The sequence below is a fragment of the Streptomyces sp. NPDC055955 genome (assembly GCF_042270245.1).
Lineage (GTDB): Bacteria > Actinomycetota > Actinomycetes > Streptomycetales > Streptomycetaceae > Streptomyces.
This window is the reverse complement of the sequence record NZ_JBHJYS010000004.1, coordinates 168,681-225,785: the sequence shown is the minus strand read 5'-3', so window position 1 is coordinate 225,785 and position 57,105 is coordinate 168,681. Positions and strand designations below refer to the sequence as shown.

At 71.0% G+C, this 57,105-nt stretch carries 50 protein-coding genes and 2 pseudogenes (2 of these 52 running past the window's edge); 28 read left to right on the top strand and 24 right to left on the bottom strand.

Features of this window, described 5'->3' with window-relative positions; all coding sequences use genetic code 11:
- Positions 1-41: the 5' end (the start) of an IclR family transcriptional regulator gene (locus ACFC96_RS09695; RefSeq protein WP_376261526.1), read on the bottom strand. It extends 790 nt beyond the left edge of the window; 41 of the gene's 831 nt are visible here — the first part of the coding sequence; its start codon is at positions 39-41; the stop codon falls past the left edge of the window.
- 143 nt (positions 42-184) lie between these two features.
- On the opposite strand from ACFC96_RS09695, the gene ACFC96_RS09690 reads away from it, so the two are divergent.
- Together ACFC96_RS09690 and hutH are read left to right on the top strand one after the other, a co-directional pair.
- The gene (locus ACFC96_RS09690; RefSeq protein WP_376611232.1) at positions 185-1,660 is read left to right on the top strand and encodes an amino acid permease; all 1,476 of its coding nucleotides are present in this window, start codon (positions 185-187) and stop codon (positions 1,658-1,660) included.
- A gap of 191 nt (positions 1,661-1,851) precedes the next feature.
- The gene (gene hutH, locus ACFC96_RS09685; protein WP_376611230.1) at positions 1,852-3,390 is read left to right on the top strand and encodes a histidine ammonia-lyase; all 1,539 of its coding nucleotides are present in this window, start codon (positions 1,852-1,854) and stop codon (positions 3,388-3,390) included.
- A gap of 148 nt (positions 3,391-3,538) precedes the next feature.
- On the opposite strand, the gene ACFC96_RS09680 is transcribed toward hutH, so the two are convergent.
- The gene (locus ACFC96_RS09680; protein WP_376611228.1) at positions 3,539-4,327 is read right to left on the bottom strand and encodes an IclR family transcriptional regulator; all 789 of its coding nucleotides are present in this window, start codon (positions 4,325-4,327) and stop codon (positions 3,539-3,541) included.
- Between the two features lie 249 nt (positions 4,328-4,576).
- Between ACFC96_RS09680 and ACFC96_RS09675 the strand changes: the two genes are divergently transcribed.
- The 3 genes from ACFC96_RS09675 (at position 4,577) to ACFC96_RS09665 (ending at position 9,458) form a co-directional block, all read left to right on the top strand.
- Entirely contained in the window at positions 4,577-4,867 is a 291-nt protein-coding gene (locus ACFC96_RS09675) for a hypothetical protein (protein WP_376261532.1), read from the top strand.
- A gap of 90 nt (positions 4,868-4,957) precedes the next feature.
- On the top strand, positions 4,958-7,702 hold the full coding sequence (locus ACFC96_RS09670; protein ID WP_376611226.1) for an aminotransferase class I/II-fold pyridoxal phosphate-dependent enzyme: 2,745 nt from the start codon (positions 4,958-4,960) through the stop codon (positions 7,700-7,702).
- A gap of 202 nt (positions 7,703-7,904) precedes the next feature.
- Positions 7,905-9,458, top strand: coding sequence for an acetolactate synthase large subunit (locus tag ACFC96_RS09665; RefSeq protein ID WP_376611224.1), 1,554 nt, complete (start codon positions 7,905-7,907; stop codon positions 9,456-9,458).
- Between the two features lie 96 nt (positions 9,459-9,554).
- Here the strand turns inward: ACFC96_RS09665 and ACFC96_RS09660 are convergent.
- A pseudogene (locus ACFC96_RS09660) lies at positions 9,555-9,641 on the bottom strand (Lrp/AsnC family transcriptional regulator); the annotation flags it as partial.
- Positions 9,642-9,677: 36 nt separating this feature from the next.
- Here ACFC96_RS09660 and ACFC96_RS09655 point away from each other — a divergent pair.
- Positions 9,678-10,055 carry a PaaI family thioesterase gene (locus ACFC96_RS09655; protein ID WP_376611223.1) on the top strand — a complete coding sequence of 126 codons (378 nt, stop codon included), beginning with the start codon at positions 9,678-9,680 and terminating at the stop codon, positions 10,053-10,055.
- Positions 10,056-10,517: 462 nt separating this feature from the next.
- Here ACFC96_RS09655 and ACFC96_RS09650 read toward each other — a convergent pair whose 3' ends face one another.
- Positions 10,518-11,189, bottom strand: coding sequence for a GntR family transcriptional regulator (locus tag ACFC96_RS09650; RefSeq protein ID WP_376227981.1), 672 nt, complete (start codon positions 11,187-11,189; stop codon positions 10,518-10,520).
- 97 nt (positions 11,190-11,286) lie between these two features.
- Between ACFC96_RS09650 and glyA the strand changes: the two genes are divergently transcribed.
- From glyA to purU, 6 genes are all read left to right on the top strand, one after another.
- The gene (gene glyA / locus ACFC96_RS09645; RefSeq protein WP_376611221.1) at positions 11,287-12,651 is read left to right on the top strand and encodes a serine hydroxymethyltransferase; all 1,365 of its coding nucleotides are present in this window, start codon (positions 11,287-11,289) and stop codon (positions 12,649-12,651) included.
- On the top strand, positions 12,648-13,877 hold the full coding sequence (locus ACFC96_RS09640) for a sarcosine oxidase subunit beta family protein (RefSeq protein ID WP_376261542.1): 1,230 nt from the start codon (positions 12,648-12,650) through the stop codon (positions 13,875-13,877). The genes glyA and ACFC96_RS09640 overlap by 4 nt, the downstream gene beginning before the upstream one ends.
- 15 nt (positions 13,878-13,892) lie before the next feature.
- Complete coding sequence (locus ACFC96_RS09635) at positions 13,893-14,198, top strand: sarcosine oxidase subunit delta (protein ID WP_376261544.1); 306 nt, start codon at positions 13,893-13,895, stop codon at positions 14,196-14,198.
- Entirely contained in the window at positions 14,195-17,062 is a 2,868-nt protein-coding gene (locus ACFC96_RS09630) for a sarcosine oxidase subunit alpha family protein (RefSeq protein ID WP_376611219.1), read from the top strand. The genes ACFC96_RS09635 and ACFC96_RS09630 overlap by 4 nt, the downstream gene beginning before the upstream one ends.
- The gene (locus ACFC96_RS09625) at positions 17,055-17,684 is read left to right on the top strand and encodes a sarcosine oxidase subunit gamma (protein ID WP_376611217.1); all 630 of its coding nucleotides are present in this window, start codon (positions 17,055-17,057) and stop codon (positions 17,682-17,684) included. The genes ACFC96_RS09630 and ACFC96_RS09625 overlap by 8 nt, the downstream gene beginning before the upstream one ends.
- Positions 17,685-17,911: 227 nt before the next feature.
- On the top strand, positions 17,912-18,841 hold the full coding sequence (gene purU / locus ACFC96_RS09620; protein ID WP_376611215.1) for a formyltetrahydrofolate deformylase: 930 nt from the start codon (positions 17,912-17,914) through the stop codon (positions 18,839-18,841).
- Positions 18,842-18,894: 53 nt separating this feature from the next.
- Here the strand turns inward: purU and ACFC96_RS09615 are convergent, their stop codons facing one another.
- Both ACFC96_RS09615 and ACFC96_RS09610 read right to left on the bottom strand, forming a co-directional pair.
- A complete protein-coding gene (locus ACFC96_RS09615) occupies positions 18,895-19,845 on the bottom strand; it encodes a LysR family transcriptional regulator (protein ID WP_376261551.1) in 951 nt (316 codons plus the stop codon).
- A 13-nt stretch (positions 19,846-19,858) separates the two neighbouring features.
- A complete protein-coding gene (locus ACFC96_RS09610; RefSeq protein ID WP_376611213.1) occupies positions 19,859-20,779 on the bottom strand; it encodes a DMT family transporter in 921 nt (306 codons plus the stop codon).
- A gap of 68 nt (positions 20,780-20,847) precedes the next feature.
- On the opposite strand from ACFC96_RS09610, the gene ACFC96_RS09605 reads away from it, so the two are divergent.
- Complete coding sequence (locus ACFC96_RS09605; protein WP_376261555.1) at positions 20,848-21,732, top strand: LysR family transcriptional regulator; 885 nt, start codon at positions 20,848-20,850, stop codon at positions 21,730-21,732.
- 132 nt (positions 21,733-21,864) lie between these two features.
- Here the strand turns inward: ACFC96_RS09605 and ACFC96_RS09600 are convergent, their stop codons facing one another.
- The 4 genes from ACFC96_RS09600 to ACFC96_RS09585 form a co-directional block, all read right to left on the bottom strand.
- Entirely contained in the window at positions 21,865-22,287 is a 423-nt protein-coding gene (locus ACFC96_RS09600; protein WP_340459722.1) for a hypothetical protein, read from the bottom strand.
- A 102-nt stretch (positions 22,288-22,389) separates the two neighbouring features.
- Positions 22,390-22,899 (bottom strand): hypothetical protein, encoded by a 510-nt coding sequence (locus ACFC96_RS09595; RefSeq protein ID WP_376227835.1) that lies wholly within the window; start codon positions 22,897-22,899, stop codon positions 22,390-22,392.
- A 118-nt stretch (positions 22,900-23,017) separates the two neighbouring features.
- A complete protein-coding gene (locus ACFC96_RS09590) occupies positions 23,018-24,658 on the bottom strand; it encodes an acyl-CoA dehydrogenase family protein (RefSeq protein ID WP_376611211.1) in 1,641 nt (546 codons plus the stop codon).
- 29 nt (positions 24,659-24,687) lie between these two features.
- Positions 24,688-25,305 carry a TetR/AcrR family transcriptional regulator gene (locus ACFC96_RS09585; protein ID WP_376611209.1) on the bottom strand — a complete coding sequence of 206 codons (618 nt, stop codon included), beginning with the start codon at positions 25,303-25,305 and terminating at the stop codon, positions 24,688-24,690.
- 73 nt (positions 25,306-25,378) lie between these two features.
- Between ACFC96_RS09585 and ACFC96_RS09580 the strand changes: the two genes are divergently transcribed.
- The 5 genes from ACFC96_RS09580 (at position 25,379) to ACFC96_RS09560 (ending at position 31,821) form a co-directional block, all read left to right on the top strand.
- A complete protein-coding gene (locus tag ACFC96_RS09580) occupies positions 25,379-26,929 on the top strand; it encodes a class I adenylate-forming enzyme family protein (protein WP_376611207.1) in 1,551 nt (516 codons plus the stop codon).
- Positions 26,930-26,988: 59 nt separating this feature from the next.
- A complete protein-coding gene (locus ACFC96_RS09575; protein ID WP_376611206.1) occupies positions 26,989-27,597 on the top strand; it encodes a TetR/AcrR family transcriptional regulator in 609 nt (202 codons plus the stop codon).
- Positions 27,598-27,791: 194 nt separating this feature from the next.
- Positions 27,792-28,727, top strand: a complete 936-nt coding sequence (locus ACFC96_RS09570; protein ID WP_376261566.1) for a TauD/TfdA dioxygenase family protein — start codon at positions 27,792-27,794, stop codon at positions 28,725-28,727.
- Between the two features lie 31 nt (positions 28,728-28,758).
- Positions 28,759-30,063, top strand: a complete 1,305-nt coding sequence (locus ACFC96_RS09565; RefSeq protein ID WP_376611204.1) for an MFS transporter — start codon at positions 28,759-28,761, stop codon at positions 30,061-30,063.
- A gap of 48 nt (positions 30,064-30,111) precedes the next feature.
- Complete coding sequence (locus ACFC96_RS09560) at positions 30,112-31,821, top strand: aldehyde dehydrogenase family protein (protein ID WP_376611202.1); 1,710 nt, start codon at positions 30,112-30,114, stop codon at positions 31,819-31,821.
- Between the two features lie 11 nt (positions 31,822-31,832).
- On the opposite strand, the gene ACFC96_RS09555 is transcribed toward ACFC96_RS09560, so the two are convergent.
- The 6 genes from ACFC96_RS09555 to ACFC96_RS09530 form a co-directional block, all read right to left on the bottom strand.
- Positions 31,833-33,047: a cation:proton antiporter gene (locus tag ACFC96_RS09555; RefSeq protein WP_376261572.1), complete on the bottom strand. Its 1,215-nt coding sequence runs from the start codon at positions 33,045-33,047 to the stop codon at positions 31,833-31,835.
- Between the two features lie 260 nt (positions 33,048-33,307).
- Positions 33,308-34,471 (bottom strand): RNA polymerase sigma factor, encoded by a 1,164-nt coding sequence (locus tag ACFC96_RS09550; RefSeq protein WP_376611568.1) that lies wholly within the window; start codon positions 34,469-34,471, stop codon positions 33,308-33,310.
- Between the two features lie 20 nt (positions 34,472-34,491).
- Positions 34,492-34,899 (bottom strand): YciI family protein, encoded by a 408-nt coding sequence (locus ACFC96_RS09545; RefSeq protein WP_340460410.1) that lies wholly within the window; start codon positions 34,897-34,899, stop codon positions 34,492-34,494.
- Between the two features lie 169 nt (positions 34,900-35,068).
- Positions 35,069-35,644, bottom strand: coding sequence for a rhodanese-like domain-containing protein (locus ACFC96_RS09540; RefSeq protein ID WP_376611200.1), 576 nt, complete (start codon positions 35,642-35,644; stop codon positions 35,069-35,071).
- A gap of 38 nt (positions 35,645-35,682) precedes the next feature.
- The gene (locus ACFC96_RS09535) at positions 35,683-36,576 is read right to left on the bottom strand and encodes a TSUP family transporter (RefSeq protein ID WP_376611198.1); all 894 of its coding nucleotides are present in this window, start codon (positions 36,574-36,576) and stop codon (positions 35,683-35,685) included.
- 130 nt (positions 36,577-36,706) lie between these two features.
- Entirely contained in the window at positions 36,707-38,077 is a 1,371-nt protein-coding gene (locus ACFC96_RS09530; protein WP_376611196.1) for a rhodanese-like domain-containing protein, read from the bottom strand.
- A gap of 195 nt (positions 38,078-38,272) precedes the next feature.
- On the opposite strand from ACFC96_RS09530, the gene ACFC96_RS09525 reads away from it, so the two are divergent.
- From ACFC96_RS09525 to ACFC96_RS09515, 3 genes are all read left to right on the top strand, one after another.
- Positions 38,273-38,590, top strand: a complete 318-nt coding sequence (locus ACFC96_RS09525) for a metal-sensitive transcriptional regulator (RefSeq protein ID WP_340459351.1) — start codon at positions 38,273-38,275, stop codon at positions 38,588-38,590.
- 204 nt (positions 38,591-38,794) lie between these two features.
- Positions 38,795-40,006 carry an MFS transporter gene (locus tag ACFC96_RS09520; protein ID WP_376611194.1) on the top strand — a complete coding sequence of 404 codons (1,212 nt, stop codon included), beginning with the start codon at positions 38,795-38,797 and terminating at the stop codon, positions 40,004-40,006.
- Positions 40,007-40,074: 68 nt separating this feature from the next.
- A complete protein-coding gene (locus tag ACFC96_RS09515; protein ID WP_376611193.1) occupies positions 40,075-40,878 on the top strand; it encodes a hypothetical protein in 804 nt (267 codons plus the stop codon).
- 120 nt (positions 40,879-40,998) lie between these two features.
- Here the strand turns inward: ACFC96_RS09515 and ACFC96_RS09510 are convergent, their stop codons facing one another.
- A complete protein-coding gene (locus ACFC96_RS09510; RefSeq protein WP_376261583.1) occupies positions 40,999-41,208 on the bottom strand; it encodes a hypothetical protein in 210 nt (69 codons plus the stop codon).
- 58 nt (positions 41,209-41,266) lie between these two features.
- On the bottom strand, positions 41,267-41,641 hold the full coding sequence (locus tag ACFC96_RS09505) for a hypothetical protein (protein WP_376611191.1): 375 nt from the start codon (positions 41,639-41,641) through the stop codon (positions 41,267-41,269).
- 590 nt (positions 41,642-42,231) lie between these two features.
- Between ACFC96_RS09505 and ACFC96_RS09500 the strand changes: the two genes are divergently transcribed.
- Entirely contained in the window at positions 42,232-45,606 is a 3,375-nt protein-coding gene (locus ACFC96_RS09500) for a pyruvate carboxylase (protein ID WP_376611189.1), read from the top strand.
- 189 nt (positions 45,607-45,795) lie between these two features.
- On the top strand, positions 45,796-46,353 hold the full coding sequence (locus tag ACFC96_RS09495; protein WP_376261588.1) for a DinB family protein: 558 nt from the start codon (positions 45,796-45,798) through the stop codon (positions 46,351-46,353).
- A 76-nt stretch (positions 46,354-46,429) separates the two neighbouring features.
- Here the strand turns inward: ACFC96_RS09495 and ACFC96_RS09490 are convergent, their stop codons facing one another.
- Together ACFC96_RS09490 and ACFC96_RS09485 are read right to left on the bottom strand one after the other, a co-directional pair.
- Complete coding sequence (locus tag ACFC96_RS09490) at positions 46,430-47,422, bottom strand: phosphotriesterase (RefSeq protein ID WP_376611187.1); 993 nt, start codon at positions 47,420-47,422, stop codon at positions 46,430-46,432.
- Between the two features lie 267 nt (positions 47,423-47,689).
- Positions 47,690-48,919: a 4-hydroxybenzoate 3-monooxygenase gene (locus ACFC96_RS09485; protein WP_376611185.1), complete on the bottom strand. Its 1,230-nt coding sequence runs from the start codon at positions 48,917-48,919 to the stop codon at positions 47,690-47,692.
- A gap of 305 nt (positions 48,920-49,224) precedes the next feature.
- On the opposite strand from ACFC96_RS09485, the gene ACFC96_RS09480 reads away from it, so the two are divergent.
- Positions 49,225-50,043, top strand: a complete 819-nt coding sequence (locus ACFC96_RS09480; RefSeq protein ID WP_376611183.1) for an HAD-IIA family hydrolase — start codon at positions 49,225-49,227, stop codon at positions 50,041-50,043.
- A gap of 83 nt (positions 50,044-50,126) precedes the next feature.
- Here the strand turns inward: ACFC96_RS09480 and ACFC96_RS09475 are convergent.
- A pseudogene (locus ACFC96_RS09475) lies at positions 50,127-50,429 on the bottom strand (phosphotransferase); the annotation flags it as partial.
- Between the two features lie 100 nt (positions 50,430-50,529).
- Between ACFC96_RS09475 and ACFC96_RS09470 the strand changes: the two are divergent.
- Entirely contained in the window at positions 50,530-50,910 is a 381-nt protein-coding gene (locus ACFC96_RS09470; protein WP_376264325.1) for a DUF6083 domain-containing protein, read from the top strand.
- A gap of 101 nt (positions 50,911-51,011) precedes the next feature.
- On the opposite strand, the gene ACFC96_RS09465 is transcribed toward ACFC96_RS09470, so the two are convergent.
- Together ACFC96_RS09465 and ACFC96_RS09460 are read right to left on the bottom strand one after the other, a co-directional pair.
- On the bottom strand, positions 51,012-51,827 hold the full coding sequence (locus ACFC96_RS09465; RefSeq protein WP_376611181.1) for a DUF899 domain-containing protein: 816 nt from the start codon (positions 51,825-51,827) through the stop codon (positions 51,012-51,014).
- Between the two features lie 425 nt (positions 51,828-52,252).
- Positions 52,253-52,609 (bottom strand): hypothetical protein, encoded by a 357-nt coding sequence (locus ACFC96_RS09460; RefSeq protein ID WP_340459400.1) that lies wholly within the window; start codon positions 52,607-52,609, stop codon positions 52,253-52,255.
- 708 nt (positions 52,610-53,317) lie between these two features.
- On the opposite strand from ACFC96_RS09460, the gene ACFC96_RS09455 reads away from it, so the two are divergent.
- From ACFC96_RS09455 to ACFC96_RS09445, 3 genes are all read left to right on the top strand, one after another.
- Positions 53,318-54,352 (top strand): phosphotransferase family protein, encoded by a 1,035-nt coding sequence (locus tag ACFC96_RS09455; protein WP_376264331.1) that lies wholly within the window; start codon positions 53,318-53,320, stop codon positions 54,350-54,352.
- 6 nt (positions 54,353-54,358) lie between these two features.
- Entirely contained in the window at positions 54,359-55,573 is a 1,215-nt protein-coding gene (locus ACFC96_RS09450; RefSeq protein WP_376611179.1) for an acyl-CoA dehydrogenase family protein, read from the top strand.
- Positions 55,574-55,749: 176 nt separating this feature from the next.
- Positions 55,750-56,337, top strand: coding sequence for a TerD family protein (locus ACFC96_RS09445; RefSeq protein ID WP_340459048.1), 588 nt, complete (start codon positions 55,750-55,752; stop codon positions 56,335-56,337).
- A gap of 125 nt (positions 56,338-56,462) precedes the next feature.
- Here the strand turns inward: ACFC96_RS09445 and ACFC96_RS09440 are convergent, their stop codons facing one another.
- Positions 56,463-57,105: the 3' end of a phosphoribosyltransferase family protein gene (locus tag ACFC96_RS09440; protein ID WP_376611177.1), read on the bottom strand. Its footprint extends 725 nt past the window's final position; 643 of the gene's 1,368 nt are visible here — the last part of the coding sequence; the start codon falls outside the window, past its right edge — the gene reads right to left on this strand; its stop codon occupies positions 56,463-56,465.

Sequence of the window (57,105 nt, the reverse complement as noted above, 5' to 3'; positions counted from 1 at the left end):
ACGGCAGGCGAGGCACTGGACGCCGTTGTCCGTTCACCCATTGGTCCACCTCTTGACTCATCTGTATATACAGGAATATACAAGGGCCTTCGTCATGCGGGAGTGCTGACGAACGCCGTCGACCGGCACGTGATTCAGCCCCGCCACCTCACCCGGAACCCGGCGTTCCCAAGGAGGACCTGCTTTGTCCACCGACACGACGTCCCTGCAACGCGGGCTCAAGTCCCGGCACATACGCTTCATCGCCCTGGGTTCCGCGATCGGAACCGGTCTCTTCTACGGCTCCTCGGAGTCCATCAAGGCGGCGGGGCCCGCCGTCCTGCTGGCCTACCTGATCGGCGGCGCCGCGGTCTTCCTCGTTCTGCGCTCGCTGGGCGAGATGGCGGTGAGCAGCCCGTGCGCCGGATCCTTCGGCGAATACGCCACAAAGTACCTCGGACCGCTGCCGGGCTTCCTCACCGGCTGGACGTACGCCCTCGAAATGGTCTTCGTCTGTCTGGCGGACATCACCGCGCTCGGCGTCTACATGAGCTTCTGGTTCCCGGACGTGCCACGGTGGATCTGGCTCCTCGCGGCCGTCGGCATCATCGGCACGATGAACCTGTTCAACGTCAAGGTCTTCGGTGAGCTGGAGTTCTGGCTCTCCTTCGCCAAGGTCGTCGCCATCATCGCGATGATCCTCGCCGGCCTCGCGATCATCGTCTTCGGCTTCGGCGGCAACGGCGACTCAGGCGTCTCGAACCTGTGGAGCAACGGCGGGTTCATGCCCAACGGCATCCGGGGCCTGGTCCTGTCCTTCGCCGTGGTGATGTTCGCCTTCGGCGGCACGGAGATCATCGGCGTCACCGCCGGCGAGGCGCAGAACCCGGAGAAGACCATTCCGAGCGCCGTGAACTCCATCCCGATCCGCATCGTGCTCTTCTACGTGCTGACGCTCGCGGTCCTCATGTCGCTTAACCCGTGGGAGCACATCGGCGCGAAGGGCAGCCCGTTCGTCGAGATCTTCGCCGGTATCGGCGTCGCCTCCGCGGCCACCGTGCTGAACGTCGTGGTCATCATCGCGGCCCTGTCCGCGATCAACAGCAACATCTTCGCCGCCGGCCGCATCATGTACGGCATGGCCGAGCGCAACCAGGCGCCGTCCGTCATGCGCCGCCTCTCCCGGGGCGGCGTGCCGTGGATGACCGTCGTCATCATGATCGGAGCGCTCCTCTTCGGTGTGCTCCTGAACTACCTCATGCCCGAGCGGGTGTTCCTCGTCATCGCCTCGATCGCGACCTTCGCCACGGTGTGGGTCTGGCTGATGATCCTCCTGTCCCAGGTCAGCGCGCGCCGCAAGATGTCCGCGCGGGAGGTCGCCGCGCTCAAGTACCCGGCACCGCTGTGGCCCTACGGCCAGATCATCACCATCGCCTTCATGGTCTGCGTGGTGGTGCTCCTCGCGTTCTCGGACAGCACCCGGATCGCGCTGGTCGTCGGCGGTGTGTGGCTGGCCCTGATGACCTGCGTGTACTACCTCTGGCTGCGCCCCCGGGCCCGTCGGGCGGCAGCGGCCGACGCCGCTGTGCAGGTCTCGTACGAGAACGAGTCCACCGCAGGCCGGGCACCCGCGGACGAGGAAGACGCCAGGGCCGGGACGGAGCCCGTGCACCAGCGATAACGGCGCGACACGAAGGGCCGGCGGAACCGCGAGAGCGACGGTTCCGCCGGCCCTTTTCGCGTGGGCCGGGACCGCCGGCGCACCGGTGATCGACCCCGAGATCGCGGTGCGAGCGCAATTGTCTGGGATCCCAGACAGTAACCCTCCGCAGCCACTGACGAAGACGTTCCGTTTTCGGGCTTCATGGAGTCATGAACGAAACCTTCGTAGGGGTCGGCCCCCTCTCCGTCGCCGATGTCGTGTCCGTCGCCCGGCACGGGGCCCGCGTGACCCTCACCCACGAAGCCCTGGGCGAGATAGCCCAGAGCCGCAAGGTGGTCGAGAACCTCGCCAACGACGTCGTGCCCCACTACGGCGTCTCCACGGGCTTCGGTGCCCTGGCCACCCGTCACATCCCGCTCGAGCTGCGCGCGCAGCTCCAGCGCAGCCTCGTGCGCTCGCACGCCGCCGGCTCCGGCGCCGAGGTGGAGCGCGAGGTCGTCCGCGCCCTCATGCTGCTGCGTCTGTCGACGCTCGCCACCGGCCGCACCGGTGTGCGCCCCGACACCGCCCAGGCCTACGCCGACCTGCTCAACGCCGGCATCACGCCCGTCGTCCACGAGTACGGCTCGCTCGGCTGCTCCGGCGACCTCGCCCCGCTCGCCCACTGCGCCCTCGCCGTCATGGGCGAAGGCCAGGTGCGTGACGCGCAGGGCGACCTGATGCCCGCAGCGGACGCGCTCGCCGCCGCCGGCCTCTCCCCCGTCACGCTGCACGAGAAGGAGGGCCTGGCCCTCATCAACGGCACCGACGGCATGCTCGGCCAGCTCGTCATGGCCGCACACGACCTGCGGATGCTGCTGCGCACCGCCGACATCGCCGCCGCCATGAGCGTCGAGGGCCAGCTCGGCACGGACGCCGTGTTCGCCGCCGACCTCCAGGCCCTGCGCCCGCACCCCGGACAGGGTTCGAGTGCCGCCAACCTCACCGCCCTCCTGAAGGGTTCGGAGATCGTCGCGAGCCACCGCGGTCCGGAGTGCACCCGGGTCCAGGACGCGTACTCGCTGCGCTGCACCCCGCAGGTTCACGGCGCCGCCCGTGACACGCTGGCGCACGCCGAGACGGTCGCCGCGCGTGAGCTGGCCAGCGCCATCGACAACCCCGTCGTCACGCCGGACGGGCGCGTCGAGTCCAACGGCAACTTCCACGGCGCGCCCGTGGCCTGCGTCCTGGACTTCCTGGCCATCTCCGTCGCCGACGTGGCCTCCGTGAGTGAGCGGCGCACCGACCGCTTCCTCGACGTCGCGCGCAACCACGGCCTGAACTCCTTCCTCGCCGACGACCCGGGCGTGGACTCCGGCCACATGATCGCCCAGTACACCCAGGCGGGCATCGTCTCCGAGCTCAAGCGCCTCGCCGCGCCCGCCTCGGTCGACTCCATCCCCTCCAGCGCCATGCAGGAGGACCACGTCTCCATGGGCTGGGCGGCGGCCCGCAAGCTGCGCCGCGCCATCGACGGCCTGACCCGCGTGGTCGCCGTCGAGATCCTCACCGCGGCCCGCGCGCTCGACCTCCGTGGCCCTCTGGCCCCCGCGCCCGCCACGGCGGCCGTCCTGGCCGGGCTGCGCCGCGACGTCGAGGGCCCCGGCACCGACCGGTACCTCGCTCCCGAGATCGAGGCCGCCGTGCAGTTCGTGGCCACCGGCGGCGCCCTCGCGGCCGCCGAGTCGGTGACCGGCCCGCTGGCCTGAACCGATCAGGCCCGGTCCCCTGTGACCCTTCGGGCCTCGCCCCTGTGACCGTTCGCGCCTGGTCCAGGTGAGCCGAACTCCCGCCGCCGGCCTGTCCGGTGGCGGGAGTTCGGCTTCTGCGTGGGGCGCACTGCTTCTCCATGAGGCGTCACGCCGTCCGGGTACGGGCCTGAGCGTCGGCGACGCCGCCGATGCGCCGGCTGAGCTGGTTCGCCGTACGCGTCACCTGCGCGGCGATCCGCCGCTGTTGCTCGGCCCCGACCTCGTCGCCGCGGAACGTGACCGCGACACCGGCGATGGGGTGCGCGCCGTGGTCGAGGACGGCGGCCGCCACCGACGCGAAGCCCGGTGTCACCTCGCCGTCCTCCGTGGCGTACCCCCGCCGCCGCGCTTCCACGAGGAGTTGGCGGAGCGCGGTCAGCGAGCCTGGACCGGACTCGTTGCGCAGGACGAAGGCCGACGCGTCGGGGAACAGGGCCCGCACCTGCGCCTGCGGCAGGCGGGCCAGGACCGCCCGGCCACTGGCGGTGAGATGGGCCGGCAGCCGCACTCCGACCTCGGTCACCAGGGGCTCACGTCCCGGCGCCCGCTCCTCGATCACGTAGATGACCTCGCGGCCGTGCAGCACGGCGAGGTGCGCGTTGTGGCCCGTGCTGTCGACGAGTCTGGCCAGCGGCACCCGCGCCATGCGCTGGAAGGGCGCCTGCCTGCTGTATCCGGAGGCGAGTTCGAAGGCGCTGACGCCCAAGCCGTAGCGTCGCTCCTCCAGCAGGTGCACGACGAAACCCTCGCGCGCCAGGGTGTCGAGCAGGTGGTACGTCGTCGAGCGGGGAAGCCCGACGTCACGGCTGATCGCCGCGGCGGGTACGGGCCCTGCCTGGCCTGCGAGATAGCGGAGGATGGCCAGCACCTGGGCGGCGGCGGGAACGGGAGACATACCGGGAGGTTACGTCCGCCCGCCGGCCCCGCCACGGACCACCCGTACGAAGTCTGGGATACGAGACGCAATGCGGGCGGCGGCCCTGGCACCGCCCCCGGCGCCTGGTGCTTGATGGAAGCCCCCGGTGCGGACGCGCGACGGAACGCCGTTCGCACCGGGGCACTCACTCATCCGCTGCCCGGCCGCGTGCCCACGGATCACGCCGCACCGGCAGGACCCGGCCGCAGCATCCACGGAGAGATTCACATGCCAGTCCCCCAGACCCGTGCCGACGTCGGACGCGCCGGTGCCGATCTGCCCGGCGCCGCCACGCTCATCACGAACGTCGGCGCCCTGGTCATCGACGGCGCCACACGCGGGACCCATCCGCTCGGCCCGGTCACCGACTCCGCACCGGTCATCGACGGCACCGACGTCGCCCGGGTGGGCTCCCGGGCCGGGGCGTCCGCGACCGACCGCAGCCTCGACGCCGGGGGCGGGGCAGCCGTCCCCGGGAGCGTCGACTCGCACTCCCGGCGCACCGGCCGGACCGCCTGAGACATGCCGCGCGCCGCCCCCGTACACGCGACACCCCCGTTCGATCACCGCCCTCCCGAGACACGACGTCACAAACGAGGAAGCCACACGATGGGTGACACACCCGCCAATCCGCCTGCCGGCGTGTACAGCAGCGTTCGTCAGCTGCGTGCCGACGCCTGGAGCTCACTGAACGAACTCGCGCGCCAGTGGGCGTCCGACACCTCGAGCGCGGCCCGCCGGCAGGCGACGCAGGAGCGGCTGGACGAACTCTTCCGGCAGTTGCTGCCGATCGAGAACTGCTGGGCCTTCCCCGGCAGGTCGGCCTTCGCCGAACTGCGCCGCCTGCGCACGACCGAGGACCGGTACGGCCTGGCCCGGCGCACGGACGAACTGCACCGCGCCCTGGGCACGGAGTCGTACCGCAGCGCGACGCCGCGGAAGGCCGAGCCGAACGCTCCGGCCGGGGAGGAGCCGCTGCCCGGCGGGACGACGCCCAAGCCGTACTTCGAGGTCCTCGTCGTCGGCGAACTGACCGCGGCGGAGGAGGAGGCGCTGCGCGTCTCGCTGCGCGGCCGACGCCGCGCCGAGGACGAGTTCGTGTACGAGATCGTCGTCGCGCCCAGCTTCGAGGACGCGGTGACGGCGGTCCTGGTCAACCCCGGCCTGCAAGCCGTGGTCATCCACCGGAGGTTCGCGGACCGTTCCCCGTACGACCTGAGTGTCGTCGCGGGCCTCGTCGAACAGCCGCAGGCCGACCCGTTCGCTCAGGACGGGCCCTACGAGCAGCGGGCGCAGGCGCTCGGTGCGCGGCTGCTCGAACTGCGCCCCGAGATGGACCTGTATCTCATGACCGACGGCTCGGTGGAGCGGATCGCCGGTGTGCTCAGCAGCGGATTCGCCCGGGTCTTCCACGCACGCGAAGGGCTGCTCGAACTCCACCTGTCGATTCTGCACGGGGTCCGCGAACGCTTCCGCGCCCCCTTCTTCACCGCGCTCAGAGCGCACAGCAGACGCCCGACCGGTGTCTTCCACGCGCTGCCCATCTCCCGCGGAACGTCGCTGCTGACTTCGCACTGGATCCCCGAGATGGTCGAGTTCTACGGGCTGAACATCTTCCTCGCCGAGACGTCCGCCACATCGGGCGGGCTCGACTCCCTGCTGGAGCCGACGGGCCCGCTGCGGGAGGCCCAGGACCTCGCCGCCAAGACGTTCGGGGCGCGGCAGTCCTACTTCGTCACCAACGGCACGTCCACCGCCAACAAGGTGGTCGTACAGGCGCTGGTGCGGCCGGGCGACATCGTCCTGGTCGACCGCAACTGCCACAAGTCCCACCACTACGGGCTGATGCTCGCCGGCGCCCAGGTGGTCTACCTCGACGCCTACCCCCTGGACCGGTACGGGATGTACGGCGCCGTGCCGGTGAAGGAGATCAAGCGCAAGCTGCTGGAGCTGCGGCGGGCCGGACTCCTCGACCGCGTCAAGATGCTGATGCTGACCAACTGCACCTTCGACGGCATCGTCTACAACCCGACGCGGGTGATGGAGGAGTGCCTGGCGCTCAAGCCCGACCTGGCGTTCCTGTGGGACGAGGCGTGGTTCGCCTTCGCCCGCTTCCACCCGGTCTACCGCCGGCGCACCGCCATGGCCGCCGCTCGCACTCTCACGGAGAACCTGCGCGGACCGGGCCTCGCCGACCGGTACGAACGGCAGCAGCGCGAGTTGGGCGACGACCCCGACGACGAAGCGCTCCTCGACCGCCGGCTCGTCCCCGACCCCGCCAAGGCCCGGATCCGGGTGTACGCCACGCAGTCGACGCACAAGACGCTCACCTCGCTGCGCCAGGGTTCCATGATCCACGTCTTCGACCAGGACTTCAGCCACCGCACGGCGGAGACGTTCCGCGAGGCGTACATGACGCACACCTCCACCTCGCCCAACTACCAGATCCTCGCCTCCCTCGACCTGGGCCGAAGACAGGCCGCGCTGGAGGGGTTCGAGCTGGTGCAGAAGCAGCTCGAACAGGCCGGGGTACTGCGTGACGCGATCGACCAGCACCCCGTGCTCAGCCGGTACTTGCGCTTCCTGACGACACCTGACCTGATCCCGGGCGAGTTCCGGGCCTCCGGGGTGGAACAGCCGTTGCGGACAGGTCTGGCACGGATGTCGACCGCGTGGGAGGACGACGAGTTCGTACTCGACCCGACCCGGGCGACCCTGCACATCGGTCTCACGGGCATCGACGGGGACACGTTCAAGCACGAGCACCTGATGGACCGCTACGGGGTGCAGGTCAACAAGAGCACCCGCAACACGCTGCTGTTCATGACCAACATCGGCACCACCCGCAGCGCCGTCGCCTACCTCATCGAGGTGCTCCTCAAGATCGTCGAGGAACTGGAGGACCGCAAGGACGAGTTGGGCCCGCCCGGCCTGCATGGACAAGACGCCGACGCCGCCCGGGACGCCGTCGTCGCCCTGCCCGACTTCAGCTCCTTCCATCCCGCCTTCCGACCGGGAGGCCGTACGCCCGAAGGGGACATCCGCCGGGCCTTCTACCTGGCGTACGACGAGACACAGTGCGAGTACCTCTCGGCGGACGAGGTCACCGAGGCCATGACCGGCGGCCGGGACATCGTCTCGGCCACGTTCGTGACTCCGTACCCGCCCGGATTCCCCGTGCTGGTCCCCGGTCAGGTCGTCAACGACGCCGTACTGGACTACATGCGGGCCCTCGACACCCGGGAGATCCATGGATACCGGCCGGAGACCGGCTACCGGGTGTTCACCGAACAGGCTCTGAAGGAGCAGCAAACGCTCCTGGAGTCCGGCAACGGCCCCTGGGCGGCGGCCTGATCGGTCCGGTGCCGGAGCGCCCTCCCTGCCGGGCTGTGACCGGACCGACGCGCGCACGCTCCGAGGTCGACACCTCGACACAAGATGACCGACCGCTTAGTATCCGCGGCAGCGCACGCAACCCTCGTGTATCCCACGACAGACAGTCGCCGGCCGTCAGCCCTGGCAATCAGCGCGGACGGCTACGACGGAGAGGCCGCCCATGAACGGCGCGCAGTCGCTGATCCGTACTCTCGTCCGTACGGGCGTCGAAGTGTGCTTCGCCAACCCCGGCACATCGGAGATGCACTTCGTCGCCGCGCTCGACTCCGTACCCGAGATGCGCGGCGTGCTCGGCCTGTTCGAGGGTGCCGTCACCGGGGCCGCCGACGGATACGCGCGCATCGCCGGCAGACCGGCCGCCACGCTGCTGCACCTGGGCCCCGGCCTCGGCAACGGGCTGGCCAATCTCCACAACGCACGACGGGCCCACACCCCCGTCGTGAACGTGGTCGGCGACCACGCCACCCACCACAAGAAATACGACGCTCCCCTGGAGTCCGACATCGATCCGGTGGCCGGTTCGGTGAGCGGCTGGGTGCGCCGCAGCGACCGCGCCGCCGAGGTCGGGGCGGACGCTGCGGCCGCGGTGGCGGCCTCGATGGAGACGCCGGGACAGGTCGCGACGCTGATCCTGCCCGCCGACGCCTCTTGGGACGAGGGCGGCGAGGTCGCCGAACCACGGCCCTCGCGTCCTCCTGTCGCTCCCGATCCGCAGACGGTGTCGTCCATCGCAGACATCCTGCGCAGCGGCGAACCCGCCGCGCTGCTGATCGGCGGCCCTGCCTGCCGCGAACCCGGCCTGCTCGCGACGAGCCGGATCGCGAACGCCACCGGCGTGCGCGCGCTGGCGGAGACCTTCCCCGCGCGACTGGAGCGCGGCGCGGGCCTGCCCGCCATCGAGCGCCTCCGCTACCTCGCCGAGCAGGCCGTCCGTCAACTGGACGGCGTCAAGCACCTGATCGTGGCGGGCACCCGCTCCCCGGTGTCGTTCTTCGCCTACCCGGGCAAGCCGAGCGACCTGGTACCGGAGGGCGCCCAGGTGCACACCCTCGCCGATCACTCCCAGGACGTGGTCGCCGCTCTGGAAGCGCTGGCCGAGCAGGTGGCCGCGGACACGCTCCCGACCCTGGCCGAGCCCGCCCTCCCGTCGCTCCCGAGCGGCCCGCTCACCGCGAACAACTGGGCCGAGGTCGTCGGCGCCCTGCTTCCCGCCGGCGCGATCATCTCGGACGAGGCGAACACCTCCGGCGCGGCTTTGCCCGCGGCGACGGCCGGCTCGCCCCGGCACGATGTCCTCACGCTGACCGGCGGCGCGATCGGGCAGGGCATCCCGGTGGCCACCGGGGCGGCGATCGCGGCACCGGACCGGCCGGTCCTGAATCTGGAGGCCGACGGCAGCGCGATGTACACGATCTCGGCGCTGTGGACCCAGGCACGCGAGAACCTCGACGTCACCACCGTCATCCTGAACAACAGCGCCTACGCCGTACTGCGCCTGGAGATGCTGCGGGTCGGCGCCGATCTCTCGGGTCCTGCCGCGAAGACGCTGCTCGACCTCTCCTCACCCGACCTGAACTTCGCCAAGATCGCGGAAGGGATGGGTGTCCCGTCGTCACGAGCGACCACCTGCGAGGAACTCGCCGAGCAGCTCCGCCGCGCCTTCGCGGAACCGGGCCCTCATCTGATCGACGCCGTGGTGCCACCCCATCTGTAGGGCGCGACTCCGCGGAGGCACCTCCCAGGCGCTGCTCCCTAGCAACTCGGCGGAGCAGCCGGCCACGCCCCGCAAGGCACTCGTGCCGTGCCACGGCTACTCGGGCAGCGGCCGGTCCTGCACCACGTTCTTCATGACAAGGGTGGAGGTCAGGCGCTGCACGCCGGGCAGTTGGGCCAGTTGCCGCGGGTCCGGGCCAGCTTCGACCAGCAGGGACTGATGGCCCACCTCGGCGCACGGCTCACACGGATCGCACCGGGCGTCGTGCACATCGCGCTCCCGGCCCGGCCCGAAGTCACCCAGCAGCACGGCTACTTCCACGCCGGCGCCACCAGCTCCATCGCCGACAGCGCCGGTGGCTACGCGGCCTTCACCCTGTTCCCCGAGAACACCGAGGTGCTCACGGTCGAATACAAGATCAACCTGCTCGCGCCCGCCCTCGGGAACCACCTCGAGGCCGTCGGAACCGTCCTCAAGGCCGGGCGGACCCTGACCGTGTGCCGGCTGGAGGTCTTCGCCGTCCAGGTCGACGGCACACGCAAGCTCGTGGCCAACGGGCAGCAGACGCTGATCCGGGTGAACAGGGCCGAGGCGTGAGCAGGACCGCACAATGAGCAGGACCGAACGGTGAGCAGGCGCGACTCGACCACAATCCGAAGAGCTTTCCCTCAACCTCAACTCTAGGGTGAGACTTCGGCGCCCCTCGGTCTCGCCGACTCGCCCGAGAAGCCCGCGGATACCCGGGCGAGGTCGTCGAGGTGGATCCGGCGGATGCCGTCGTCGCCGAGTCGGCGAGGTCGGCCGAGTGCGAGGGATCGGCACCCCAGGCTGCGGCACCAACCCCCTTCAGGCCGCCCGCACCTTCGAACGCCTCACCGCGCGCCTGCACATGCTCCTTGACGTCGCGTCTGCGGACCACACGTGCGGGCCGCCCTCGGCCGCGCCCCCTAGGCGCCGCGCACCGACCCACGGGGACAGAGAGCCTCCGGCGCCTCAGGGCTTCGTCGACTCGCCTTCCCGATGAGCGAGTTGGGCCCGCAGCCAGACCGCGGGCCGTCGTCAGATGGCGTCGCGCACGGCCCGTTCGAAGCCCTCGACGTGCGCGCGGGCGATCTGGGCCGCCGCATCCGGTTCACCGGCGACGATCGCGTCGATCAGCGGTCCGTGCTCCTCGACATGACCGGCCATGTCGGCGAGCCGGTCGATGAACAGGCACCAGATCCGGGTGGCCAGATTGTCGTGGCGGATGAGGGTGTCTTCCAGGTACGGGTTGTGCGTGGCGGCGTACACGGCGCGGTGGACCTTGAGGTCGAGGTGCATCAGCTCGGCCGCATCGCCGTGCCGGGGATCCACGCCCGCCAGCTCACTCCGCACTGCCGTCAGGGCCGCACGGTCCTCGGCCGTGGCCCGGCGCGCCGCACGGGCGGCGGCCAAGGGCTCCAGCTCCAGGCGGACTTCGGAGATGTGGGCCAGGTCGGTGATGTTCACTTCGGTGGCGAAGGTGCCGCGCCGGGGGTAGGTCGTGACCAGGCGCTCGTACTGAAGCCGCTTGAGGGCCTCGCGCACCGGCGTGCGGCCGACGCCGAGGGCCTGGGCGAGCTGGTCCTCGTTGATGGGCGCGCCCGGGCGGATGTCGAGCATGACGAGCTGGTCGCGGATGGCGCGGTAGGCGCGCTCGGCGAGCGACAGTTCCTCGCCGCCGACCGTCGGCTCGGTCGCCACGTGCTGCATGAGGAGGCCCCCTTGACCCGTCCGTCGAGGTCCCATACCTTACCGCACAGACTGATATATCAGTTGCCCATTAGTCGGCCCTCAGATTGGTGTGCAGATGGCAACGGACGCCCAGCCGATCACCACGCCCACGCCCCGCGTTTCGCTTCACGCCCTTGCGCTCGGCGAGCTCGACCCGGACATCGCCGCCGCGGTCGACGCCGAGCTGCACCGCCAGCAGTCGACGCTGGAGATGATCGCGTCGGAGAACTTCGCCCCGGCCGCCGTCATGGAGGCCCAGGGCTCGGTCCTCACCAACAAGTACGCCGAGGGCTACCCCGGCCGCCGCTACTACGGCGGCTGTGAACACGTGGACGTCGTCGAGCAGTTGGCCATCGACCGGGTCAAGGGCCTGTTCGGCGCCGAGGCCGCGAACGTACAGCCGCATTCGGGCGCCCAGGCCAACGCGGCAGCGATGTTCGCCCTCCTCAGCCCGGGCGACACGATCCTCGGCCTCGACCTGGCGCACGGCGGTCACCTGACCCACGGCATGCGCATCAACTTCTCCGGCAAGCTCTACAACGTCGTGCCGTATCACGTGGGCGAGTCCGACCTGCGTATCGACATGGACGAGGTCGAGCGGCTCGCGCGCGAGCACCGGCCCAAGCTGATCGTCGCCGGCTGGTCGGCCTACCCCCGCCGCCTCGACTTCGCCGCGTTCCGGCGCATCGCCGACGAGGTGGGCGCCTATCTGATGGTGGACATGGCGCACTTCGCCGGGCTCGTCGCGGCCGGACTGCACCCGAGTCCCGTTCCGTACGCGGACGTGGTCACGACCACCACCCACAAGACTCTCGGCGGCCCGCGTGGCGGTGTGATCCTCAGCCGGGCCGCCCTCGCCAAGAAGATCAACTCAGCGGTCTTCCCCGGGCAGCAGGGCGGGCCCCTCCAGCACGTCATCGCCGCGAAGGCGGTGGCCTTCAAGGTGGCGGCGAGCGAGGAGTTCAAGGAGCGCCAGCAGCGCACCCTGGACGGCGCCCGCATCCTGGCCGGGCGACTGCTCAGCGACGATGTGGCCGAGGCCGGGATCACCGTGCTCACCGGCGGCACCGAGGTCCACCTGGTCCTCGTCGACCTGCGGAACTCCGCGCTCGACGGGCAGCAGGCCGAGGACCGCCTGCACCGCGTCGGCATCACCGTCAACCGCAACGCGGTGCCGTTCGACCCGCGCCCGCCGATGGTCTCCTCCGGCCTGCGGATCGGCACTCCGGCGCTGGCCACGCGCGGCTTCGGCGTCGAGGAGTTCCGTGAGGTCGCCGACATCATCGCCGGGACGCTCACGCCCGAACACCTCGGCGAGGCGCAGGCGAGCCTGCTGCGGGACCGGGTCGAGAAGCTCGCCAGCGCGTTCCCCCTGTATCCCCATCTGCCCCGCCTGCCCCAGCCGCCCCACCCGCCTCGCCTGAACGGAGACGCGGCATGACCGCCCAGCCGCAGCCGACGCTGCCGGAACACCCGGACTTCCTCTGGCGCAACCCCGAGCCGCGCTCCTCGTACGACGTCGTCATCGTCGGCGCGGGCGGGCACGGCCTCGCCACCGCCTACTACCTCGCGAAGGAACACGGCATCACCAAGGTCGCGGTCCTGGAGAAGGGCTGGCTGGCCGGCGGCAACATGGCCCGCAACACCACCATCATCCGCTCCAACTACCTGTGGGACGAGAGCGCGGCGATCTACGAGCACGCGCTCAAGCTGTGGGAAGGGCTCCCGCAGGAGCTGGACTACGACTTCCTGTTCAGCCAGCGCGGCGTCCTCAACCTCGCGCACACCCTCCAGGACGTCCGCGAGGGCATGCGCCGCGCCAACGCCAACCGGCTCAACGGCGTCGACGCCGAATGGCTCGACCCCGACCAGGTCGCCGAGGTCTGCCCCATCCTCAACGTCTCTCCCCACACCCGGTACCCGGTGCTCGGCGGCACCTTCCAGCCGCGCGCGGGCATCGCCAAGCACGATCACGTCGCCTGGGCACTCGCCCGCCGCGCCGACGAGATGGGCGTCGACCTGATCCAGGGCTGCGAGGTCACCGGCTTCGTCAAGGACGGCGAGAAGGTCGTGGGGGTGGAGACCAACCTCGGCCGCATCAACGCCGGCCGGGTCGGGCTCGCGGCCGCCGGGCACAGCAGCGTGCTCGCCGAGCGGGCCGGAGTCCGCCTCCCCGTCCAGTCCCACCCGCTCCAGGCACTGGTCTCCGAACTCCACGAGCCGGTCCACCCCACCGTCGTCATGTCGAACCACGTCCATGTCTACGTCTCCCAGGCCCACAAGGGCGAGCTGGTGATGGGCGCGGGCGTCGACTCGTACAACGGATACGGGCAGCGCGGCTCCTTCCACGTGATCGAGGAGCAGATGGCCGCCGCCGTCGAGCTGTTCCCGATCTTCGCGCGGGCGCATGTCCTGCGGACCTGGGGCGGCATCGTCGACGTCACGCCGGACGCCTCGCCGATCATCAGCGCCACCGACGTGGAGAACCTCTTCGTCAACTGCGGCTGGGGCACCGGCGGTTTCAAGGCCACACCGGCCGCCGGCTGGACCTTCGCGCACACCATCGCCACGGGTGAGGCGCACGCCTTGAACGCCCCCTTCGCCCTCGACCGCTTCACGACGGGCGCACTGATCGACGAACACGGCGCCGCGGCCGTGGCCCACTGAGAGGACGCTGCTGCGATGCTGCTGATCGACTGCCCTTGGTGCGGTCCCCACAACGAGAGCGAATACCACTACGGCGGCCAGGCCCACGTCCCGTACCCCGAGAACCCCGCCGACCTCGACGACCGGCAGTGGGCCGAGTACGTCTTCTACCGGGACAACCCGAAGGGCCCCTTCGCCGAGCGGTGGATGCACAGCCACGGCTGCCGCCGCTGGTTCAACGCCCTGCGGGACACCGTCACTTACGAGGTGCTCGCCACCTACCGGCTCGACGAGCCGCGCCCCGAACCCCGCGTCACCGACCCGGCCGGAGACCAGCGATGACCGACCAGCAGTTCCGGCTCGGCGACAAGGGCCGCGTCGACCGCACCACTCTCCTCCGCTTCACCCTCGACGGGCGGGAGCTGACCGGACATCCCGGCGACACCCTCGCCTCCGCCATGCTGGCGAACGGCATCGTGGAGGCCGCCCCGTCGCTCTACCGCGGACGCCCGCGCGGCATCGTCTCGGCGGGCGTCGAGGAGCCCAACGCCCTCGTACAGCTCGGTGGTCCGTGCTCGGAGGGCATGCTCCCCGCGACAACGGTGGAACTGTACGACGGTCTGTCCGCGACCACCCTGTCCGGCATGGGCCGGCTCGACCCGGCCCCCGACCCCGCCGTCTACGACAAGAAGTACGTCCACACCGACGTCCTCGTCGTCGGAGCGGGCCCGGCCGGGCTCGCGGCCGCCGCCGCGGCAGCCGAATCCGGCGCGCGCGTGATACTGGTGGACGACCAGCCCGAACTCGGTGGCGCGCTGTTGTCCGGACGCGCCCCGTCGGAGTGGGTGGCCGAGGTCGGCGCGGAGCTCGACGCGGCCCCCGAGGTCACCGTCCTGACGCGCACCACGGCCTTCGGGTCGTACGACGACAACTACGTCCTCGCCCTGCAGCGGCGCACCGACCACCTCGGAGCCGACGCCCCCGACCCTTCCACGGGTGTCTCACGCCAGCGGCTGTGGCACATCCGCGCCCGCCGGGTGGTCCTGGCGACCGGCGCGCACGAACGCCCGCTGACCTTCGCGGGCAACGACCGCCCCGGCGTGATGCTGGCCGCCTCCGTACGCACGTACCTCAACCGGTACGGCGTGGCCGCGGGCAGGCGAGCCGTGGTCGCCACCACCAACGACAGCGCGTACGACACGGTCGCAGATCTGCACGCGGCCGGCATCGACATCGCCGCCGTCGTGGACGCGCGGCCCGAACTGTCGCAGCGGGCCGCCGAGATCGCGGCGGCGGGGGTACGGGTACTGACGGGCAGCGCAGTGGTCGACACCACGGGCGAGTCCCGGCTCAGCGGCGTGACCGTCCAGACCCTCGACACGGACGGCCGACTCACAGCCGAGACGGCGGAGTTCGACTGCGACCTGCTCGCCGTCTCGGGAGGCTGGAGTCCGGTCGTCCACCTGCACAGCCAGCGTCAGGGCACGCTGCGCTGGGACGACGACCTAGTCGCGTTCGTGCCCGACGGCACGGTGCGGGACCAGCAGATCGTCGGCGCCGCGCATGGGACGTACGGTCTCGACCGGGCTCTGGCCGAAGGCGCGCGGGCCGGTGCGCTGGCGGCGACCGAGGCGGGGTTCCCCGTTCCGGTTCCCGCGGCGCCGCCCGAGGACGCCCGGCCCGACGTCCGCGCCCTGTGGCTGGTGCCCTCCCCCACCGGCGACCCCGCCACCTGGGACACCCACTTCGTCGACCTCCAGCGCGACGTCACCGTCGCCGACGTCTGGCGGTCCACCGGCGCCGGCATGCGCGGCGTCGAGCACGTCAAGCGCTACACCTCGCTGGGCACGGCGAACGACCAGGGCAAGACGTCCGGCGTCAACGCGATCGGCGTGATCGCCGCAGCCCTCGGCGCGGGCGCGTCACCCGGCGAGATCGGCACGACCGCCTACCGGGCGCCCTACACGCCGATCGCCTTCGCCGCCCTCGCCGGGCGCGAGCGCGGAGACCTCTTCGACCCCGAGCGCACCACGTCCGTCCACGGCTGGCACCTCGCCCACGGCGCCGAGTTCGAGGACGTCGGGCAGTGGAAGCGGCCCTGGTACTACCCCCGGCCCGGCGAGGACATGGAGGCGGCGGTCGCCCGCGAATGCCGCGCGGCCCGTGAGGGCGTGGCGTTCATGGACGCCACCACCCTCGGAAAGATCGAGATCTGGGGCGCGGACGCGGGCGAGTTCCTCAACCGCGTCTACACCAACGCCTTCAAGAAGCTGAAGCCCGGCATGGCCCGCTACGGCGTGATGTGCAAACCCGACGGCATGATCTTCGACGACGGCGTGACGCTGCGCCTCGACGAGAACCGCTACTTCATGACCACCACCACGGGTGGCGCCGCCGGGGTCCTGGACTGGCTGGAGGAGTGGCTGCAGACCGAGTGGCCCGAGCTCGACGTCCACTGCACCTCCGTGACCGAACAGTGGGCGACGGTCGCCGTCGTCGGCCCGAAGTCACGTGCCGTCGTCGCCCAGCTCGCCCCCGAACTCGATCTCTCCGCCGAGGCGTTCCCCTTCATGGCGTTCCGCGAGACGACGCTGGCCTCGGGCATCCCGGCCCGTGTCTGCCGGATCTCCTTCTCCGGCGAGCTCGCCTTCGAGATCAACGTCTCGTCCTGGTACGGCCGAGCCGTCTGGGAGCAGGTGCACGAGGCCGGAAAGCCGTACGACATCACCCCGTACGGCACGGAGACGATGCACGTCCTGCGCGCCGAGAAGGGGTTCATCATCGTCGGCCAGGACACCGACGGCACCGTCACGCCCCAGGACGCGAACATGGACTGGGTGGTCTCCAAGCGCAAGGACTTCATCGGGAACCGCTCCTACTCCCGCGCCGACACGACACGCGCCGACCGCAAGCAGCTGGTCGGCCTGCTGCCCATCGACCGTACGACGCGACTGCCCGAGGGATCCCAACTCATCGCGCAGGACACGCCGTTGACCCCCGAAGACGGACCGGTTCCCATGCTCGGCCACGTCACCTCCAGCTATCACAGCGCCGCACTCGGCCGCCCCTTCGCCCTCGCCCTCGTCGCCGGCGGGCGGGCCAGGATCGGCTCGACCCTGCTCGCCCCTGTGGGCGACGATCTGGTGCCCGTCGAGGTCACCGACTCCGTCCTCTACGACCCGGAAGGGACCAAGCGCGATGGCTGAGCCCACGAACGACGCGCGCACCGGCCTGTCGGCACTCCGCGTGAGCCCTCTGGCGCATCTCGCGGAGCGGATGCGGGACGCGGCCGTCAGCGGGGCCCGCGGTGTCACGCTGGCCGAGTGGCCCTTCGTCAGCATGGTGAACGTGCGCGTCGACCCCGCCTCCGCCGCGGCGGCCCGCATCGAGAAGACCTTGGGGGCACCACTCCCCCGCGAGCACGGCCGGACCACCACCTCCGGCAGCCACACGGCGTGCCGGCTCGGACCCGACGAGTGGCTGGTGCTGTCCCAGGCCGAAGTGGAGCCCGTGGTGGCCGACTTGAGGGAGGCTCTCGCCGCGGATCCGGGTTCGGTCGTCGACGTCTCGGCGAACCGCACCACCCTCGAACTGAGCGGACCGGCCGCCCGGCAGGTGCTGGAGAAGGGCTGCCCGCTGGACCTGCATCCGCGGGTCTTCGGCCCGGGCCGGGCGGTGTCGACCACGGTGGGACCGATCGCGGTCCTGCTCTGGCAGGTCGACGACGGGCCGACGTACCGGCTGCTGCCGCGGTCGTCGTTCGCCGACTACCTGGCGCGCTGGCTCATCGACGCGATGAGTGAATTCCGCGGCCCCGAGCTGCCTTGACCGCGTCGGGCACAGCGGCCGCACGCGGTCCGTGTCGGCCCCTCCTCCCTCGGTGGGGCCGACACGGCGGCCCGGCGCTTCGTCAGTCGCCGGGCCGGTCATCCCACCCACGGACAGCCTCGCCGAGGTCATCACGACCCTTCGCGACACCGGCCAGGACATGAAGGCCACATGCCAGGAGGCCGCCCGCGGCTGCCTCGCCGTCAACGTCACCGAATGCTGAGACCTTGACTGATTCCCCGGCTTCCGCCGCGTCCCCCGCCCCTTCTCCGACCCACTCCTCGCCGACCGGCTCCGCCACGGCGCCGGTCGAGCACGTCCTCACCCTCGACTGCCCCGAGGCGCCCGGCATCGTCCACGCCGTCTCGCGGTTCCTCGTCGAGCACGGCAGCGACATCGTCGACAACCAGCAGTTCGGCGACCGTCGGGACGGCCACTTCTTCATGCGGGTGCACTTCGCCGCAGCCGGCGACGAGAACACCACGCAGTCGATGCGCGACGACTTCGCCGCCGTGGCCACCCCCTTCGCCATGCGGTGGCACCTCGAACCGGTCGGCACCCGCCGACGCGTGCTGATCATGGTGTCCCGCTACGACCACTGCCTCAACGACCTGCTCTTCCGCACCCGCAGCGGCGACCTGCCCATCGACGTGGTCGCGGTCGTCTCCAACCACCGCGACCACGAGGCACTCGTCACCTGGCACGACATCCCCTTCTTCCACGTGCCGGTCACCGCCGCGACCAAGCCCCGGGCCGAGGCCCGACTCCTCGACCTCATCGACTCGTTCGACGTCGATCTGGTCGTCCTCGCCCGCTACATGCAGGTGCTCTCCGACGATCTGTGCACCCGACTGCCCGGCCGGCTGATCAACATCCACCACTCGTTCCTGCCGAGCTTCAAGGGCGCCAAGCCCTACCACCAGGCCCACGACCGCGGCGTCAAACTCGTCGGCGCGACGGCCCACTACGTCACCGCCGACCTCGACGAAGGCCCGATCATCGCCCAGGAGGTCATCAGCGCGGACCACAGCCATACCCCCGAGGACCTGGCCGCCATCGGTCGCGACGCGGAATCGGCAGCCCTGGCCCGGGCCGTCCGCTGGCACTGCGAAGGCCGGGTGTTCGTCCAGGGGAGGCGGACGGTGGTGCTCCGCTGAGGGCAGCGGAGCACAGGGAAGAGGGGCAAGGGGGCAGACACCTGCTGTGGGTCTCACGACCTTCTGGCTGCCCGCTGCCTCCATGTCGGTTCCCACACCTCGACGTCCGGGGTTCGTGCCCGGGTCGCCTCCAGGTGGGCGCGGAACGCGTCGAGCACCGGGTGCCGGTTGTCACCGCGCCAGATCAGTGACATCGGGTAGACCGGCGTCGGGTTCCGCACCGGAATGCGCCGCAGGTCGTAGCTGTCGGGCCAGAGATAGCGCGATCCTTCGCCCACGAGGGTCGCGAGGTCCGCCGAGTCGGCGATCTCGTCCAGCAGCGCTTCGTTCCCGAAGACGGGCCCGACGACGTCGATCGTGAGACCGAATGCGGCGGCGAACTCGTCGTAGTAGTCGGCCCACTCGGTGCCGGGCGCCATGCCGGGCATCCAGATGCGGTGTCCGGCGAGTTGTGCGGGCGTGACGCTGTCTGCGTCGGCCAGCGCGTGGGAGGGGCCGACGAGCAGCTCGTGCGGGTCGTCGATCACTCGGGCGGTCTTGATCGAGGCCGGCAGGTGGTGCTCGGGGACGGTGATCGCGTGGAACGTCGCGTCGATCGTCCCGGCTTCGACGGCGGCGATCGCTGTGTCGACGTCGGCGTTCAGAGTGACGACGTCGAGCTCGATCTCGGGGCGCGTGCGGTAGAAATCCTGGAGGAGCACCGCCGGAGCGATTCGCCGGTTGAGGACGTCGACGCGCAGGGGACGCCGGCCGGGGCGCACGGAGGCGTCGGCCCGGTCCTCGGCCCGGAGAAGTTCTCGGGCGTGGGGCAGCAGCGCCTGGCCGTCGATGGTGAGCTCGGCCCCGCGCGGAGTGCGGGTGAACAGGCGCACTCCCAGATCCTTCTCCAGCACAGCGATGCGCTTGGAGACGGCTTGCTGGGTGATCGAGAGGGCTGCGGCGGCTTCCTGGAACTGGCCGGCGTCCGCAGCCGCGACGAAGGTGCGCACGGCGTTGAGATCCACCCGCCCACTCTATTCAGGCAGTGTCCGGGTGGTGATGACGGACCGGAGAGCGGAGGGCCACCGTGCCCACGGCCACGGCGTTGGCGGCGACGATCACGGCGATGGCCGTCCATGACGCCGGGGCGAGGTGCTGGCCGAGGATGAGGAGGCCCACCAGTGCGGCGCACACCGGGTTGACGCTCATGAAGATCCCGAAGAAGTGGGCGGGGACGCGTCGCAGCGCGAGCAGGTCGGTGAGGAAGGGCACCGCGGAGGACAGCACACCGGCCGCGAGCGCGCACAGGAGTGCGGCCGCGGTGGGCCGGTGCAGACACAGCGCGGTGACGCCGACCGGCACGTAGAGCGCACCGGAGACGAGTGCGGCGGCCGCGGATCCCTCGACCCCGGGCAGGCGCTGCCCCACGGTGCGGTTGAGCAGGATGTAACAGCCCCAGCACACCGCTGCCAGCAGGGCCAGGGCGATGCCGAGGTAGTCGGTGCTGGGCTGCGGCCGGGTGAGGACGAGCACGGCCGCGGCGGCGACGAGCGCGCAGACCAGATCGATGCGACGGCGGGAGCCGGCCAGGGCGACGGTGAGCGGCCCGAGGAACTCCAGGGTGACCGCAAGACCGAGTCCGATCCGGTCGATCGCCGTGTACAGCGTCAGGTTCATGGTCGCGAACACCACGGCCAGCCCCACCACCGGCCTCCACTGTGCGGCGGTGAACGCGCGCAGGTTCGGCCGCCCGGCGCTCAACAGCACTCCGGCGGCCACCCATTGGCGTACGGCGACCACACCCACCGGACCCAGAACCGGGAAGGCGAGTGCGGCGACGGACGCTCCGAGCTGGTTGGACAGGCCGCTCCCCAGCATCAGGGCCACCCCGGACCAGCGAGGCGAGGCGACCTGCGGTGCGGTGGACGCGGTCGGCTCCGCGCGAGCATCGGTTTTCATGACGCGACCATCCGCCGCACGCGCCCATGCGCAAAATGCATCCGACGCCGAACCTATACGCTGGGCGTATGGATGGTTCTCGGGATCTGGAGCTGCGGCATCTGCGCTGCCTGGTCGCGATCGTCGACACGGGAAGTTTCACCGACGCCGCGATCGAACTGGGTGTCTCCCAGGCGTCCGTCTCCCGCACCCTGCTGGCCTTGGAGCGGATCCTCGGTGTACGGCTCCTGCACCGCACCAGCCGTACGGTCGCCCCCACCACCGCCGGTGTCGAGGTCCTGGCCCGCGCCCGGCACCTGCTCGTCGAGGCCGACGAACTGGTCCGCCGGGCCACCACCGGTCACACCCGCCTGCGCATCGGCCACGCCTGGTCCGCGATGGGGCGGCTCACGGCCGAGTTCCAGCGCCGCTGGCGTGCCCGCCACCCCGATGTCGAACTCCATCTGATTCGCCACAACACCCCCACCGGCGGGCTCGCCGAGGGCCTGTGCGACATGGCCGTCGTCCGGACCGCCGTCGACACCCGGCGTTACGCTCACGCCCTGGTCGGGCACGAGCGCCGCTACGTAGCCCTGGCCTCCGACGACCCGTGGGCCAGGCGGCGCGGCATCCGCCTGTCGGAGATCCGCGAGCGCACCCTCGTGGTGGACCGCCGCACCGGCACCACCACCCTGGACCTGTGGCCCGAAGGGGCGGGCCCCGACGTGGAGTACATCCAGGACGTCGACGACTGGCTCGCCGCCATCGCCACCGGCCGCTGTGTCGGCGTCACTCCGCAGTCGACCGCCACCCAGTACCGCCGCGACGGCATCGCCTATCGCCTCCTGCGCGACACGGACCCCGTCGCCGTCCACCTCATCTGGCCCCAGCAGAGCCCGCATCCCGCCACCCACGCCGCCGTGGCCCTGCTGACCGATCTCTACCGCGAGGACGCGCAGAGCTCGGGAGCGTGAGGCCGGGACACGGTTGGTGCGGGTGTGCTCGTGGCCCGACGGCGCCCCGTCGAGATGTCCGGTGAACGTGGCGGAAGTGTGGACCTGCTGCGGTGTGCGACTTTCTGGCCACGCCGGTCGCGCGTCAGCCGGTCACTGCTCCCCGCGGGCCTTGAGCCAGTGGGCGGCCCTGGTCGGCGAGGCCTGGGACAGCCATGCGTCCTGGACGACCTCGGTCAGTTCCGTGAGGGTGAGTTCGCCGATCCGGGCGGCCCGGACGAGTACCGACAGGTGGCCGTCGAAATGCGGCGTGGTGAAGAACGGGGAGGCTCGGTCCTGCACCAGGGCCTGCTTGTCGGATTCGGACGGCACCCAGAAGACGATCACGTCCGGGTAGCGCTCGCCGGTCTCGGGGTCCACGGCATCGGGGCGAGGAGTGCGGAAGAAGACGAACGACTTGTGTCCGACCTGGTATACCGGGTTACCGGCGGATCCCTGGACGACCGTGACATGAGGCATCCCCAGTGCCAGCTCGTGCACGTCCTCGACCCGCGCCCGGCGCGATCTGGGCGACATGGCGGCAGGATACAAGGGGCACTCGGCGCGTTTCGGTCCGCGCGGACCGGAGTTTCGCCGGCCGGGACGCCGCACCCTCGCGCGCGACGCCAGGGCCGGGCGTCATTCACTGTCGCCACGGACCACGGCGGCGTAGCGGTCCCCGAGCGTGGTGCGAAGGTTCCTCAACCGCTGGGCGGCGACGGCCGCGACGTGTGATGAGGCGGGCTGGACGGCCGAGGTGAGCCACCAGCTCACGTCGGGCCGGCCATCGCGCGCATTCGAGCGGAGCAGGGCGTCGATCTCCGTCACGTGCCGCGCGAAGGCGGTCGCCCACTCCTGCTCGTCGGGGCGCAGGAACGGTGAGCGCCTGAGCAGCAGGAGATTGACCTGCGTCAGACGGTTCGTCACCTCCTGGTCGTCGTACTCGGTCACCAGGATGGACGATCGCTGCGACTCCTCGAGGTCGGAGAGCGCCTCCCACACTTCTTTGAGCGCTTCCACCCTCTGCACACGGAACTCGGCACGCTGTTCGCGCGCTTGGACACGTCGCCACTGCCACAGGCCTGTGAGGGTGGCCAGTACCGTTCCGATGAAGGTGAGAACTCCTACGGCGACCGTGTCGGAAACCATAGGGCGAAGCTACCGGGGTCCGCCCTCGGGAAACCGGCCTTCGGACAAGGTTGCGGCCACCCGGTGAAGACCGCCTCTGCCCGCGCGTCCGCTCAGCGCGGGCCGAGGTCTGCGAGGGTCACGCAGGCAGTCGCTCCAGCAGCGCCGCGAAATCGGTGTCCGGCGGCAGCGTTCCGAAGGCGAGCCCGCGGTCCCCGGCGAGCCGCGAGGCACAGAACGCTTCCGCGACGGCGGCCGGTGCGTGCCGGACCAGGAGCGCGCCCTGCAGCACGAGGGCCGCGCGTTCGATGACCCGGCGGGCCCGCAGCGGCGCGTCCTCGGTGAGGACGAGTTCGCCCTGCAACTCCCGCCAGGCCGCGTCGAGCCGGTCGTCGCGGCCCGCTGCGGCCTCGATCTCTGTACGGAACGCCGCCAGGGACTCGGGCTCACGGGCCAACGCCCGCAGCATGTCCAGGGCGTTGACGTTGCCGGAGCCCTCCCAGATGCCGTTGAGCGGGGCGTCGCGGTACAGGCGCGGCATGCCTGACGCCTCGTCATATCCGTTGCCGCCGAGGCATTCCAGGGCTTCGGCCACCGCTGCGGGCTGCCGCTTGCACACCCAGTACTTGGCGACCGCCGTGGCCAGGCGCAGGAAGGCCCGCTCGCCTTCGTCGCCGCGCTGGGCGCGGTCGGCGGCGCCGGCCAGGCGCAGCGCGAGCGTGGTGGCGGCCTCGGACTCCACGGCGAGGTCGGCCAGTACGTTGCGCATGAGCGGCTGGTCGATGAGCTTGGCGCCGAACACCGAGCGGTGACGGGCGTGGTGGGCGGCCTGGGCGAGGGCGGCTCGGGTGCCGGCGGCGGAACCGAGGACGCAGTCGAGCCGCGTCATGGTCACCATGTCGATGATGGTGCGGACGCCCTTGCCCTCGGCGCCGACGAGCCAGGCCACGGTGTCGTCGAACTCGGGCTCGCTCGACGCGTTGGAGCGGTTGCCGAGCTTGTCCTTGAGTCGCTGGATACGGAAGGTGTTGCGGCTGCCGTCGGGCAGGACGCGCGGGACCAGGAAGCAGGACAGGCCGCCGGGCGCCTGGGCGAGCACGAGGAAGAGATCGTTCATCGGGGCGCTGGTGAACCACTTGTGACCGCGCAGACGCCAGGTTCCGTCGGCCTGCTCGGTGGCGGAGGTGGTGTTGGCGCGGACGTCGGTGCCGCCCTGCTTCTCCGTCATCCCCATGCCGGCGAGCAGGCCCCGCTTGCCGCCCGGGGTGTGCAGACCGGGTTCGTAGACACGGCTGGTGAGCAGGGGCTCGTAGATCTTCGCCAGGTCGGGGGCGTGGCGCAGGGCGGGTACGACGGCGTACGTCATGGAGACGGGACAGCCGTGCCCGGCCTCGGTGCTGCTCCACACCATGAAGGCGGCGGCCCGCGCGACATGCGCGCCGGGCCGTTCGTCCGCCCAGGCGCTGCCGGCCAAGCCCTCTCCGACCGCCACGTCCATCAGGGCGTGGTACGAGGGGTGGAAGTCGACTTCGTCGATGCGGTTGCCGTAGCGGTCGTGGGTGCGCAGCACCGGCTCGTGGCGGTTGGCCTCGTCGGCCCAGCGCTGTACCTCCTCGCTGCCCGCGCGGCGGCCGATCCGGTGGAGGTCGTCGAGAGACCATGCGGCGCCCTCGCGGCGCACGCCCTCCAGGAGGACCGGGTCGTCGGCGATGTCGTGGCCGGCCAACGGCGGTACCTGGTTGGTCACTTCGTGCGTCACGGCGGTGGGATGGCTGGACATGGGGCCTCCTGCGGGCGAGCGGGTGGGAATCAGGCGGTCGGGGCGGTCGGGGCGCCCGCGCAGCGCAGCGCCGCGGCGGTGAGGTCGGTGAGGAGTTCCTCGGTGGTGTTCTCGTCCGGGGTGCCGAGCGGGTCGACGAGCACTTCGCCGATGGCTCCGGTCAGGGCGGCCGCGGTGATCTCGGCGTTCTGCGGGGGCAGCCGGCCTGTCTCCGTGCCCTCGCGCACCACCTCGGCCCACAGCGCGCGGTAGCGGCGGCGGAAGTCGAGTCGTTCGGCGCCGACCGCGGGTTCGGCGGGGGCGGCGAGCAGGGCGTAGGCGAGGCCGCGGTTCTCCAGGGCGCGGCGGGCGAAGACCTCGACGCCGCGGCGGAGCCGTTCGACGGGGTCGCCCGGACCGTGCAGCACCTCGCCCAGGACCTCGACCTCGCGTCCGGCGGCGCGCCGGAACACCTCCACGGCGAGCGCCGCCTTGGACGGGAAGTGCTGGTACACGGAGCCTGCCGCGATGCCCGCCGAGTCGGCGACGGCGGTCACGGACGCCTGTGACCAGCCCACTTCCGCCACGACCGAGGTCGCGCAGGAGATGAGGCGCTCTCTCGCGGCTTCGAGCCGACTGATTTCGGCTGGGGTCTTGCGGTAGGCCATGAAAGAAGTGAACCATGATTCAGAGTTTCCCGCCACGGTCGGTTTCACCGGCCCGGCTCGTCAGGAGAACGTGATGCACCTCAGCGCCCTGCTGGACAGAGTGGTTCGCTCGGCCGGCGACAAGGAAGCGGTCGTCTACCGCGAACAGCGGTGGAGCTACCGGGAGTTCGACGAAGCCGCCCGGCGCGCCGCGACGGTACTGAGCGAGGCCGGGCTGCGGCCGGGCGACCGTCTCGCGGTGATGACGTACAACACCCCCGCCTTCCTGTTCGCGGCGTTCGGCGCCTGGTACGCCGGCGCCACCCTGGTGCCCGTGAACCACAAACTGCAGACGGCCGAGGTGGCTCGCCAGCTGCGGCACTGCGGGGCCCGGCTGGCGCTCGTCGACGCGGAGATCGGCGAGCGGGCGACGTCGGCCGACGTAAAGGTGCCGTGGCTGGTCAGCCACCCCGACGGGGACGCGGGCACGCGCCCGGCGGACAGCTTCGAGTCCCTTGTGGCGCGCGCCGAGCCCTGGCGGGCGGAGCCGGGCCCGGACAGCGACATCGCGCAGATCCTCTACACCTCGGGCACCTCCGGGACCCCCAAGGGCTGTGTGCACACGCACCGCGGAATCGCCCTGACGGCGGGGCACACCGCGGACACGATCCCCCTCGTCCACGACGACCGGTTCCTGATCTGCATGCCGATCTGGCACGCGTCCCCCCTCAACAACTGGACCCTGGGCACGTTGCTGCGGGGGGCCACGGTCGTGCTGCAGCGCGAGTACGAGCCGCGCGGAATGCTGGAGACGATCCAGCGCGAGCGGGTCACCGCGATGTTCGGCGCGCCGATCGCGCTCATCGCCCCGGTGCAGGCCGTCGCCGACTTCGCCGACTTCGACCTGACGTCCGTGCGCGCCTGGATCTACGGCGCCGGGCCTCTGGACGCGGACACCGCGCGCCGGCTGATGCAGGCGTACGGCTCACAGGACTTCCACCAGGTGTACGGGATGAGCGAGATGGGCCCCGCGGGGACCTCGCTCTCCCCCGCCGAGCAGGTGACGAAGGCCGGATCGATCGGGCGCTGCGGCATGCCGGGTGTCGATCTGCGGGTCGTACGCCCCGACGGCGCTGACGCCGGTGCGGGTGAGACCGGGGAGATCTGGCTGCGCTCGGAGAGCCGGATGGTCGGCTACCTCCACGACGAGGCCGCCACCGCGGAGGTGTTCGCGGGCGACTGGTACCGCAGCGGTGACCTCGGCCGCGTCGACGAGGACGGCTTCGTCACGATCGTGGACCGGATGAAGGACGTGATCATCACCGGCGGCGAGAACGTGGCCTCACAGGAGGTGGAAGGCGTGCTGCGCGGCCATCCGGACGTGCTCGACGTCGCCGTCGTCGGCCGCCCGCACCCGCAGTGGGGCGAGACCGTGGTGGCCGTCGTGGTGCCGCGCGACGGGGCGGACCTGGACGTGACGGGCATGCGCTCATGGCTCGAGTCGCGGATCGCCCGCTACAAGATCCCGCGCGAGCTGGTCCTGCGCCGGGAGCTGCCGCGTACGCCGTCGGGGAAGATCACCAAGCATGTGCTGCGGGCCCAGCTGACCGCATCCGTGGAGTCGGCGCGGGCGGTGAGCGGCTGAGCGTCCACGCGCCGCGGGCCCGTGCGCGTCACCGTTCACGGCCCGCGTAGGGTCTGCGCATGACGGAGGAACAGGTGGAGCGGGCACGCCGGGGTCCGGGGCGGCCTCGCCAGGAACACGTCACGCGAGCCGTGCTCGACGCCGTCGTCGAACTGGTGGCGGAGAGCGGCATGACCGCGCTCACGATGGACGCCGTCGCGGCCCGCGCCGGGGTGAGCAAGCCGGCCATGTACCGGCGCTGGTCCACCAAGCAGGACCTGATCATCGCTGCGGCGGAGTCACGGATCGGGCCGCTGACCGTGCCCGACATGGGGGACTTCCGGGCCGAGCTGCGGGCCGTTCTGACGGCGCGCATGGAGGCCTACCGACAGCCCGGGATCGACCGTCTGCTGGCCGGAGTGATCGGTTCCGCCGCCGAGGCGGGGGCGGAACCGGGGGCCTATCGCGCCTACACGGCCCGCGTGATGAGCGAGACGCGACACCTACTGGAGCGCGGTGTCGCGCGCGGCGACGTCAGGCCGGACGTCGATGTGTCCGCCGCCTCGACGCTCGTGGCTGCGTCGCTGGTCTTCCGGATGGTCGGCGAGCAGCAGATGCCCGACGAGTCGCTCGTCGAGTCGGTGGTGGACCTGATCGGCCGGGCGGTCGACGCCGGCCCCCGCCCTTGAACTGACTGACGCCCGTCACCCCCTTTCGCGCAGGGCACTTCGTCGTGCCCGCGCGCACTTCGCCATGCCCGGATGCCGGTTCGACGGCCCCGGACGGCACCGGAAAAACAACCCCTCCGAACCTCTTGCACCCGCGCGATCCAATATCGATACTGCCGGTTACGTAATTAGTGTTCACCGTCAGGAGGAACCGCATGCAGGCCGTCGCGTCGACCCACGTGGCCAACCCCGAGCCCGTCATGGACAAGCCGCTCATGCATTACGGCCGCCGCGTCCTGGACCGTCTCGCCCCCGGCGCCGAGCAGTCCGCGTACCGGCTGATCGACATCGACCCGCTCACCCCGCACTTCGGCGCCGTGCTCGGCGGCGTCGACCTGACCCGGCCCATCTGCGACGAACTCGCCACGGAGCTGCGGCAGGCGCTGCTGGAGTGGAAGGTGATCTTCTTCCGCGGCCAGACAGGCTTCACCGCCGAGCACCAGCTCGCGCTGTCGGGCATCTGGGGCCCGCCCGAGGCGAACCCGTTCTTCGCGAAGACCGGGACCCCGGGCATCTCCCGGCTCGCCAAGGACGCGAAGGCCGCGGGCAACAAGAACATCTGGCACAGCGACCACTCGTTCATGGTCAACCCGTCCCTCGGTGCCGTTCTGCGCGCCGTGGAGGTGCCCGCCGCGGGCGGCGACACGATGTGGGCGGACATGGGCGCCGCCTACGACAACCTTCCCGAGGACCTCAAGGAGCGCATCGAGAGCCTCACCGCCGTCCACGACTGGGAGGCCAGCTGGGGCGCCCTCATGAACGACGAGCAGAAGGCAGCCTTCCGGGAGAGCTGGCCGCAGGTCGAGCACCCCGTCGTGGTGCGCCACCCCCGCAGCGGCCGCAAGACCCTGTACGTGAACGAGCCGTTCACCCGGTACATCAAGGGCCTGTCCGAGGCGGAGAACCGTGAACTGCTCGACATCCTGGTCCTCCAGGCGCGCATCCCCGAGTTCCAGATCCGCTTCCGCTGGGAGCCCGACTCGATCGCCGTCTGGGACAACATCGCCGTCCAGCACTACGCGGTCAACGACTACTTCCCGCAGCGCCGGGTGATGGAGCGCATCGCCATCGCGGGTGTCCCGCTGTCCTGAACGCCCTCCCGCCTCTTCCTCAGGAGTACGCATGACCGCGGTACCGACCGTGCCCCCGCACCCGACACGGACCACCGGAGCCACCGGAAACAGCGGCAGCAACCGGCGCGCCTGGACGGTGACCGTCCTACTGGTGGCCTTCATGATGGTCAACTTCGCGGACAAGTCCGTCCTCGGCCTGGCCGCCGACGAGATCCGCGCGGACCTCCATCTGAGCGCCACTCAGTTCGGGCTGGCCAACAGCGCGTTCTTCCTGCTCTTCTCCGTGGCCGCGGTCGTGGCCGGGCTCGCCGCCGACCGGATGTCGCCGAAGCTGCTGCTCCTGCTGATGGCCGTCCTGTGGTCGGTCGCCCAGGTGCCCGCGGCCATCGGCGGCGGCCTCGCCGTCCTGGTCGCCTCGCGCGTCTTCCTCGGGGCGGCCGAGGGCCCCGCCTTCCCCGTCGCCCAACAGGCCACGCTGGCCTGGTTCCCCGACCACCGGCGCAATCTGCCCGGCGCGCTGATCACACTCGGCGTCACTCTCGGCGTGATCGTCTCTGCGCCGGGCCTGTCATGGGTGATCCAGCACCACGGGTGGCGGTCGGCGCTGTGGGTGCTCGCGGGCGCGGGGCTGGTGTGGGCGGCGGCCTGGGCGCTGCTCGGTGCCGATGGGCGCCACGGTGTCGTTCCGGTACGGGACGGGCGACCGCAGGAGACGCGGGCGCCTGTCCCGTACCGGAGGATCTTCGCGAGCCGTACCTGGATCGGCGCCACCCTCGCCTACTTCACCAGCTACTGGAGCGTGGCTCTCATGCTGGTCTGGCTGCCGTCCTACCTGCGCAACGCGCTCGGCTACTCGGCCCATACGGCGGGCATACTCGTCGTCGCGCCCTGGACGATCGGTGCCGTCGCGCTGCTCGCGCAGGCAGGTGTCACCGGCCGGCTGATGCGGCGCGGTACCGGCAGCCGCCGCGCCCGCGGCTGGGTGGGCGGCTGGCTGCTGGCCCTGGGCGCCGCCTGCTGTCTGGCCCTGCCACTGATCGACGGCTCGCATGCGAAGACCGTCCTCATCTCCCTCGGCTTCGGTCTCGGAGGCTCGTACGCCACGATCGCCGCAACCACCGTCGCCGAGCTCGCCCCGCCCTCCCGCAACGGAGGCGCCCTGGGCACGATGAACGCGGTGGTGACGGCGGCCGGTCTCGGCGCGCCGGCCGTCGTCGGTGCCCTCGTCGACGCCCAGGGCACCGGGGGCTACCAGAACTCCGTGCTGCTGTCCGGACTGCTCCTGGCTGTCGGAGCCGCAGCCTCCTTCCTGCTCGTCGACCCGGCGCGGGACATCCCCCGACTGACCCCCTGACGCGACGCCCCACCCCCGATCGCGCACACCCCCACAGGAGTTGACCACGTGACCGCCGCACCCGCACTCGACGCCGCACCTCTCGACCTCGCCCTCAGCGACCTGCGTGAAGGCGCCGGCTCCTGGACCGCCGTACCCCTGCCCGAGCGGATCGCCCTGCTGGAGCGGACGCTTCCGCGGATCGCCGACGGCGCTCCCGGCATGGTCGCCGACGCCGCCCGCGCCAAGGGGTACGACGCGGACTCCGGCTGGGCCGCCGAGGACTGGGTCGCCGCGCCCTGGGCACTGGCGCAGACCGTGGGCGCGTACCTGCATGTGCTGCGGCGCCTGGCCGCCGGGCACGACCCGGTGCCCGCCAGGTCCGTCCGCACCCGCGAGGGACGTACCGTCGTCGGCGTCTTCCCCGCCACGGCCACGGACCGCCTGCTGCTCAACGGCTTCACCGCCGAGGTGTGGACGCTTCCGGGCACGACCCGCGAGCAGCTCATGGCCCGCGCGGCGGGCGAGTACCGCGGGCGGCCGGGCGAACCGGCCGTCGCGCTGGTGCTCGGCGCCGGGAACGTCGCGGCGATCACGCCGCTCGACATCCTGCACAAGCTGTACGCAGAAGGCCAGGTCGTCCTCGCCAAGATGAACCCGGTCAACGCCTATCTCCGCCCACACTTCGAGAAGGTGTTCGCCGAGTTCGTGGAGCGTGGCTGGGTCCGCTTCGTCGACGGAGGCGCGGCCGAAGGCGCCTACCTCACGACCCACGAGGAAGTCGACACCATCCATGTCACCGGCAGCGAGCGCACCCATGACGCCATCGTGTGGGGCACCGGCGCGCGGGCCGAGGAACGACGGCGCGCCGACACGCCGGTCAATGACAAGCCATTCACCAGTGAGCTCGGCGGCGTCAGCCCCTGCATCGTGACGCCGGGCCCGTGGAGCGCGGCGGACTTCCGGTTCCAGGCCGAGCACATCGTGACCAGCAAGCTGAACAACTCCGGCCACAACTGCGTCGCCAGCCAGATCCTGCTCGTGCCCCGCCACTGGAACGGGACGGAGCGGCTGCTCGCCGAGATCCGGCATGTCCTGCGCGCACTGCCGCAGCGGGACGACTACTACCCCGGCGCGGCCGACCGCCTCGATTCGGTGACCGGCGCCCACCCCGAGGCCGAGGCCTACGACGACACGTGCCGCCTCCTCGTCCCGGACATCACCGACGCCGACGACCCGATGCTCACGGACGAGGTGTTCGCCAGCGCCTTGGGCGTGGTGCGTCTACCGGGCGACGACGCGCCCCAGTTCCTGCGCGCCGCCACCGAGTTCGCCAACGACAAGCTGCCCGGCACACTCGGCGCCACCCTGCTGGTGCACCCCCGCACCGAACGCGCCCACCGCGCCGCCGTCGACGAGGCCGTCGCGGCGCTGCGCTACGGCACGCTCGGCGTCAACTGCTGGTCGGCGTTCGGCTTCCTGCTGGGCTACACCCCGTGGGGCGCCCACCCCGGACACACCCGTCAGGACATCGGCAGCGGCATCGGGTTCGTCCACAACGCGTTCATGCTGGAGGACATCGAGAAGACCGTGCTGCGGGCCCCCTTCGCACCGGCGCCGCGCGGCCTGTTCACCGGCTCGCCGTCACTGTCGCCGCGCCCGCCCTACTTCGTCACCAACCGCACCGGACGCACGACGATGGAACGTCTCACGGCCTATGCCACCGACCCGAGCGCGAGCAGGCTGCCGGGCGTCTTCGCTTCGGCCCTGCGCGGCTGAGCGGGCTCCGCTCACCACGCCTCCGTCTCGGGTGCCCGGGGCAGGTGGGGTGTGACGTCACGCTCCCGGGCCCTCAGGCGCAGGGCGAGCAGCGGGAAGACGAGGACCGAGATCATCGCGGCGCCGACCAGGGCCGCCGCCTCACTCTTCTTCACGACACCGTCGGCCACGCCGATCGCCGTGATGGCCACGACGAGCGGAAGGCAGGTGGAGGAGTAGATCGTCAGCGCCCGGCGGCTGAGCGGTGACAGGTCCCGCGGCGCGAGTACGTACGTCGGCAGTCCCCGTACGACCACGAAGAGAACGAGGAAGACCGGCAGCAGCAAGAGTGCTCGACCTCCGTCGAGGAGCGACGCGAGGTCGAACTCGATGCCGGTGACGACGAAGAAGAGGGGGACGAGAAAGCCAAAACCCATCGCCTCCACCCGGGTCAGAATCACCTCGCTGCTCTCCGGCGCCGCGCCCTGGAGCACGAGCCGGGTGAGCAGTCCGGCGGCGAAGGCGCCGAGGAGCACGTCGAGGCCGAGCTCCTGCGACAGCGCCAGCATCGCCACCAGCAGGAGCATCACGAACCGCACCGCGAACTGCGCGCTGGTGTGCAGGGTGCTGCGGATGATCCGGCTGAACCACGGCCGGCGCGGGCGCAGAGCCAGGAACACGGCGCCGGCCGTGATGGCGGCGAAGACGGCGAGCACCACCGTGGCCGCCCCTGGTGTGCGGCCGCTGAGCAGTACCGCCATGGCGATGATGGGCCCGAACTCCCCGACCGCCCCGAACGCCATCATCACCGTGCCGAACCGGCCCTCCAGATCCCCGCTGTCCCGCAGGATGGGCAGCACCGTACCCAGCGCCGTACTGGTCAGCGCGGTGCCGAGGATGACGGCCCGCGCCCAGTCCAGGCCCGTCAGGGCCATTGCCACGCCCAGCCCCAGAGCCAGGGAGAGCACCCAGGCCCAGACGGATCGGCGCAGCGTGTCTCCTCGGATGGCGGCGAACTGGATCTCGTACCCGGCCAGAAAGATGAGCATCGACAGGCCGAGGTCCGAGAGGACGTCGATGACCTCTCCTCCGTGCGCCCAGTCGAGTACGTCGGGACCGATGAGGATCCCCAGCACGATCTCGAAGATGACCACGGGGATGCGGACCCACCGGCCGACGCCGTGCGCCAGCAGCGGTGCCAGAACGGCGGCCGTCATGATGAGGATGAGCGTTCCCGCCTGGCCCACACCGTCCCCCTGTTCCGAACCGGATCATGCTTTTTACGACCATCGGCCGCGCGGGCGTCCGGCGCATGCGCACGCGGACCGTGCGGGTGAGGACGCTGGCACGGAGCCGGGGTCGGTGGTACGAGGCCACGACCGCCCGGACGAACCAGCCCATTGTGCACTTGGCCACGTGAGCCTGGGTGGCCCCTCGATTGCCCGGGTGCACCCGATCGCCCGCGGTCCCGATCAGCACGCGGTGCAGCGCCCATCGGCCCGGACCGCTACGTGTCTTTCTCCAGCCGGTTCCGCCGAGACGCGTTCAGCCTCGCGGCCTGGCGCGTGAGGTGGTCGCGCTCGGCGAGGTGGGGTGCCTTCCTGGCCGCCTCCGCGTACAGCCGTGCCGCCGTCGCCAGATCGCCGGCGCGCTCGTGGAGGTACGCCGCCACCGCGGTATGGCGCGGCAGCGAGTCGCTCAGCTCCGCGAGCGCCGCCAGGCCGGCGCGTGGTCCGTCGGCCTCGCCGACGGCCACTGCGCGGTTGAGCCTGACGACCGGACTGTCCGTCAGGCGCGCGAGCTCGTCGTACCACTCGACGATCTGGACCCAGTCGGTCTCCTCGGCGGCCGGCGCGTCGGCGTGGAGCGCCGCGATGGCGGCCTGAGCCTGGAACTCGCCCAGACGGTCCCGGGCGAGGGCGGCCTGGAGGATCACGACCCCCTCGGCGATCGACTCGGTGTCCCAGCGGGCGCGGTCCTGTTCGGCGAGCGGCACCAGGCTGCCGTCGGGCGCCGTGCGAGCGGCGCGCCGGGCGTGGTGGAGCAGCATGAGGGCGAGCAGCCCCCTCACCTCGGGATGGTCGATCGCCGCCGCGAGCTGCCGGGTGAGGCGGATGGCCTCGGCGGCGAGGTCCACATCGCCGGTATAGCCCTCGTTGAAGACCAGGTAGAGGACGCGCAGCACGGTGGCGACGTCGCCGTGCCGGTCGAACCGCACGCCGGAAACGGTGCGCTTGGCCCGGCTGATGCGCTGCGCCATCGTCGCCTCGGGCACCAGGTAGGCCTGGGCGATCTGGCGGGTGGTGAGACCTCCGACGGCGCGCAGGGTGAGCGCGACGGCGGAGGACGGCGTCAGCGACGGGTGGGCGCACAGGAAGTAGAGCTGGAGCGTGTCGTCGGCCGCGGCCACGGGGCCGGGCGCCGGTTCGTCGTCGACGAGGTTCTCACGCCGGCGGCGGGCGGCGTCCGACCGGGTCGCGTCGAGGAACTTGCGCCAGGCCACGGTGACCAGCCAGCCCTTCGGGTCGCGCGGCTGCTCGACGGGCCAGACGCGGACCGCCTCGACCAGTGCGTCCTGTACGGCGTCCTCGGCCGCCGCGAAGTCGGCTCCGCGGCGGACGAGGATCGCGAGCACGCTCGGCGTGAGGCTCCTGAGCAGGGCCTCGTTCACCTGAGTGGTCACGTGGGAGGTCACTCCGTGATGGTGGGCGGCTCGGTGAGGAACGGGCGCAGTTCGAGCCACTCGTGGATCGGCCTCCCGCCCGCCCCGGGGGCGGCCGACAGTTCCCCGGCCAGTTCGACGGCGCGCTCGTAGGTGTCGACGTCGATCACCATCCAGCCGGCGATGACGTCCTTGGTCTCGGCGAACGGTCCGTCGGTGACCGGCGGGCGCCCCTCACCGTCGTAGCGCACCCACGCCCCCTCGGGGGCGAGCGCCTGGCCGTCGACGAACTCGCCGCTCTTCTCGAGCCGGTCCGCGAAGTCCCGCATGTACTGCATGTGCGCCGAGATCTCCGCGGGCGTCCACTGCTCCATGGGGACGTCGTTGACCGCGGCCGGAGCTCCCCGGTAGTGCTTCAGCAGCAGGTACTTGGCCATCGTGTTCTCCTCGGTGGTGGTGCGCCCCATTGTGGTCGCGTTCACCCCGGGGACGGAGCGGACCACGGGTTCTCGACATCGCGGTCGACATCTTTTTTCTGGTTCTCCCGGGTGGGCCCGGTGAGCGGCGTCTGCCGGGGCCGGGGCGGTCCCACGCCGCCCATCAGGATCAGTTGTTCCGCAGAGCGGCAAGGGTTGTGTCGAGGGCGGTGCGGTCGGTGCGGTTGTACGGAAGCTTCCCGAGCAGGGTGGCCATGGCGCAGCTGTTGGAGAGCGCGGAGTAGACGAGGCCGGCGGCGATGCCCGCGGAGAGCAGTTGGAAGGCGGGGTGGATCACCAGTCCCAGGAGCAGGCCGAGGAGGACGGCGGAACCCGCGGTCAGGCGGACTTGGCGGTCCATGGCCCACTTGGGTGCCGCGGTGGCGGCGGGACGGTGCAGGTCTCCTCCCGCCGCGGCCCAGGCGGCGGTTCCGCCTTCGAGGCCGGCGGCAGGGATGCCGTTGCGGGACAGGGTGACGCCGGCGTTCTGCGAGCGGGCGCCGGAAGCGCAGACCAGCAGAATGTCGCTGCGGTCGGCCGCCTCACGGAGGGTGGGCAGCGCGTGTTCGAGGTCGTCGAGGGGGATGTTGTGGGCGCCGGGCAGGTGTCCGCCGGCGTACTCGCCGGGGGTGCGTACGTCGATGACGACCAGGGTGTGCAGGCGTTCCCGGACGGCGGCGGTGGTGAGGGTGGTGGGCGTATTCATGGGTTGGTGTCGTGTCCTTCGGTTCTGGCGGGGCTGGGTCAGATGAGGCTGTCGAGGAGCATGAAGGCGGCAACGGCCAGCAGGACGTAGGCGAAGACGTGCTGCAGGCGGTGGCCGGAGATCTTCGCCGCGAGGCGCTTGCCGTCCCACGCGCCGAGGATCGCGGCCGCCGTGAAGGGGGCGATGACGGCCCAGTCGAGGCCGTCGGCGGTGCCGGTGCGGGTGGCCAGTGCGGCGAGCGAGTTGATGACGATGACGAGGAGACTCGTGCCGACGGCGGTCTTCATGCGCAGGCCGAGGATGCCGACCAGGGCGGGCACGGCGAGGAACCCTCCGCCGACGCCGAGCACCCCCGTGACGGCGCCGAGCCCGGCGCCGGACCCTGCCGCTCTGGGCGGCCGCACGGGGCGGTCCTGTGCGGGGCGGTCCTGTGCGGGGCGGTCCTGTGCGGGGCTGCCTTGTGCGGGGCCGTCTTGTACCGAGTTGCCTTGTGCGGGGCTGGCTGGCACCGGGCTGCCATGTGCGGAGCCGGCCGGCACCGGGCTGCCCTCTGCGGGGCCGTTTTGTGCCGGGCGGCCGGGACGGAGCATCCGCCAGGCGGCGAGTGCAGCTATCACCGAGAAGGCGACCGTCAGTGCGGTGGCGGGGATGTGGCCTGCCGCCAGGCCGCCGAGCATGGCCGGGCCGATTCCCGCGGCGGCGAACAGCAGGCCGGACCGCCAGCGGACGTTGCCGTCCCGCGCGTGAGCGGCCAGTGAGCTGATGGATGTCAGGGTGACGATGATCAGGCTCGCGGTGGTGGCGGCGACGGGGGTGAAGCCGAGCAGGTAGATCAGCGCGGGCACGGCCAGGACGCTGCCGCCCCCGCCGAGTCCGCCCAGTGCCAGGCCGACCACAGCGCCTGCCACCAGGGCAAGGATGAGCACGCTCATATGTGATCGGGGTCGGGACCGAGGCCCCGGTCGAGGCCGAAGCCGGGGCGGGGGCGGGGAAGGGACATGGCGGGACCAGGACTCCTACTGGTGTCGTTCAAGGGGCTCAGGCTGGTGTCGTTCAAGGGGCTCAGGCGGCGACGCTGACGGTCAGGCCGGCCTCTGCCGCCCGGTCGAAGCCGTCGTCGACGGCGACCACGTCGCGCCCGGCCGCGTCCAGCAGCGAGGCCGCGATCCCGGCCCGCATACCGCCGGCGCAGTGCACCCACACCTGCCCGGCGGGCACCTCGTCGATCCGCTGGTGCAGTGCGTGTACAGGAATGTGGACCGAGCCCTCGACGTACCCGTCGGCGCGCTCGGAGTCGCGGCGCACATCCAGGACCACCGGCGGCACCTCGGCCCGGGACAGCTCGGCGGCCAGGTCGGCGAAGACCGCCCGGCGGAACGACGCCGGAACCTGGCCGGGACGCAGCCAGTCGGACGGGCTGCCGGTGGCGGCCGCCGCGGGGTGGTCGATCCCGACCCGGACCAGTTCGCGCTGGGCGTCGGCGAGTTGCTGGGGAGTTTCGGCGAGCAGGGTGACGGGTTTGCCCCACGGGATCATCCACGCGAGGTAAGTGGCGATCTTGCCGTCGCCCTCGAAGTTGAACGAGCCGGCGACATGCCCCTGGGCGAACGCGACGCGGTTGCGCAGGTCCACGACCCATTCGCCGGCCGCGAGCCGCGCTTCGATCTCCTGGGCATCCGCGCGCCGGGGGGCGGTCAGGTCGACGGGGTCCGGGCCGGCGGAGTTGGCCGGGCCCATGTGCGCGTAATAGGCGGGGACGTCCTCCAGGCCGGCCAGCAGACCGGCGAGGAAGGAGTCGACGTCCTGGACCAGGGCCGCGTTCACGGCCTTCTCCCGGCCGATGGTGCTCGTCTCGCCCTCGGCCTGCCCGGAGGAACAGAAGCTGCCGAAGCCGTGGGTGGGCAGGATCGAGGTGTCATCGGGCAGCTCGGCGGCGAGGCGGTGCGCGGAGGCGTGCTGGGCGCGGGCCAGTGCCTCCGTGAGGCGCGGTTCGACCAGGTCGGGGCGGCCCACGGTGCCCATCAGCAGGGATCCGCCGGTGAACGCGGCGACCGGCGTCCCGGCTTCCTCCAGGACGTACGCGGTGTGGTGCGGGGTGTGGCCGGGGGTCGCCAGGGCCCGCACGGACAGTTCCTCGTCGATCTCGATGACGTCGCCGTCGTGGACCGGGACACGGGCGAAGGCGACCTGCGCGGCGGCGGGCACCAGGTAGACGGCGCCGGTGACCCGGGCCAGTTCCAGGCCGCCCGTCACGTAGTCGTTGTGGATGTGCGTCTCCACCACGTGCGTGATGCGCGCGCCGCGGCGCGCGGCCGCCGCGATCACCTGGTCGATGTCACGCGGCGGATCGACCGCCATGGCGGCCCGGGCGCCCCCGACCAGGTAGTGCCGGTTGCCCAGCCCCTCGATCTCGATGGTGTCGACGAAGAACATGTGCCGTTCACTTCCTCTGATGAATACCCCCCCGGGTATTGATGCCACCGTAACAGATTACCCCCGGGGGTATACTCGGAGGAGATTTCGCCCCGTTCATCCGGACTCGGGGATCCCGACACCGCGCCCGGCCTCGAACGCGGCAGCGGGCAGACTGGACCTCGCGCTCGTCCAACTCACCAAGGAGCCCAACGGATGACCCCGACCGTGCCGAACCCGGCCCCCAAAGCCACCGCGGCCACCACCGCCGACGACGAAGCCTCCGCGCGCGCCGTGCTCAACCGCCTGCGTCGCGCCCAGGGACAGCTGGCCGGAGTCATCACGATGGTCGAAGAAGGCCGCGACTGCCGGGACGTCGTCACCCAGCTCGCCGCGGTCAGCCGCGCGCTGGACCGCGCCGGCTTCAAGATCGTCGCCAGCCGCATGCGCGAATGCCTGACCGCCACCGAGGACGGCGGCACGCCCGCCATGAACGAGGCGGAGCTGGAAAAGCTCTTCCTCACGCTGGCCTGATCACAGCCAAGGGGGGGTGGGACACCCGCGACCCGCCCCCGGCAATACCCTCCACTCCGGAACACCGCCGCCCCGAAAGCCCCCCCCCCGCAGACGACAGCCCACGGGCTGAGCGCACCATGCCGTCCGTGCGCCCGTGCGCCCGCGGCGCGTCGGCGCACGCCGTCACAGGGCGGGACAGCTCGCGGAACTACTGTCGACCGCATGGACGGTGATCGCGGAACATGGAGCAAGTGTTCTCTTGCCGGCGCGGTGTTTGCCGTGTGTATGGCCGGGACCACCCTGCCGACCCCGCTCTACGGGCTCTACCAGGACAAGTTCGGGTTCTCCGAGCTGACGGTGACCGTCGTCTACGCGGTGTACGCCTTCGGGGTCATCGGTGTGCTGTTGCTGGCGGGCAACGCATCGGACGCCGTCGGGCGGCGGCCGGTGCTGTTGTGGGGCCTGGGGTTCGCGGCGGCCAGCGCCGTCTGCTTCCTCAGCGCCACCGGGCCGGCGTGGCTGTTCGCGGGGCGGCTGCTCTCGGGGTTTGCCGCCGGGCTGTTCACCGGGGCCGCCACCGTGTACGTGATCGAGCTGGCTCCGCGCGGCGGTGGCCCCCGGGCCACGTTCGTGGCGACCGCCGCCAACATGGGCGGGCTGGGCTGCGGTCCGCTGCTCGCCGGGCTGCTCGCCCAGTACGCCGCCTGGCCGCTGTACCTCCCCTTCGCCGTGCACCTCGCGCTGGTGGCCGCCTCGGCCGCCGTGCTGCTGTGGCTGCCGGAGACCGTGGCCGAGCGGCGGGCGCTGAGCACGGTGCGACCGCAGCGGCCGAGCCTGCCCCCTCAGGTGCGGCCGGTGTTCGGGCCCGCGGCGATCGCCTCGTTCGTGGGGTTCGCGTTGTTCGGGGTGTTCACCTCGGTCAGTCCGGCGTTCCTCTCCGAGTCCCTGGACGTGGACAACCACGCCGTGAGCGGCTTGGTTGTGGCGCTCGCCTTCTTCGCCTCGACCGCGGGGCAACTGGCGGTCACCCGGGTCGGGATGGAGCGGTCCCTGCCGCTGGGCTGTGCCGCGCTCCTCGCCGGTCTGGCGCTGCTCGCGGGCGCGTTGCGCTGGGACCTGCTGCTCCTGGTGGTGCTGAGTGCGCTCGTCGGCGGTACGGGGCAGGGACTGGCATTTCGTGCGGCGCTCGGCACGGTGGCCGAGGCGTCTCCCCCGGACCGTCGCGCGTCGGTGGTCTCCACGCTGTTCGTGGTGGCGTACGCGGGCATCTCCGTACCGGTCATCGGTGTCGGAGTGCTGACCGGCCCGATCGGCCTGGAAGGTGCCGGGCTCGTGTTCATCGCGGTCATGGCGGTCCTGGTGTCGACCGCGGGTGTCTATCTGGTCCGGCGGCCGCGTCGTACGACAGCTGAGCACGCACGCCCCGCCCCGTAGCGTCTGCGCCCGGCGCGATCGGGCGGCCGCCGACGCAACGAAGCCCTGCCCACCTCGTTGGTCAACCCATGAAGATCACCATCGCGCGGCGCCGGCTGCGCCTCATGGCGGCTGCCGTCGCCGCCCTGCCACTGGGGCTCACGGGCGCCACAAGCTCGCCAGCCGAGAGCTCCGCCGCGGTCGGTTGCCCGACGGCGGAGCTCTTCGCCACCGACAACACCGCGGTCATCACCGACCCGGACGCCCCCCGCCTTCGGACCCGTCTCACACGCTTCGACCACGAAGTGCGCGGGATCATGCGCGCCAACGGGGCCGCACCCGTCGCCTCGCAGCTCCTGGAGGGTGTCTTCTGGTCCGGCGAACTCCAGCAGGCCACCTACGAGCGCTCACGCGAGTTCGACATCGGCAGGGTCGGCCGTGACGGGCTCGACCACATCGCCGGCGTCATCGCCACGACGTACCGTCAGGAGTCCGTGCTCACCTTCCGCTGCCTGCCGCGCACATCGCCGCAGACGGACGCGCTCGAGATCGAGGCGCCCGGCGTCAGCGCGAGCCGGCTGCACGACGAGCTGGTCGCGGACCCGGTGGCCCGCGACGAACTCGGCGGCGGCTCGGTCACCGTCGACGGCCGGCTCATCCTCGTCGCCCCGCTCGCCGACCTGCCACTGGCCCGGGAATTCGCGGCCAAGCTCGGTGTCGACCGGCGGACGGCCCAAGTGCACTACGGCGACAGGGAATTCGTGAGTCGAACCAGGAGCGTGCCGGCACTCTCACGGCCTAGGGCCTGTCGTCATATTCCCGTCGTCCGCCCGAGGGGCGGGCCCGGCGGCGTCTGGTGCGTGCGATCGCAAGGCGCCGGAGAGTCCTTGTAGCGGAGCTACAAGGACTTTTCGGCAACGTCGCATGGGGGTCCCCCCTGCTCGAGCAAAGCCGAGAGCTAGGGGGAGTGCGTGCCAGACGCCGCCGGGCAGACGGGAATGTGACGAAAGGTCCTAGGCACCACCGGCTCGCCCGTTCGGCCCCGCGGGGTGCTCGGCCGGACCGGGTGCCGGCCGGGCGCCCGCATGGCCGTTGAGCGCATAGGCCATCTGGTACCGCGCCTCTTCGGCCACCAGGCGGGCCTCCGCCACGACGTCACCGCGTTCACGTACCAGGCTCTCGTAGACCGGCAGATGGTCGTTTCCGGTTGAGCTGGGATTCACAGGGCTGGTCCTTCTCGGTATGTGGGGCGGCCGTCCGGCAATGCGGGCTCAATCGCCGTCACACGCGGTTGAGCCGCGCGGCGATCCCGTGCCCGACCAGCAGGTAAATCACTGCCGGCAGGCCGTAATTGAGGAGAACGCGAAGGCCTTCCGTGTCCATGGTGAAAACATCCTGTGACCACCAGGCCAGCCAGTCGGCCGTTCCGTGCACGAATCCGACGAAGACGTTGCCCTGGTTGGCTCCGAGCAGGTAGAGCAGAATCCACAGACCCAGGAACGCGGCGGCTATGTCGGCGATGGTGTGGATGACCAGCCCCGCCCGCCGGGCACCGCCCTCGCGCCGCTCAGGGCGCCGAGGCTGCTGCGGGGGCTGCGGGGGTTGCTGGTACTGGTCGTAAGGGTGGGGTCCGGCCATCGGGTCGGTATTGCTCATGGGAATCCAATCTGACGCGTGTGCTTTGCAGGTCGAGACAGGGGCGAAATCGCCTCCTGGATCTCTCAGGTCTATAGCCTGCCGCACCACGCACACCAGGCGTCGCGCGGGCCCGTACAACTCTGCGTCACCCAACCGCCATCGCGTTACACGGGCATCGGAATATCCCAAATATGGCCAGGTATTCGGCAACTTGCCTCAATGCGCGAGCGGGGGATCCATTTCACCGACGGACGCCTCATACCCGTGTGCCCATTTCGTGTGTCTCACGTGATGCCTTTATGTGAATAGGTCACGCACTGTTCACGCCTCGGCGGACGGCCGGCATCGGGAGCCGATTTCAATCATGTGCCGAATCCACCGAGTTGGGGTGATTGTGCCGCCGTCCACAGCCGCCCCGTTCGGATGCGCCCGGGACGGTGGTTCGCCCGGCGACCGGACGGGCAGACGTTCCAAGTTCCACCGATCTGCGCCACGCCCCTGTGACGTAGTGCACCTGGATGTCTGGAGCGCAGAGGTGGCATGATCCGGGAGCGTGACGCCCCGCAACCCGACAGTTCGCCCATTCCGGGCGACGGAAGGACATGCGCATGTTCCGTAAGGTGCTCGTCGCCAACCGCGGAGAGATCGCGATCCGGGCGTTCCGCGCCGGCTTTGAGCTAGGGGCTCGAACCGTCGCGGTCTTCCCCCACGAGGACCGCAACTCCCTGCACCGGATGAAGGCCGACGAAGCCTACGAGATCGGCGAGGCCGGGCACCCCGTGCGGGCCTACCTCTCCGTCGAGGAGATCATCCGAGCGGCGCGCAAGGCGGGCGCCGACGCCATCTATCCCGGGTACGGCTTCCTCTCCGAGAACCCCGAACTGGCCCTCGCGTGTGAGCGTTCCGGCATCACCTTCGTCGGGCCGAGCGCGCAGACGCTGGAACTGACGGGGAACAAGGCGCGGGCCGTGGCCGCGGCCCGCGCGGCCGGCGTCCCGGTCCTCGGCTCCTCCCAGCCCTCCACCGACGTCGACGAACTGGTCCGGGCGGCCGAGGATCTCGGTTTCCCTCTCTTCGTGAAGGCCGTGGCCGGGGGCGGCGGACGCGGCATGCGGCGCGTCGAGGACGCGGCGACGCTGCGCGAGTCGATCGAGGCGGCGTCCCGTGAGGCGGAGTCGGCGTTCGGCGACCCGACCGTCTTCCTGGAGAAGGCCGTCGTCGAGCCCCGGCACATCGAGGTGCAGATCCTCGCCGACGGCGAGGGCCGGGTCATTCATCTCTTCGAGCGCGACTGCTCCTTGCAGCGACGCCACCAGAAGGTGATCGAGCTGGCCCCCGCGCCGAATCTCGATCCCGAGGTACGTGAGCGGATCTGCGCCGACGCCGTGAAGTTCGCCCGGCAGATCGGCTACCGCAACGCGGGCACCGTGGAATTCCTCCTCGACCCCGCCGGACAGCATGTGTTCATCGAGATGAATCCGCGCATCCAGGTCGAGCACACGGTGACCGAGGAAGTCACCGATGTGGACCTCGTCCAGGCGCAGCTGCGGATCGCCTCCGGTGAGACGCTGGACGACCTCGGCCTGTCCCAGGACACCGTCCGCCTCCGCGGCGCGGCGCTGCAGTGCAGGATCACCACCGAGGACCCGGCCAACGGTTTCCGGCCCGACACCGGCAAGATCAGCGCCTACCGTTCCCCGGGCGGCTCCGGCATCCGGCTGGACGGAGGCACCACCCACGCCGGTACGGAGATCAGCGCCCACTTCGACTCGATGCTGGTCAAACTGACCTGCCGGGGACGGGACTTCGAGACGGCGGTCGGCCGGGCCCGGCGTGCCGTCGCCGAGTTCCGCATCCGTGGTGTGTCGACGAACATCCCCTTCCTCCAGGCCGTTCTCGACGACCCGGACTTCGCCGCCGGACGCGTCACCACCTCGTTCATCGAGAAGCGGCCCCACCTGCTGACCGCCCGTCACTCGGCTGACCGCGGCTCGAAGTTGCTCACGTACCTCGCCGACGTCACGGTCAACAAGCCGCACGGCGAGCGGCCCCCGCTGATCGACGCGGCGACGAAGCTGCCGCGGCTGCCCGAAGGGGAACCGCCCGCCGGCTCCAAGCAGAAGCTGACCGAGCTCGGCCCCGAGGGCTTCGCCCGGTGGCTGCGCGCCTCGCCCACCATCGGTGTCACCGACACCACGTTCCGGGACGCGCACCAGTCGCTGCTCGCCACCCGAGTCCGCACCAAGGACCTGCTCGCCGCCGCGCCTGCCGTGGCGCAGACGGTGCCGCAGCTGCTTTCGCTGGAGTGCTGGGGCGGCGCGACCTACGACGTCGCGCTGCGCTTCCTCGCCGAGGACCCGTGGGACCGGCTCGCCGCACTGCGCGCGGCCGTGCCCAACATCTGCCTGCAGATGCTGCTGCGCGGCCGTAACACCGTCGGCTACACGCCGTACCCCACCGAGGTGACCCACGCCTTCGTGGAAGAGGCGGCCGCGACCGGCATCGACATCTTCCGGATCTTCGACGCCCTGAACGACGTGGGCCAGATGCGGCCCGCCATCGACGCGGTGCGTGAGACCGGCTCGGCGGTCGCGGAGGTCGCCCTGTGCTACACCTCCGACCTGTCCGACCCGTCGGAGAAGCTCTACACGCTCGACTACTACCTGCGCCTCGCGGAGCAGATCGTGGACGCGGGCGCGCATGTGCTCGCGGTCAAGGACATGGCGGGGCTGCTGCGCGCTCCCGCGGCGGCGAAGCTCGTCTCCGCGCTGCGCAGGGAGTTCGATCTGCCCGTGCACATCCATACGCACGACACCGCCGGCGGCCAGCTGGCCACGTATCTCGCGGCGATCCAGGCGGGCGCGGACGCGGTGGACGGAGCGGTGGCGTCCATGGCGGGCACCACCTCGCAGCCGTCGCTCTCGGCGATCGTCGCCGCCACCAACCACTCCGAGCGGCCGACCGGCCTCGACCTTCAGGCGGTCTGCGATCTGGAGCCGTACTGGGAGAGCGTGCGCAAGATCTACGCGCCGTTCGAAGCGGGCCTGTCCTCTCCGACCGGGCGCGTCTACCACCACGAGATCCCGGGGGGCCAGCTCTCCAATCTGCGGACGCAGGCCATCGCGCTCGGACTCGGCGACCGGTTCGAGGACATCGAGGCGATGTACGCCGCCGCCGACCGGATCCTCGGCCACCTCGTGAAGGTCACCCCGTCGTCCAAGGTGGTCGGCGACCTCGCGCTCCACCTCGTGGGGGCCGGGGTCTCGCCCGAGGACTTCGAGGCCGAGCCGAACTCGTTCGACCTCCCCTCCTCGGTCATCGGGTTCCTGCACGGCGAGCTGGGTCTGCCGCCCGGCGGGTGGCCGGAGCCGTTCCGCACCAAGGCGCTGCAGGGGCGCGCGGGTCCCGAGCCGATGCGCGAGCTGTCCGCCGAGGAGCGCGCCGGGCTTGCCAAGGAGCCGCGGGCGACGCTGAACCAGCTGCTGTTCCCCGGCCCCACCAAGGCCTTCGATGACCACCGGCATGCCTACGGCGACACCAGCGTGCTGGCGAGCAAGGACTTCTTCTACGGCATCAGCCCCGGGCGCGAGTACTCCGTGGACCTGGAACCCGGTGTCCGGCTGCTCATCGAGCTGGAGGCCATCGGCGAGGCGGACGAGCGCGGCGTGCGCACCGTGATGGCCACGCTGAACGGTCAACTGCGGCCGATCCAGGTGCGGGACCACTCGGTGGCGTCCGACATCCCGGCGACCGAGAAGGCCGACAAGGCCAACTCGAACCATGTCGCGGCGCCGTTCGCGGGTGTGGTCACGCTGGCGGTGGCCGAGGGCGACACGGTGGAGGCCGGTGCGACCGTCGCCACGATCGAGGCGATGAAGATGGAGGCCTCCATCACCGCGCCCAAGGCCGGCACGGTGTCCCGGCGCGCCATCAACGCGATCCAGCAGGTGGAGGGCGGCGACCTCCTGGTCGAACTCGCCTGACATCCCGAAGTCTGACGCGTATGCCCCGGACCGGTCGCACTGCGGCTGCCCGGGGCGTACGCGTCACTGGGTCGGGCGGTTTCTGCAGGCCCTTTGCCCACCAGCGGCGCATGTAGGACAGCTTCTGACCTCGATGCTCCATAACGTGGTTCTTGTCCGACGGAACAGAAACACGTGGAGGCGGAAACCATGGCGGCGAACGAGCTGGACACCCATGACCTCGCAGGGGCACCGGCCGTCGGCGGCGAGCGTGCCGAGTGGCTGGAGGTCCTGGACAAGCACCGGAACTTCCTGCGCTGCACCACCCGTGACCTCACCGACGAGCAGGCCCGGAAGCGGACCACCGAGAGCGCGCTGTGCCTGGGGGGTCTCATCAAGCACGTGACGGAGGCCGAGCGGACCTGGACCGACTTCATCCTCGACGGCCCGTCCCCCACGGCCGACTTCGCGGCCATGACCGAGGCCGACTGGGCCCGGCGCGCGGACGGGTTCCGGCTGCTGCCCGACGAGACGCTGGCCGGCGTGCTGGCCGCCTACGCCGAGGCGGCCCGCCGGACCGACGAGGTGGTCGCCACTCTGCCCGACCTGGATGCCGCGTGGCCGCTGCCGAAGGCCCCGTGGTTCGAGCCGGGCGCCCGGTGGTCGGCCCGTCGGGTGCTCATGCACATCGTCGCCGAGACCGCCCAGCACGCCGGCCACGCCGACATCATCCGGGAGTCCCTCGACGGGGCCAGGACGATGGGCTGACCGGCCGGGCCGCCGGGCTTCGCGGGCCTGTCGTCCGGATCGCCCCGCGAGCCCGGCGTGATCCGAACGACAGGCCCTACCCTTTGGCGTCCGCCTCGAAGTAGCGACGGGGTACGTCGACGAGCATCGTCTCGATCTGCTTCTCGGTGACCCCGCGCCGTTCGAGGTAGGGCAGCACCTCGTCCGCGATGTGCAGGTAGTGCCACTGCGGCAGCAGCGGCATGACGGCCGGGTCGATCCAGTCGATGTAGCAGGAGGCGTCCTGCGAGAGCACCATCCGGTCGGCGTACCCCCGTCGGCACATCTCCACCACCGTCTCGGCCCGGGCCTCGAAGGTGGTTTCGAGGTTGATCCCGAACCGGTCCATCCCGAGGACGAACCCGGCTTCGGCGAGTTCGCCGAGGTGGTCCACGTCGGTGGTGTCACCGCTGTGCCCGAGCACGACCCGGCCCGGGTCGACGCCCTCCTCGTCGCACAGCACACGCTTGACCTCCGACCCCGTGTGCGACCCCGGGTGGGTGTGCACGGTGATCGGGGTGCCGGTGCGCAGATGCGCCTTGGCCACCGCACGCATCACCCGCTCCACACCCGGCGTGAGGCCCTGCTGGTCGATGGCGCACTTGAGCAGACCGGCCTTGACTCCGGTGCCGGCGATGCCGTCCTCGATGTCGCCGACGAACATGTCCACCATCGGGTCCGGCACCTCCGTTCCCGCGGCCTCGTTCAACGCCGGACCGCGGTGGTGGAAGAAGAACGGCACCTCCTGGTACGTGTAACAGCCCGTCGCCACCACGATGTTGAGGTCGGGAAGCTGCTCGGCGACGCGCTGGATCCGTGGAATGTACCGGCCGAGGCCGATCACCGTCGGGTCGACGATGGTGCGGACGCCCTGGGCGCTGAGCGCACCGAGCTTGTCCACCGCGTCGGCGATCCGGGCGTCCTCGTCGCCCCACTCACCTGGGTAGTTCTGCTGCACGTCCGGGGTCAGCACGAAGATGTGCTCATGCATGTAGGTGCGCTCCAGCGCGGCCGAATCCACCGGCCCCCGGACGGTCTCCACCATGGCCATCAGCGCGGCTCCTTCTTGAGGATCTTCCCCGGTCGGTCCCTTGTGGCCCTAGGCATACCGTCCAGTCGGTAGGTGGTCAAGGGATTGCACACGGGCGCCGGGGGGCGACCCCGGCCGCGCCTCAGCCACGCCGTTCGGACTCCGGCCGCGCGGGTCGACACCCACCGGCTTCCGAGTTGACGCAGTCCGCGGATCCACCGAAGACCCTCCGCAGTGGCGTCACGCAGCTCCGTACGTGTACAGGCGCAGCCGGAACCCGCGTGCCGGTCAGTAGCGCTCGGCCGTGCCGAGGTACTGCTCGGCGAAGGCGGCCGCCGCGACCGGCGAGGTGAACAGGCGTCGCAGTCGGGCGAGCGTGGTACCTCTCCTGAACGGCTCCCCCGTAGCGGACCCGTGATACACATCGGACAGCCACTGCGAGAACTCCTGGTAGTCCCACACGCGACGCAGGCATGCCTCCGAGTAGCCCTCCAGGCCACTGCTGTCCGTGTCGGCCTCCTGTGTGAGGCTCGCGACCAGTGCGTCACCCAGCAGGAAGGCGTCGTGAAGAGCGAGGTTCATGCCCTTCGCCGCGATCGGTGCCACGAGGTGGGCGGCGTCGCCGGCCAGGAACAGGCGCCCGTAAGCCATCGGCTCGACGACGTAGTCGTGCATGTCGAGCATCCGCTTCTCGATCAACCGCCCCTCGACCAACTCCGGGGCACCCTCCGCGGCGAGCCGTCGGCGCAGCTCGGCCCATACGCGCTCGTGGGGCCAGTCCTCCGGGTCGTCGCCGGGCGGGCACTGGAGGTAGTAGCGGGTCACCTCGGGACTGCGAGGCATCTGCCCGGCGAATCCGTCCTGATGGATTCCGAAGAGCACGCAGTCGGAGGAAGGCGGCGCCTCGGCCAGCAGGGACAGCCAGCCTATGCCGTAGTCGTGGCGCGCGACCGGGAATCGGTCGGCGGGCAGTGCGCGCCGCGTCACCCCACGCGCACCGTCACACCCTGCGACGAAGTCGCAATGAAGCACCTGGCGTTGACCGGACCGGGGGCAGGTGTACGAAACAGACGGCTGATCGGTGTCCACGTCGTGCAGCTGCACGTCCCGGACGCCGAACCTGATGTCGCCGCCCCGCACGTCCGCGTACGCACGCACCAGATCCGCGACGAGCAACGGCTGCGGGTAGATGAAATGATGCCGCCCCGTCACTTCGCTGTATTCGAAGCGGTGTTGGCCGCCGTCGAACCGGAACTCACACGCCGTGTGCCGCTGCGCGGTCCGCAGGCGGTCCCCGGCGAGACCTCGTTCCTCCAGGGCGCGAACCGCCCACTCTTCGAGGACCCCGGCGCGCTGCCGCTGCTCGATGAACTCCCGCGTCTCGGTCTCGAGGACCACGCAGTCGACCCCGGCGTGTCTGAGGATGTTCGCGACAGTCAGTCCGGCGGGGCCGGCGCCGACCACGACGACCGAAACACGTTGTGGAGCGGGGGCATTGGGAAGCTGAAGTGGGTTCACGCCAGCATTATTCTGTACACGATCAAACTCGATCACACCGGAGGTCTCGCTCAAGGGCGCTCGCCGTCAGTCGGAATCACCAGGCCGAACTCGCCCAGTTCACAATGCCCTGATCTGCGCCTTCGCGTGAAGTGGTCGCGGTACGTGCCGCTGATGCCGCTCCGTAACGGTGACGGATGATCGGTGACCGGTACGGAGCAGCGAGCGGGCCCGGCCCCCGCTCACCCTCACGCGGGACGGAATCGATGGCGCGACTCGGACGGCCTGAACCCCAGACTCGGCCCTGCCGCGACTACCGTCGCCCTATGGAGCGAGAGCGAACCGGCGCGATCCGCGCAGTCCTCATCGACATCGACGGCGTGCTCACGGTGTCCTGGGAGCCTCTTCCAGGTGCCGTCGAGGCCATGGAGCGGCTGCGCGCGGCCGGGCTCCCGCTCGCGCTGGTCACCAACACGACCTCGCGTACACGCGCCGCCATCCGCTCACGCCTTGCGGAGGCCGGGTTCCCCGTCACGGACGACGACATCCTCACCGCCCCGGCCGTCACCGCCGCCTACCTTCGGGAGCACCACCCCGGCGCACGCTGCCTGCTGCTCAACGCCGGTGACATCCAGGACGATCTGACGGGCGTGACGCTCGTCGAGCCGGAGACACACACGGACGTGGACGTCGTGGTGGTCGGTGGCGCAGGAGACGAGTTCGGCTACGCCGCCCTCAACGGCGTCTTCCACCACCTGCAGCGCGGGGCGCACCTCGTGGCCATGCAACGGAACCTCTACTGGCGCACGGCCGACGGGCTCGACCTCGACACGGGTGCCTTCCTCCTCGGGCTCGAGCGGGCCGCGCGGGTCAAGGCGAGCATCACCGGCAAACCTTCCGAGGCCTTCTTCGCCGCCGCGCTCGCCCACCTGGGCGCCGACGCGTCCACGACACTCATGGTGGGCGACGACATCGAGTCCGACGTGCTCGCCGCCCAGCGCAGCGGCATCACCGGCGTTCTCGTCAGGACCGGCAAGTACCTTCCGGAGACCCACCGTTCGGCCGAGGGGACACCGGACCACGTGCTCGACTCCTTCGCCGTACTCCCCGACCTCCTCGAACGGCTGACCTCGGGCTCCCGCTGAACCGCGGCGGGCCCTACTTGTTGCTCTTCCAGAGGGTCAGCGTGGTGACGTAGTCGGGCATGTCGCTGGACAGACCCTGCTTGGTGTCGGGTACGCGCGATGCCGAAGTCGATGACGTAGGGACCGGTCGAACCGAGCAGGATGTTGCCGGGCTTCAGGTCACGGTGGACGACGCCCGCCGCGTGGAGGGGGGCGAGGGTCACGATCTCCCCGTTTCGTGTCCTGCGCGTCCTCGCGACGACATGCTGTCCGGTCCGCCTGGCCCTCTCCCCTACGTCGAGTCGTCTCGGTCGCGTTCGGTTCCCATAGGGACGGGTACTGGTGACGCCCGCCTGTCTACGGTGCCTGTCCGGCCTCGCCCCCGGAGACGCGAGCGGCCTGACCAGGCGGATGTCGCCTCATGAGGCATGTGATGCCTCACGGTGCACGCGCGTCCCGTCCTAAGTCGTACGTGTGTGGGGGAGCCGGGGACCGCAGGCTCGCAGTATGAGGGGTTCTGGCAGGGGGGTCGCGAGGATCACCGGCAGGCAGTTCCGGTGTCCGCACTGCGGGCTGCCACAGGATCGGGTGGCCACGCTGGAGCACGACTGGGTGCTTCTCGAGCCCGGGATGCGGGTGCCGGCCCATCTGGTTCCGGCGGAGCATCGGTGGATCGAGCTGTCCGACGGCCGGGTGGCGATGTATGGCGTGTGTCCCGTGGACGGGACGCAACGGTGCCGGATCGAGCATCGGCTGGCCTGCGCCGGGCAGGGACTGCCCGATCTGTGGCCGTGGCTGACGACACTGCGGGACGAGAACAAGCGGAGGGGTCGGCGTCAGGAACCGACGCCGCCTCCCGGAGACGACCAGCTGCCCGACGCGGGGTGACCTGGAGGGCGGGGGCGGCCGACCCGGCCGGGCGTGAGCGAGGAGGTGATCCACGGCGTGGTGGCCCTGCGGGCCGCCCCCACCCCGTCGGCGACGGTGCGTCAGTGGTGCGAGCCGTGGCGCCCGAGCGTCTCCACGGGGGTCGCGCCGGGCCGGGTCCACTGCGGCACGGGGCGGCTGGTCGGGCCCCAGGCGGCGTTCCCGTCCGCGTCCGAGCGCCAGTACCAGCAGATCGGCGCGCCGTGCCCACCCACTGGCGAACCGGCCTCGGCGGCCTCGGGCCAGCCCTCGGGGTTGTCCTCCCACCCCTCGCGGCGGCCGTAGGGCGTCATGTCGAGCAGGCTGAGCGACCCGTTGACCGGTTCGTTGCCACGGCCCGTCGTGGAGTAGGTGAGGAACACGCGGTCGCCGTCACGCAGGAAGCAGGTGACGTAACCCATCTCTCCGCCGGCGGGCCCCTCCACGCCACGCACCGAGTACCAGGGCTGGGTGTAGCCCATGAACGCGACGAAGGAGGCGACCTCGTCCCACGGACCCGTCGTCAGGATGGCGAACGAGACCCCGCGGGCGTTGAGGTAGACGGCGTCCTTCATGGACCAGGCCGTGGTGGTGCAGCCCTCACACTGCCCCTGGGGCGGTGCGCCGTCGTACCACATGTGCTTGTAGACCACGAGCTCGTCGCGGCCCTGGAACAGGTCCAGGAAGGGGACCGGGCCGTCGGGTCCGACGACCTCGACCTTGCCGTCGAACTCCACCATCGGCAGCCGGCGGCGGGCCGCGGCGATGGCGTCGCCCTCGCGGGTGTGCGCCTTCTCGCGGACCAGCAGCTCGTCCCGGGCGGCCTGCCAGGTGGCCAGGTCGACGATGGGCGGGCGGCCGGGCAGCTCGGCGGCCGGGTCGCTCGGTGTGGTCGTCATGGTGTCCTCCGTGGTGTCTCGTGCCTGATGTCTCGTTCGTGGTGTCCAGCCGGGCAGCGTCATGGGGCGATCCACGACGCTCAGGCGTTCTACGACGGTCACCGGAACAGACTTGCCATACGGCCGGAACTCATCGCGGCAGGCGCACCCTCGTCCGAGCCCGCCCGGAGGACGTCCCGTTCAGCACGGCCGATCCGCTGTACCGCTTCGGCCATGGGCTGAGGTACGGCGGCTGATCCGCCCCCTCCGGCGCTGGTGGCCAGGGCGCGACGTCGCCGTACAGAGCACCGGAAACAACGTGTTCCACCATCCGGTGGCCGGCACCCTCGCCCTGAACACACGGCCACCCCGCGCTCCCGGCGCTCAGGACGGTCGCTGTGCGGCCGTCCTGAGCGCGGAAGCCCGGGGCGGGCGTGTGTCGTGGTTCAGCAGTTGGGCAGCGGGTTCGTCTCGCTGGAGATCGCGGTGTCCTTCATCCAGCCGTACTCCCCATTGTCGGCGACCGTGAACTCCCAGCGGGTCGGGTGCGGTCCGCCCACCCAGTTCTGGCCGTCCATCTTGCAGAAGAACCAGCTGGGGTTGGAGTTCATGTAGCCGACGACCCTGCTCGGATCGGGGTACTGCGTGCTCGCTCCCATCGTGCCGTAGACGGGCGCCCCCGACACGTTGTTGCACCACCAGCGTCCACCGCTCTGCCAGCACCCGCCGGCCGCGCTCGCGGACGGCGCTGCAGCTCCCGCCACCGTGACGGCGAGTGCGGCGGCGGTCAGCACCGCACCCATCCTGCTCCTCTTGCGCATATGAATCCCCCGTAACTCCCTTTGTGCGGCGAGACGTTCACCACCCACCGCAGGTACTCCCCCATCGCAGCACAGCCGGACACCCACACGCTGACGCTTGCCACGAACATCACAAAACGCCCACAATCCTCGCGCCCCGCGTCCGGTACGAACCTCACCTCCGGATACCTGAACGAGGGGCCGTCCAGGAAGCGGCCGTCCGCGAGGCCAGCCGTCGAAGAACGCCGTCACATACGCCCGCCGCGCGGCGAACGCCCGCGCCGCCGGCACCGTCCCCGCCAAGCCGGTCACCGTCTCATGCGTCAGCCCCAGCCTCCGGGCGATCTGCGGGATCAGCGACATCGCATCGGCGTACGTCGCATGCCGCGCACCGCGCAGCGCCAGGTCCCGGCGCCAGCTGTCGCCGTGCTCCCACGACGCGCGGCGGGCGGCACGTTCGTACGGTCGTCGCCGTCCACGCCCATCAGGAGAAACAGCCCGTCCACCCCGTCGCGGACCACCGAGGGAGCTGCCCGCCCTCCCGGACCTCGAGGCCCTGAGCGCAGCCGAGGCCCTCAGCCGCGCGCGGCCACGTCCCCGGACGTCCGAATCCGGCTGAGACTCCGATCACTTTAGCGGCGCCCACTGGACGACATACCGACTAGTCAGGATGATGAGTCAGTCCAGTTCAGACGTCCCGTAGGAGCAATGATGAGCGCCGGCCACCCTCCAGGTCTCGATCTCGACCAGTTGCGCGGCCACCTCGACCGGGAGCGCCCAGGGCTCGTGGCCGGTCCGCTGTCCGGCCGGGTCGTCGAGGGCGGCCGGTCGAACCTGACCTACATCGTCGGCGACGGCGTGTCGACCTGGGTGGTCCGGCGCCCCCCGCTGGGTCATGTGCTCGCCACGGCGCACGACATGAAGCGCGAATACCGGGTGATCAGCGCGCTGAACCCGACGTCCGTGCCGGTGCCCGGGGCGCTGCTCATGTGCGAGGACGACAGCGTGCTCGGCGCGCCGTTCTACGTGATGGAGTACGTGGCGGGCACGCCGTACCGCACGGCCGACCAGCTCGCGCAGCTGGGCCCGGAGCGCACCCGCGCCGCCGTGCTGAGCCTCGTGGACACCCTCGTCGACCTGCATGCGGTGGACCCCGCCGAGGTGGGCCTCGCGGACTTCGGGCGGCCCGAGGGGTTCCTCGACCGGCAGCTGCGGCGCTGGGGCAAGCAGCTCGACGCGTCCAGGAACCGCGAGCTGGCCGGCGTCGACGAGCTGCACGCGGCGCTCGGCCGCTCGCTGCCGACCTCTCCGGCCCCCACGGTCGTGCACGGCGACTACCGCCTCGACAACGTCCTGATCAACGAGGACGCCGACGGCGTCGACCGGATCAAGGCCGTCCTCGACTGGGAGATGTCCACGCTCGGCGACCCGCTCACCGACCTGGGCCTGCTGGTGATGTACAGCGCGAAGCTGGAGGTGCCCGACTCCCCCGTCTCCACGACCGCCGCGGCCGCCGGGCACCCCGACCCGGCCGAGATCATCGAGCGGTACGCCGCGCGCTCGGGGCGCGACGTGTCCGCCGTCTCCTGGTACACGGCCTTCGCGTGGTTCAAGCTCGCCGTGATCCTCGAAGGCATCCACTACCGCTACACCCTCGGCCAGACCGTCGGCGCCGGCTTCGACCGTATCGGTGAGCTCGTGCCCGTGTTCATCGACCACGGCCTGACGACCCTTCAGAAAGGCTGACCCGCAATGGACTTCGCATTCGACGCGCGCACCGAGGAACTGCGGGCGAAGCTTCTCGCCTTCATGGACGAGCACGTGTACCCGGCAGAGGCCGTCGCGCACGAGCAGCGCGCCCGGCTGACCTCCCCGTGGGACACCCCGGCCGTCGTCGAGGAACTGAAGGCCGAGGCCAGGCGGCAGGGCCTGTGGAACCTCTTCCTGCCCGACGCCCAGTACGGTGCCGGGCTGACCAACCTCCAGTACGCGCCGCTGGCCGAGATCACCGGCCGCAGCCCGCAGTTGGCGCCCACCGCCCTCAACTGCGCGGCCCCCGACACCGGCAACATGGAAGTGCTGACGCAGTTCGGCGACGAGCGGCAGAAGAAGCAGTGGCTGGAGCCCCTGCTCGCCGGTGAGATCCGCTCCGCGTTCGCGATGACCGAGCCGGAGGTGGCCTCCTCCGACGCCACGAACATCACCACGCTCATCGAGCGCGACGGCGACGAGTACGTCATCACCGGCCGCAAGTGGTACATCTCCGGGGCGATGAACCCGGACTGCAAGATCTTCATCGTGATGGGCAAGACGGACCCCGAGGGCGCCGACATCCGCCGCCAGCAGTCCATGGTGCTCGTGCCCCGCGACACCCCCGGCCTCGAAATCCGGCGCGCCATGCAGGTGTACGGCTACGAGGACCACTACCACGGCGGTCACGCCGAGGTCGTCTTCGACCGCGTCCGCGTTCCGGTGAGCAACCTGATCGGAGAGGAGGGCGGCGGCTTCGCCATCGCCCAGGCGCGGCTCGGCCCGGGCCGTATCCACCACTGCATGCGCCTGATCGGCATGGCCGAGCGGGCCATCGAGCTGATGTGCAAGCGGGCCGTGGCGCGTACCGCGTTCGGCAAGCCGCTGGCCCAGCAGGGCGTCGTACAGGAGTGGATCGCGGACGCCCGGGTCGCGGTGGAGCAGCTGCGCCTGCTGGTCCTCAAGACGGCCTGGCTGATGGACACCGTCGGCAACAAGGGCGCTCACACGGAGATCCAGTCCATCAAGATCGCCACCCCGCGCACGGTCGTCGACATCATCGACCAGGCCGTGCAGCTGCACGGAGCGGGCGGCGTCAGCCAGGACTTCCCGCTCGCCGAGCTCTGGGCCGCCGCGCGCACCCTGCGCCTCGCGGACGGCCCCGACGAGGTCCACCAGCGCTCGCTGGCCCGGCGCGAGCTGAAGAGGTACCTCTGACACGTGGAGATCCGGCCCGCCCGGAGCCGGAATCGCGAGGTGGCCCCTGCCCGGTCGGGCGGGGGCCACATCCGCTGAAGTGCCCTTGCCGTCGCCAATTTGGGACCTGGTGTATCGAGCGACGAGTGATATCGGCAGACTTCATGCATTGCACTCCACCATCACGAGGAATTCACATGATCACGCTCACGAAGGAAGACGGACCGGCCGACCTCGACGGTGTGACCCACCTGTCGATCGGGGTGTCCTGGGACCCCACCGCCGGAAGCAGCGGCGGCCTGATGGGCAAGCTCCGCCGGAACGTCGGCACGGACCTCGACCTCATCGCCATCGCGCTGCAGGGCGCTGACCCGGTACGGCTCGCCGGCCTCGACTCCCTGGACCCGCTGGGCAACGGCTCCTTGGTGCACAGCGGCGACAACCAGACCGGGCGCGGTGACGGGGACGACGAGACCGTGACCGTCGAGTTCGGCCGCATCCCGACGAACATCACGTCGATCGTGTTCGTGGCCGCCGCGTACAAGAAGTCCAGCTCCTTCCAGAAGGCGCGGAACATCAGCTTCAAGGTGTACGACGCGACCGGTGGCTCCTCTCAGCAGGTCGCCGACATCTGGCCGAGCCTGCTGACCAACGACAACGGCTGCCGTGTCGCCAAGGCGATCCGGGTCGGCGGCAGTTGGAAGCTCGAGGTGCTGAACGAGACCGGGAAGATCAAGCAGGGCGACGAGCGGGCGCTGATGCGTTTCGCCGTGAGCAACCGGTAACCGGGCATTCCGCGGTGGGGAGCCGGGGGTCCCACAGCAGGAAGCCGGGCTCGTCGTGCACGTGCCCGGCTCCGCTTCCCCGTCTCCTCGTGAGGAACCGATCAGTTCTCCTCGTGGGGACCCGATCAGTGATGCGGCGCCCGGCGCGACGCCGCCGGAGGGTCGCTGCCTGCCGTCAGGTGCGTGGTGAACCACTGCCTCGCGAGGTCGGCTACCTGGTCGAGCGCTCCGGGTTCCTCGAAGAGATGCGTGGCTCCCGGCACGATCTCCAGCCTGTTCTCGCAGCGCAGTCGGGCCTGGGCTGCACGGTTGAGGTCGAGCACCATCGCGTCGGCTCCGCCGACGATGAGCAGCGTCGGCGCGCGTACGTCGTCGAGGTGAGGTCCGGCGAGGTCGGGCCGTCCGCCGCGGGACACGACGGCGCCGATGTCCGGGTCGTCGGCGGCCGCCCGCAGCGCCGCCGCGGCCCCGGTGCTGGCACCGAAATATCCGATCGGCGCCGGCTCGCGGTCGCGCAGCCAGCGGGTGGCGCCCGCCAGCCTGCCGGCGAGCGTGCCGATGTCGAAGACGTTGTTCCGGTCGGCTTCCTCGGCGGGTGTGAGCAGGTCGAACAGCAGCGTGCCGAGGCCCGCTTCCTGCAACACCCGCGCCACCGCCCGATTGCGTGGACTGTGCCGGCTGCTGCCGGACCCGTGGGCGAACATCACCAGGCCCGCGTCCCCTTCCGGCCGCGCGAGGTCTCCGGCGAGTCGGACTCCGGCGGCCTCC

Coding starts and splice junctions, on each gene's coding strand:
- hutH (WP_376611230.1), top strand. CDS start 1,852: ATGAACGAAACCTTCGTAGGGGTCGGCCCCCTCTCCGTCGCCGATGTC.
- ACFC96_RS09680 (WP_376611228.1), bottom strand. CDS start 4,327: ATGTCTCCCGTTCCCGCCGCCGCCCAGGTGCTGGCCATCCTCCGCTAT.
- ACFC96_RS09675 (WP_376261532.1), top strand. CDS start 4,577: ATGCCAGTCCCCCAGACCCGTGCCGACGTCGGACGCGCCGGTGCCGAT.
- ACFC96_RS09670 (WP_376611226.1), top strand. CDS start 4,958: ATGGGTGACACACCCGCCAATCCGCCTGCCGGCGTGTACAGCAGCGTT.
- ACFC96_RS09665 (WP_376611224.1), top strand. CDS start 7,905: ATGAACGGCGCGCAGTCGCTGATCCGTACTCTCGTCCGTACGGGCGTC.
- ACFC96_RS09655 (WP_376611223.1), top strand. CDS start 9,678: ATGGCCCACCTCGGCGCACGGCTCACACGGATCGCACCGGGCGTCGTG.
- ACFC96_RS09650 (WP_376227981.1), bottom strand. CDS start 11,189: ATGCAGCACGTGGCGACCGAGCCGACGGTCGGCGGCGAGGAACTGTCG.
- glyA (WP_376611221.1), top strand. CDS start 11,287: ATGGCAACGGACGCCCAGCCGATCACCACGCCCACGCCCCGCGTTTCG.
- ACFC96_RS09640 (WP_376261542.1), top strand. CDS start 12,648: ATGACCGCCCAGCCGCAGCCGACGCTGCCGGAACACCCGGACTTCCTC.
- ACFC96_RS09635 (WP_376261544.1), top strand. CDS start 13,893: ATGCTGCTGATCGACTGCCCTTGGTGCGGTCCCCACAACGAGAGCGAA.
- ACFC96_RS09630 (WP_376611219.1), top strand. CDS start 14,195: ATGACCGACCAGCAGTTCCGGCTCGGCGACAAGGGCCGCGTCGACCGC.
- ACFC96_RS09625 (WP_376611217.1), top strand. CDS start 17,055: ATGGCTGAGCCCACGAACGACGCGCGCACCGGCCTGTCGGCACTCCGC.
- ACFC96_RS09610 (WP_376611213.1), bottom strand. CDS start 20,779: ATGAAAACCGATGCTCGCGCGGAGCCGACCGCGTCCACCGCACCGCAG.
- ACFC96_RS09605 (WP_376261555.1), top strand. CDS start 20,848: ATGGATGGTTCTCGGGATCTGGAGCTGCGGCATCTGCGCTGCCTGGTC.
- ACFC96_RS09600 (WP_340459722.1), bottom strand. CDS start 22,287: ATGTCGCCCAGATCGCGCCGGGCGCGGGTCGAGGACGTGCACGAGCTG.
- ACFC96_RS09595 (WP_376227835.1), bottom strand. CDS start 22,899: ATGGTTTCCGACACGGTCGCCGTAGGAGTTCTCACCTTCATCGGAACG.
- ACFC96_RS09590 (WP_376611211.1), bottom strand. CDS start 24,658: ATGTCCAGCCATCCCACCGCCGTGACGCACGAAGTGACCAACCAGGTA.
- ACFC96_RS09585 (WP_376611209.1), bottom strand. CDS start 25,305: ATGGCCTACCGCAAGACCCCAGCCGAAATCAGTCGGCTCGAAGCCGCG.
- ACFC96_RS09580 (WP_376611207.1), top strand. CDS start 25,379: ATGCACCTCAGCGCCCTGCTGGACAGAGTGGTTCGCTCGGCCGGCGAC.
- ACFC96_RS09575 (WP_376611206.1), top strand. CDS start 26,989: ATGACGGAGGAACAGGTGGAGCGGGCACGCCGGGGTCCGGGGCGGCCT.
- ACFC96_RS09570 (WP_376261566.1), top strand. CDS start 27,792: ATGCAGGCCGTCGCGTCGACCCACGTGGCCAACCCCGAGCCCGTCATG.
- ACFC96_RS09565 (WP_376611204.1), top strand. CDS start 28,759: ATGACCGCGGTACCGACCGTGCCCCCGCACCCGACACGGACCACCGGA.
- ACFC96_RS09545 (WP_340460410.1), bottom strand. CDS start 34,899: ATGGCCAAGTACCTGCTGCTGAAGCACTACCGGGGAGCTCCGGCCGCG.
- ACFC96_RS09540 (WP_376611200.1), bottom strand. CDS start 35,644: ATGAATACGCCCACCACCCTCACCACCGCCGCCGTCCGGGAACGCCTG.
- ACFC96_RS09535 (WP_376611198.1), bottom strand. CDS start 36,576: ATGAGCGTGCTCATCCTTGCCCTGGTGGCAGGCGCTGTGGTCGGCCTG.
- ACFC96_RS09530 (WP_376611196.1), bottom strand. CDS start 38,077: ATGTTCTTCGTCGACACCATCGAGATCGAGGGGCTGGGCAACCGGCAC.
- ACFC96_RS09525 (WP_340459351.1), top strand. CDS start 38,273: ATGACCCCGACCGTGCCGAACCCGGCCCCCAAAGCCACCGCGGCCACC.
- ACFC96_RS09520 (WP_376611194.1), top strand. CDS start 38,795: ATGGACGGTGATCGCGGAACATGGAGCAAGTGTTCTCTTGCCGGCGCG.
- ACFC96_RS09515 (WP_376611193.1), top strand. CDS start 40,075: ATGAAGATCACCATCGCGCGGCGCCGGCTGCGCCTCATGGCGGCTGCC.
- ACFC96_RS09505 (WP_376611191.1), bottom strand. CDS start 41,641: ATGAGCAATACCGACCCGATGGCCGGACCCCACCCTTACGACCAGTAC.
- ACFC96_RS09500 (WP_376611189.1), top strand. CDS start 42,232: ATGTTCCGTAAGGTGCTCGTCGCCAACCGCGGAGAGATCGCGATCCGG.
- ACFC96_RS09495 (WP_376261588.1), top strand. CDS start 45,796: ATGGCGGCGAACGAGCTGGACACCCATGACCTCGCAGGGGCACCGGCC.
- ACFC96_RS09490 (WP_376611187.1), bottom strand. CDS start 47,422: ATGGCCATGGTGGAGACCGTCCGGGGGCCGGTGGATTCGGCCGCGCTG.
- ACFC96_RS09480 (WP_376611183.1), top strand. CDS start 49,225: ATGGAGCGAGAGCGAACCGGCGCGATCCGCGCAGTCCTCATCGACATC.
- ACFC96_RS09470 (WP_376264325.1), top strand. CDS start 50,530: ATGAGGGGTTCTGGCAGGGGGGTCGCGAGGATCACCGGCAGGCAGTTC.
- ACFC96_RS09465 (WP_376611181.1), bottom strand. CDS start 51,827: ATGACGACCACACCGAGCGACCCGGCCGCCGAGCTGCCCGGCCGCCCG.
- ACFC96_RS09460 (WP_340459400.1), bottom strand. CDS start 52,609: ATGGGTGCGGTGCTGACCGCCGCCGCACTCGCCGTCACGGTGGCGGGA.
- ACFC96_RS09455 (WP_376264331.1), top strand. CDS start 53,318: ATGAGCGCCGGCCACCCTCCAGGTCTCGATCTCGACCAGTTGCGCGGC.
- ACFC96_RS09450 (WP_376611179.1), top strand. CDS start 54,359: ATGGACTTCGCATTCGACGCGCGCACCGAGGAACTGCGGGCGAAGCTT.
- ACFC96_RS09445 (WP_340459048.1), top strand. CDS start 55,750: ATGATCACGCTCACGAAGGAAGACGGACCGGCCGACCTCGACGGTGTG.